Source organism: Citrobacter sp. Cpo030 (genome assembly GCF_030333005.1).
Classification (GTDB): domain Bacteria; phylum Pseudomonadota; class Gammaproteobacteria; order Enterobacterales; family Enterobacteriaceae; genus Citrobacter; species Citrobacter portucalensis.
In genome coordinates, this window is record NZ_JAOWGT010000069.1 from 165,950 (window position 1) to 223,483 (window position 57,534).

Consider the following 57,534-nt stretch of genomic DNA (forward strand, 5'->3'; position numbering starts at 1 on the left):
TCAGGTTGTTCAGGAACGGGAATGCAACGTCACGTGCGCCGATCTGCAGCGGAACCACCAGGTTCATCAGACCGATAACAAATGGCATTGCCACGAAGAAGATCATAATCACGCCGTGAGCCGTGAAGATCTGGTCGTAGTGGTGAGGAGGCAGGAAGCCCGCTTCACCTGCAGAAGCCAGCGCTTGCTGACTACGCATCATGATGGCGTCGGCAAAGCCACGAATCAACATGACGATTGCGACGATGACATACATGATGCCAAGGCGTTTGTGGTCAACCGAGGTTAGCCACTCTTTCCACAGGTAGGTCCACTTACCGAAGTAAGTGATAAGGCCCAGTAAGGCCGCACCACCGATGATAATGGCAGCAATCGTAACCATGACAATAGGTTCATGGAACGGAACTGCATCCAGCGTCAATTTTCCGAACATCGTATTCTTCCTCGGCCCCTTAGTGAGCGGATTCCGCGTGGCTCATGTCCATGCCTTCCATTCCTTCGTGTGCGCTGTGCTCACCTTCGGGTTGGGACATGTCCATGCTCTTACCGTGAGCCATAAATTTGTTAATAACGTCTTTAAACAAATCCGGTTTCACGTTGGAGAAGTATTCCACCTGGTTGTATTCGCTTGGCGCAGCCACTTTCTCGAACGCTGCCATGTCGCTCATGGTGTTCGTGGACTGTTTAGCTTTAGCAACCCATTGGTCGAATTCGGCGCGGTCCTTTGTTGCGATAGCCTTGAACTTCATACCGGAGAAGCCTGGTCCGCTATAACTTGCGGAGATACCATCATAAGTACCGACTTCGTTGGCGATCAGATGCAGTCGAGTCTGCATACCGGCCATGGCATAAATCTGGCTACCCAGACGCGGGATAAAGAAGGAGTTCATCACGGAGTTGGAAGTCACTTTGAATTCAACCGGAGTATTCGCCGGGAAGGCGATTTCATTCACGGTAGCGATACCCTGTTCCGGATAGATGAAGAACCATTTCCAGTCCATGGAAACCACTTCGATGGTAATGGGCTTCTCGTCATGCGCCAGCGGTTTGCTTGGCTCAAGAGCGTGAGTGGTTTTCCAGGTCAGGACGGCAAGGAAAATGATGATTAAGATCGGCACCGTCCAGACCACAGCTTCCACTTTATTGGAGTGTGACCAGTTCGGGCTGTACTTCGCATCTTTATTGCTTGCACGATACTTCCAGGCAAAACCAACAGCCATCAAGATGGCGGGAATAACGACAATCAACATCAGGCCAAATGCCGTCAGTATCAATGACCGTTGTTCCAGTCCAATCTGTCCTTTAGGGTCAAGCAGCGCAGAATTACAGCCACTGAGTAATGCAGTGCCTGCAATTAATGACAACCATCCCAAACTTTTATTGTATTTCCTGAGTCTCATTTAACGACCTCAATTCCACGGGACCGGGTGGCGTTTAAAGTGTGAGGGCATTTTACGGGAAGGTTACATTACTGTAAACATCTCTAGATCTGTGTTACTGGGTTCTGCCGTGCATGTCACATATGTTGCAATATATGTCGCTTTGGCTTTAAGAACCTGTTGCAACATCACGTTATAACGAAAGCGGGCAGGTGGGTGGCGTACTGAGGGCAATTGGTATAACCAATACGAAAATAAAACAATTGTTTAACAATTGATTATCAATAAAGGGACAATTGAGGAACAAAAAATAAATCTTTCGTGGCTGAATCGAGTAAGGAAAATAGTATATATAAAAGGCGTCAATAATTTCCAAATTCTTTGGCGCACAAAATAACAAATATTATTTTTAGCAGTTGTTGCTTATTTCGCCGTTATAATTACGTAGGGTGATTACAACGGCGATATTAATGCGGGTTTTTTACGCCAGACGTGTTTTTCGCAGTGCCAGATAATCAAGCAATCCACCAAAAACGACCCCGCAGACCGCGACCACCACTGAGACTTCAAGCAGTTCCGGCAGGAAGGAGAAATTGGTGTAATCCAGCGCGTTCATGGTTAACAGCAGCAGCCAAACCAGCAGCAGGCAGCAGCCCACTACCAACGTCATTAATGCCAGACTGTACGCTCCACGAAATTCCGTACGCGGAATAAAGCTTTCATTTTGCCAGCTATGTTCCAAGGTCTGGCGACATACCAGCAGCAGTATCAGACCGGGGAGCGCGGCAAACACGGAGAACAGATAAAACGTCGGCCAACCGTGTGCTTCGACAAACCAACCCGCTACCGGGCCAACGTAAACGCGACCAACGGCTGAAAGCGCGGAGAGCAGGGCGAACTGGGTCGCTGAGAAGGACTTATTGCACAGCGTCATTAATAAGGCGACAAATGCCGCCGTGCCCATTCCGCCGCACAGGTTTTCAAAGAAGACGGCCGCCGCCATGCTGAACATGTGTTTGTCAGTGATGGACAGTAGCCAGTAGCCCGCATTCGACGCCCCTTGCAGGATGCCGAAAATAAGCAATGCGCGGAACAGAGAAAGGCGCTGCATCAGGATCCCACCGTACAGCGCGCCAACAATGGTGGCCAGTAGCCCCAGTGTCTTATTCACCACGCCAACTTCACCCGCATCAAACCCAACGCCACGGATTAAAAAGGTGGTGGTCAGGCTCATGGCGAAGGCATCCCCGAGCTTATACAGCACAATAAGCAGCAGGATCAGCCAGGCGTTATTACGACCAAAGAAGTCGCGCAGCGGAGCCGCAACCGCCTGTTCCAGCGTTTTAGGCACCGGAATGGTGTCAGTCGGTTCGGGTGCTAACAGGGTGGCGATGATACAAGGAATCAACAGCGCAGCCATCAGCCAGTACATCCCTTGCCAGCCCAGCCAGCGATCGGCCATCCACAGGGCCAGTCCGCCTGAAACCAGCATCCCTAATCGATAGCCCAGTACGCTGATAGCCGCGCCGGTGCCGCGGTCTTCAGCGGGCAATACGTCGGTTTTCCAGGCATCAAAGACAATATCCTGCGATGCAGAGCAAAATGCGATCACTACTGCGAGTGCAGCCATCCAGCGTAACTGTGTGCCAGGCTCCAGAAAGCCCATCGCGGCGATAGAAATTAACAACAGCACCTGGGTCGCCAGCAGCCAGCCGCGACGTCGACCTAAAAACGGTGGCGTGTAACGGTCCATCAACGGGGACCAGAGAAACTTAAATACGTAGGCCTGACCGACCAGGGAAAAGAAACCGATGGTTTTAAGATCGATATTCTCGACTGTCATCCACGCCTGGAGCGTACCGGAGGTGAGCGCGAGCGGTAAACCGGAGGCGAACCCCAGAATGAGCAGGATAGCTGAGCGTGGCTGCTGAAAAATACGTAAGTAATGACTGGACATGGGCTTCTATAGGCCCGACGAACGCCGGGCCATATGGGCAGAAATTAACGAGCGTTCTGCTTGATGAAATCGTGAACGCTGGTGTCCTGAGACATATCAGCGATGGTGTCGGTCAGTACGCTGTTAACGGCGTTAGCGATATTTTTGTTAGAGGCCTGCAGAGCACCTTCAACAGAATAGCTTGCACGGTAGTTTTTGGTCATCTTGTTACCGTTGGCGGCAGTTGCAATGATGGCGATGTCTGCTTTGGTAGCGATGTTATAGCGCACGCTACCCTGAGACACGTCAGCATACAGCTGGTTAACAATGATTTGCAGGTTGACTGCACCGTTTGGTCCAATCATATAACCACGTGCAGTCATCTGTTTTTCCAGCACTTCTTGCAGCAGGAAACGCAGATCGCGGGACGCGGTCAGGGTAACCAGTTGGTTGTCACGGGTGACTTTTGCCAGCGCTTGATCCTGGCGCTGGTCGGCACCATTGATGCTAACGGTCACACCCATCAGGCTCGGGTCCTGCTGCGGCAGGGTAATTTTCGGGGAGACTTCAATAGTGGTCGGCGGCGTTGCGCATCCAGCTAACATAAACAGTGCGACAAACGGGACGAGGATTTTTTTAAACATGCCAGGGCTCTCAGCGAATCTAAATTGTATGGTTAGAGAAAATTCCCGCCATCATAACATCGCCAACGATGAGGGGAAGTGGGTAACGCATGTAAATTCATTGTGTTGTCCGTTTTATGACTTTGTAGAGACTATAAACGGACTTTTTGCAATAAATTGGAGTGAGGAATCAGTGAACTTCATCCGTTTGAATGAGAAAATCAGACAAGCGCTAATTTTTTGTTGCTAAGGTGTAATGAAAACGGTAAAAGCGGCTAGTATTTAAAGGGATGGGTGACATCTCAGCGTTGTCGGAGGAAAAATTTCATGATGATTCGTGAGCAAATAGAAGAAAAATTAAGGGCAGCGTTCGAACCCGTGTTCCTCGAAGTTGTGGATGAAAGCTATCGTCACAATGTCCCGGCTGGTTCTGAAAGCCACTTTAAGGTTGTACTGGTTAGCGATCGCTTTACAGGTGAACGTTTTCTTAATCGTCATCGGATGATTTACAGCACATTAACGGCGGAACTTTCCACAACCGTTCATGCGCTTGCCCTGCATACCTACACTATTAAGGAGTGGGAAGCGTTGCAGGATACGATTTTTGCATCGCCTCCGTGTCGTGGAGCGGGAAGCATCGCGTAAAAACGGATTTGCAACAACCGACGCTTTTCCAGTATGTTGCTACAGATTATGTGAAAACGGCCTGCGGGCCGTTTTGTTTTGTCTGAATTCTGGGGCAGTCGTACAGTATTCAGACAAAAATTAGCCGGGAATTGTGAAAAAAGCCGCAGCAACGCGCGATAACCGTTCTCGACTCATAAAAGTGATGCCGCTATAATGCGCGTCTTATTTTTCGGAATGTCTTCGGGATGATTCTGACGACAGGGAATGTGATTGCTTATGAGAACATCCCAGTTCCGCGAAGCCAACAACCTGTGCTTGCGGAGAAGAGTTGACCGAGCACTGTGATTTTTTGAGGTAACAAGATGCAAGTTTCAGTTGAAACCACTCAAGGCCTTGGCCGCCGTGTAACGATTACTATCGCTGCTGACAGCATCGAGACCGCTGTGAAAAGCGAGCTGGTCAACGTAGCGAAGAAAGTGCGTATTGACGGTTTCCGCAAAGGAAAAGTACCGATGAATGTTGTTGCTCAGCGTTATGGCGCGTCTGTTCGCCAGGACGTTCTGGGTGACCTGATGAGCCGCAACTTCGTTGACGCGATCATCAAAGAAAAAATCAATCCGGCTGGCGCACCGAACTACGTTCCGGGCGAATACAAACTGGGTGAAGATTTTACTTACGCGGTAGAGTTCGAAGTTTACCCGGAAGTTGAGCTGACTGGCCTGGAAGCAATCGAAGTTGAAAAACCGGTTGTTGAAGTTACCGACGCTGACGTTGACGTAATGCTGGACACCCTGCGCAAGCAGCAGGCTACCTGGAAAGACAAAGACGGCGCTGCTGATGCCGAAGACCGTGTAACCATCGACTTCACCGGTTCTGTAGACGGCGAAGAGTTCGAAGGCGGCAAAGCGTCTGACTTCGTACTGGCGATGGGCCAGGGTCGTATGATCCCGGGCTTTGAAGAAGGCGTTAAAGGCCACAAAGCTGGCGAAGAGTTCACTATCGACGTGACCTTCCCGGAAGAGTACCACGCTGAAAACCTGAAAGGTAAAGCTGCGAAGTTCGTTATCAACCTGAAGAAAGTTGAAGAACGCGAACTGCCGGAACTGACTGAAGAATTCATCAAACGTTTCGGCGTTGAAGATGGTTCCGTAGCAGGTCTGCGCGCTGAAGTCCGTAAAAACATGGAACGCGAGCTGAAAGGCGCTGTGCGTAACCGCGTTAAGTCTCAGGCGATCGAAGGTCTGGTAAAAGCTAACGACATCGACGTTCCGGCTGCACTGATCGACAGCGAAATCGACGTTCTGCGTCGTCAGGCTGCACAGCGTTTTGGTGGCAACGAGAAACAAGCTCTGGAACTGCCGCGTGAACTGTTCGAAGAACAGGCTAAGCGTCGCGTAGTTGTTGGTCTGCTGCTGGGCGAAGTAATTCGTACCAACGAACTGAAAGCTGACGAAGATCGCGTTAAAGGCCTGATCGAAGAGATGGCTTCTGCTTACGAAGATCCGAAAGAAGTTGTTGAGTTCTACAGCAAAAACAAAGAGCTGATGGACAACATGCGTAACGTCGCTCTGGAAGAGCAGGCTGTTGAAGCCGTTCTGGCGAAAGCGAAAGTGACTGAAAAAGCCACTTCCTTCAACGAACTGATGAACCAGCAGGCGTAATTCGTCGCTTTTTTAGCTCGAATTTCGTACGCAAGCCCGTCACCTTTTGGTGGCGGGTTTTTTTTTGTCACGCATTTTGCATGGGAAGAGTGCGAAAACAGCGTTTCAGTGTTAGCGTTACAACAAAAGATTGTTATGCTTGAATTATGGCGATGTCGTACCCATTACTGAGGGACTAGCTGATAATCCGTCCATAAGGTTACAATCAGCACAGCAGGTTTTTTCAAATTTTATCCAGGAGACGGAAATGTCATACAGCGGCGAACGAGATAACTTTGCACCCCATATGGCGCTGGTGCCGATGGTCATTGAACAGACCTCACGTGGTGAGCGCTCTTTTGATATCTATTCTCGTCTACTTAAGGAACGCGTCATTTTTCTGACCGGCCAGGTCGAAGACCATATGGCTAACCTGATCGTGGCGCAGATGCTGTTCCTGGAAGCAGAAAACCCAGAAAAAGATATCTACCTGTACATCAACTCCCCTGGTGGAGTGATCACTGCCGGGATGTCTATCTATGACACCATGCAGTTTATTAAGCCGGACGTCAGCACCATTTGTATGGGCCAGGCGGCCTCAATGGGTGCGTTCCTGCTGACCGCCGGGGCGAAAGGCAAACGTTTTTGCCTGCCTAACTCTCGCGTCATGATCCACCAGCCTCTGGGCGGTTACCAGGGCCAGGCAACGGATATTGAAATTCATGCCCGTGAAATCCTGAAGGTAAAAGGGCGCATGAACGAACTTATGGCGCATCATACGGGTCAATCTCTTGAGCAGATTGAACGTGATACCGAGCGCGATCGCTTCCTCTCCGCTTCTGAAGCGGTAGAGTACGGTCTGGTCGACTCGATTTTGACCCATCGTAATTAATGCCCAGTGCGCAGGTGTGCCGCTATAATTACCTGGAGCGGCACAACGCTGACTAGCGTCTTGCGCCTGAGAATGGCATTTGCGTCGTCGTGTGCGGCACAAAGAACAAAGAAGAGGTTTTGACCCATGACAGATAAACGCAAAGATGGCTCGGGCAAATTGTTGTACTGCTCTTTTTGCGGCAAAAGCCAGCATGAAGTGCGTAAGCTGATTGCCGGTCCATCCGTGTATATCTGCGACGAATGTGTTGATTTATGCAACGACATCATTCGCGAAGAGATTAAGGAAGTAGCACCGCACCGTGAATGCAGTGCGCTGCCGACGCCACATGAAATTCGCAACCACCTGGACGATTACGTTATCGGTCAGGAGCAGGCGAAGAAAGTGCTGGCGGTCGCGGTATACAACCATTACAAACGTCTGCGCAACGGCGACACCAGCAATGGTGTTGAGTTGGGCAAAAGTAACATCCTGCTGATTGGCCCGACGGGTTCCGGTAAAACGCTGCTGGCTGAAACGCTGGCGCGCCTGCTGGACGTTCCGTTCACCATGGCTGATGCCACCACGCTGACCGAAGCCGGTTATGTGGGTGAAGATGTTGAAAATATTATTCAGAAGCTGTTGCAGAAGTGCGATTACGACGTGCAGAAAGCACAGCGTGGGATCGTCTATATCGATGAGATCGACAAGATTTCACGTAAGTCTGATAACCCATCTATTACCCGTGACGTTTCCGGCGAAGGCGTACAGCAGGCGCTGTTGAAACTGATCGAAGGGACGGTTGCTGCCGTTCCGCCGCAGGGTGGTCGTAAACATCCTCAGCAGGAATTCCTGCAGGTTGATACCTCCAAGATCCTGTTTATCTGCGGTGGTGCCTTTGCCGGCCTGGATAAAGTGATTGCTAACCGTGTTGAAACCGGCTCCGGCATTGGTTTTGGCGCAACGGTAAAAGCGCAGTCTGATAAAGCCAGCGAAGGTGAACTGCTGTCGCAGGTTGAACCGGAAGATCTGATCAAGTTTGGTCTGATCCCTGAGTTCATCGGTCGTCTGCCGGTTGTGGCAACGCTGAGCGAGCTGAGCGAAGAAGCGTTGATCCAGATCCTCAAAGAGCCGAAAAACGCCCTGACCAAGCAGTACCAGGCGCTGTTCAATCTTGAAGGTGTCGATCTGGAATTCCGTGAGGAAGCGCTGGATGCGATCGCTAAGAAAGCGATGGCGCGTAAAACCGGTGCTCGTGGTCTGCGTTCTATCGTCGAAGCCGCGCTGCTCGACACCATGTACGATCTGCCTTCTATGGAAGACGTCGAAAAAGTGGTGATCGATGAGTCGGTGATTGGCGGTCAGAGCAAGCCATTGCTGATTTACGGTAAGCCGGAAGCGCAGCAGGCATCTGGCGAATAATTCATCAATTCATACAGACATTTAATTAAAAAGGGGGGATTTTATCTCCCCTTTTATTTTTCCGTAAACATGGCGTTGAATGTGTGGGAAACATCCCCATATACTGACATACATGTTAAAGGTGGTGTGAAGCACAGTCGTACCACCTGATTACCTGGCGGAAACTAAACTAAGAGAGAGCTCTATGAATCCTGAGCGTTCTGAACGCATTGAAATCCCCGTATTGCCGTTGCGCGATGTGGTGGTTTATCCGCACATGGTCATACCCTTATTTGTAGGGCGGGAAAAATCTATCCGTTGTCTGGAAGCGGCTATGGACCATGATAAAAAAATCATGCTGGTCGCACAGAAAGAAGCGTCAACGGATGAGCCGGGTGTAAACGATCTTTTCACCGTCGGGACCGTGGCCTCTATTTTGCAGATGCTGAAACTGCCTGACGGCACCGTAAAAGTGCTGGTCGAGGGGTTACAGCGTGCGCGTATTTCTGCGCTGTCTGACAACGGCGAGCATTTCTCTGCGAAAGCAGAGTACCTTGACTCGCCTGCTATTGATGAGCGCGAACAGGAAGTGCTGGTGCGTACCGCTATCAGCCAGTTCGAAGGCTATATCAAGCTGAACAAGAAAATCCCACCAGAAGTGCTGACGTCGCTGAACAGTATTGACGATCCTGCACGTCTGGCGGACACCATCGCTGCACACATGCCGCTGAAGCTGGCTGACAAGCAGTCCGTGCTGGAGATGTCCGACGTTAACGAACGTCTGGAATATCTGATGGCGATGATGGAGTCTGAAATCGATCTGCTGCAGGTTGAGAAACGCATTCGCAACCGCGTGAAAAAGCAGATGGAAAAATCTCAGCGCGAGTACTATCTGAACGAGCAGATGAAAGCTATTCAGAAAGAACTCGGTGAGATGGACGATGCACCGGACGAAAACGAAGCGTTGAAGCGTAAAATCGACGCGGCGAAAATGCCGAAAGAGGCAAAAGAGAAAGCGGAAGCAGAACTGCAGAAGCTGAAAATGATGTCTCCTATGTCGGCGGAAGCGACCGTGGTGCGTGGCTACATCGACTGGATGGTACAGGTGCCGTGGAATGCGCGTAGCAAGGTCAAAAAAGACCTACGTCAGGCGCAGGAAATCCTCGATACCGACCATTATGGTCTGGAGCGCGTCAAAGACCGTATTCTTGAGTATCTCGCGGTTCAAAGCCGTGTAAATAAAATCAAGGGGCCGATCCTGTGTCTGGTTGGACCGCCGGGGGTAGGTAAAACCTCTCTGGGGCAGTCCATCGCTAAGGCAACTGGGCGTAAATACATCCGTATGGCGCTGGGCGGCGTGCGTGATGAAGCCGAAATTCGCGGTCACCGCCGGACCTATATCGGTTCTATGCCGGGTAAACTGATCCAGAAAATGGCCAAAGTGGGCGTTAAAAACCCGCTGTTCCTGCTTGATGAGATCGACAAAATGTCTTCCGACATGCGTGGCGATCCGGCTTCCGCACTGCTCGAAGTGCTGGATCCAGAGCAGAACGTGGCGTTCAGCGATCACTACCTGGAAGTGGACTACGATCTCAGCGATGTGATGTTTGTTGCGACCTCTAACTCCATGAATATTCCGGCACCGTTGCTGGATCGTATGGAAGTGATCCGTCTGTCCGGTTATACCGAAGACGAAAAGCTGAACATTGCCAAACGTCACCTGTTGCCGAAACAGATTGAGCGTAATGCGCTGAAAAAAGGTGAGCTGACGGTCGACGATAGCGCCATTGTGGGCATTATTCGTTACTACACTCGTGAAGCAGGCGTGCGTAGTCTGGAACGTGAAATCTCTAAACTGTGCCGTAAAGCGGTGAAACAGCTGCTGCTCGACAAGTCGCTGAAACATATCGAGATCAATGGCGATAATCTGCACGACTATCTGGGCGTACAGCGCTTTGACTATGGCCGCGCGGACAACGAAAACCGCGTTGGTCAGGTGACGGGCCTGGCGTGGACGGAAGTGGGCGGCGATCTGCTGACTATCGAAACCGCCTGCGTACCGGGTAAAGGTAAGTTGACCTACACCGGTTCTCTGGGTGAAGTCATGCAGGAGTCGATTCAGGCTGCGCTGACCGTGGTGCGCGCGCGTGCGGAAAAACTGGGTATTAACCCGGACTTTTACGAAAAACGCGACATCCACGTTCACGTACCTGAAGGGGCGACGCCGAAAGACGGTCCAAGTGCGGGTATTGCTATGTGTACTGCGCTGGTGTCTTGTCTTACCGGTAACCCAGTTCGCGCCGACGTAGCGATGACGGGTGAGATCACCCTGCGTGGTCAGGTTCTGCCTATCGGTGGTTTGAAAGAAAAACTGCTGGCGGCACACCGTGGCGGCATTAAGACGGTCTTAATTCCCGATGAGAACAAACGTGACCTGGAAGAGATTCCGGACAACGTAATTGCCGATCTTAATATTCACCCGGTGAAACGTATTGAGGAAGTTCTGACTCTTGCGTTGCAAAATGAACCCTCTGGAATGCAGGTTGTGACGGCAAAATAGTGACCTCGCGCAAAGAGCATTAATAAAAACAGGGCTGGCAGGCCATTTCGGGCTTGCCAGCCTTTTTTTGTATAGCTAATTTAGATAACGGATTAGGCTTGCCATCATTAACGGGTGTTGTAAGGGCATGGCAGGCCTGATATAACTGCTGCGCGGTCGCACTTTGAAGGATTCAGGTGCGATATAAATTATAAAGAGGAAGAGAAGAGTGAATAAATCTCAACTGATCGACAAAATTGCTGCAGGGGCTGATATCTCTAAAGCTGCGGCTGGACGTGCGTTAGATGCAATTATTGCTTCTGTTACCGAATCTCTGAAAGAAGGTGATGACGTAGCGCTGGTAGGTTTTGGTACTTTTGCCGTTAAAGAGCGTGCTGCCCGTACTGGTCGCAACCCGCAAACAGGTAAAGAGATCACCATCGCCGCGGCTAAAGTACCGGGCTTCCGTGCAGGTAAAGCACTGAAAGACGCGGTAAACTAAGTGATTTCCCCTTTGGGGATGTGACGAAGTACAAGGGCGCATCGACTGATGTGCCTTTTTTATTTGTAATTCCGGTACTTTCTACGCGTTGTGGGCTGACAATTGCCCCTGTTTCTTGTCACAATAGACCTTTGTGCGCAGCGTTCAGGAAACGCTATGCTGCGTGAAGCATATATACTCAAAATCCTTGTTGCCGTTGTTGTCATCAACGCGGGGGCAGCAGAGAGGATAACGCGTATAGTCATCTACAGCGGAGTGTGGTTACACCATGATGGACAGCTTACGCACGGCTGCTAACAGTCTCGTGCTCAAGATTATTTTCGGTATCATTATCGTGTCGTTCATTTTGACCGGCGTGAGTGGTTACCTGATTGGCGGGGGCAATAACTTCGCCGCCAAAGTGAATGGCCAGGAGATCAGCCGCGGGCAGTTCGAGAATGCGTTCAACAGCGAGCGTAACCGCATGCAGCAACAGCTGGGCGATCAATACTCCGAACTGGCCGCGAACGAAGGCTACATGAAAACGCTGCGTCAGCAGGTGCTGAATCGTCTTATTGACGAAGCGCTGCTGGATCAGTACTCCCACGAGCTTAAGCTCAACATCAGCGACGATCAGGTTAAACAGGCTATTTTCGCCACGCCTGCGTTCCAGGTGGACGGCAAGTTTGATAACAACCGCTACAACGCGATTGTCAATCAAATGGGAATGACTGCAGACCAGTACGCACAGGCATTACGTAATCAGCTCACGACGCAGCAGCTGATTAACGGTGTTGCCGGTACGGACTTCATGCTGAAAGGCGAAACGGACGAACTGGCGGCGCTGGTCGCACAGCAGCGTATCGTGCGCGAGGCGACGATTGACGTTAACGCTCTGGCCGCGAAGCAGTCTGTTACCGAGCAGGAAGTTGCCAGCTACTACGAGCAGAATAAAAACAACTTTATGACGCCGGAACAGTTCCGCGTGAGCTACATCAAGCTGGATGCTGCTGCTATGCAGGAGACGGCCAGCGATGCTGATATTCAGTCTTACTATGACCAGCATCAGGATCAGTTCACTCAGCCGCAGCGTAACCGCTACAGCATCATTCAGACCAAAACGGAAGATGAAGCCAAAGCGGTACTGGATGAGCTGAACAAAGGCGGTGACTTCGCTGCGCTGGCGAAAGAAAAATCTGCCGATATCATCTCTGCTCGTAAAGGCGGTGATATGGGATGGCTGGAAGATTCCACTACCCCGGATGAGCTGAAAAATGCTGGTCTGAAAGAAAAAGGCCAACTGTCTGGCGTAATTAAGTCTTCCGTTGGTTTCCTCGTTGCGCGTCTTGACGACGTACAGCCTGCGCAAGTTAAACCGCTGAGCGAAGCCCGTGACGAGATTGCGGCAAAAGTGAAGCAGGAAAAAGCGCTGGATGCCTACTATGCGCTGCAGCAGAAAGTCAGCGACGCGGCCAGCAACGATAACGAATCTCTGGCGGGTGCAGAGCAGGCTGCGGGTATGAAAGCGGTTGAAACGGGCTGGTTTAGCCGTGACAGCCTGCCGGAAGAACTGAATTTCAAACCGGTCGCTGACATTATTTTCAATGGTGGTCTGGTTGGCGAAAATGGTACGCCTGGCAGTAACTCCGACATCATCACCGTGGATGGCGATCGCGCGTTTGTACTGCGTATTGCAGAGCACAAAGCCGAAGCCGTGAAGCCACTGGCTGAAGTGAAAGATCAGGTAACTGCGCTTGTTAAGCACAATAAAGCAGAGCAGCAGGCGAAGCTTGATGCCGATAAACTGCTGGCTGATCTGAAAGCCGGTAAAGGCGATGAAGCGATGAAAGCGGCGGGTCTGAGCTTTGGCGAGGCGAAAACGCTGAGCCGTACGGGTCAGGATCCGCTGAGCCAGGCTGCCTTTGCTCTGAGCCTGCCGGCGAAAGACAAACCGAGCTACGGCGTAGCGAACGACATGCAGGGTAACGTTGTTCTGTTGGCACTGGACGAGGTGAAAGCCGGTTCTATGCCTGAAGCGCAGAAGAAAGCGATGGTTCAGGGGATCACTCAGAACAACGCGCAGATTGTCTTCGAAGCGCTGATGAGCAACCTGCGTAAAGCCGCAAAAATTAAAATCGGTGATGCGCTGGAACAGCAGCAATAACCGAGGCAGTTCGCAAAAAATTGCAAAAAGTTGTATCTACCAAAGGCCGCTTTCGCGTCCTTTTCCATTTCTGATATTTGCCGTTTGTCTGCCGTTCTGCACCTCGCTATCGTGATTCCACTGTTAACAAACAAGGAGAAAACAGTATGAAACATGGAATCAAAGCTCTGCTTATCACTCTTTCATTGACCTGCGCTGGTATGGCCCAAACCGCATTGGCGGCTGAGCCTGTCGCCAAAAGCCAGGCGACTCAAACCAAAGCGGAAAACCCAGGGGCGGCACAAAGCAAAGCCACACTGCCCGCTAAAGCAAGCGACGATGAGGGCACCAGGGTAAGCATCAACAGCGCTTCTGCGGAGGATTTAGCGCGAGTTATGAATGGCGTGGGTCTAAAGAAAGCGCAGGCGATTGTGAGCTATCGTGAGGAGTACGGGCCGTTTAAAACGGTGGATGATTTAAAACAGGTGCCGGGCATGGGCAGTTCACTGGTTGAGCGTAACCTGGCAGTTTTAACACTTTAATAACTTGCAGAGCGCTGAAAGTTTGCCAGACTGTAGAGGTCATACCAGTTATGACCTCTTTACTCAAAAGTCTGTTCCTATAAAAACAACGTAAGGCTCCTGCGCTATGCAAACACAAATCAAAGTCCGTGGTTTTCATCTTGATGTCTATCAGCACGTTAACAATGCCCGCTATCTGGAGTTTCTGGAAGAGGCCCGCTGGGATGGTCTGGAAAACAGCGACAGCTTTCAGTGGATGACCGCGCACAACATCGCTTTTGTGGTCGTGAATATTAATATCAACTACCGGCGACCTGCGGTGCTGAGCGATCTGCTGACCATCACCAGTCAGGTTCAACAGTTAAATGGCAAAAGTGGCGTGTTAAACCAGACCATTACCCTGGAGCCGGAAGGGCAGGTGGTGGCAGACGCGCTGATTACGTTCGTCTGTATTGATTTGAAAACGCAAAAAGCGTTGCCGTTGGAAGGGGAGTTGCGCGAAAAACTGGAGCAGATGGTGCAGTAGTGGCATTGAGTACCTGTAGGCCGGATAAGCAAAGCGCCATCCGGCAATACAATCACTTTAACCCGGTTTTCTGCTTCATTGCCGCCATCACTGCCGGTTTATCCGCCAGATAATGGTTCAGGCCGTTGGCACGCAGATTACACGCCGCACAGTGACCGCAACCGTCACCTTTGATGCCGTTATAGCAGGTCAGCGTTTCTTCGCGTACCAGGTCCAGCTTGCCCCAATAATCGGCCAGTGCCCAGGTTTCGGCTTTATCGATCCACATCAGTGGGGTTTCAAAGCGAATATCTTTCGCCATCCCCAGGCTTACAGCATGGTTCAGGGCTTTAACGAACTCATCGCGACAGTCCGGATAGCCGGAGAAATCGGTCTCACATACGCCGGTAATGACCGCCTCTGCCTGCACCTGGTACGCGTAAATTGCTGCCAGCGTTAAGAACAGAACATTGCGTCCTGGCACAAAGGTATTGGGAATGCCGTTCGCATCCGGTTCGTAATCGGGTACCGGAATGTTATCGCGGGTCAGGCTGCTGACAGCCAGTTCACTGAGCAATGTGACATCAAGTACTTTGTGCGCGCGCGCGCCAAGTTTTAAGGCCAGGTCACGTGCGACATCAATCTCAGCGCGATGGCGCTGACCATAATCAAAGGTCACGCAGTGCACTTCATCATACTGATGCAGCGCTTGCGCCAGACAAGTCGTGGAGTCCTGACCTCCACTGAATACAACAACGGCACGTTTCATGGCTTTTCCTGACAAAATAACGAAGCCCTTATGGTAGCGCCTGGACGTGCCGTCGACCAGCTTCTTCACACTGAAGGAGGTGGCAGCCAGGCTTCGGTAAACTCGAACCAGCCACGAGGATTCAGGCGTACGCCGTTCACACCCGGTGGCGCGCTGATGCGATAGTGATAATTGAACAGTGGGGTCAGGGTAGCGTCATGCATTAGCGTGGCGAAAACTTGTTGTAAAGCAGCGTGGCGATCGTCCTCATCGGCCTGGATTTGAAGGGCATCCAGGGTCGTTTGCAAATGTGTGTATGCTGGCGCATTCAATACATGTGACCAGAGCTGATCGCAGCGCAACCACTGTTCGAGAGTATATTCAGGTGCCTCACCAATCAGCCTGTCGCCCATCATCAGGTCGGCCTGGGCTAAGGGATGATCGCCATCCCAGTTTTTAGCATTATGAAAAATAAGCGTTAATTCACAGCCGAGCAGCGCCAGCGCCTGGCGAAGCTGTTCAGCCATAGCGTGAAGTTCTACCGGCAGGTGATAAGCCAGCGTCAGCTTTTCCGGTAATGCCACCTCATCGAGTTCATCCCATTGTGGGATAGTCCATCCGGGGAGCAGTGCATTGCTTGGCGTGATCAGATTTTCATCCACTTCAAGCGTTTGTAGCAGGGAAGAACGGTGGATGATATTGATCAGTCTACGGGCCTGCTGCGTATTCAGGTGCGCGCTTTTTCTGAGCGTGAGATAGCAAAAACCAAGACTGATCCCGCTGCTTACCTGGCTTAGCATAGGCAACTCTTCGGGTTTACCAATCGCAATTTGCACCGGATGGCGACAGCTGGTGCCCAGATCCTGGGAGAAGAGCTGTGGGGTTATCCAGTATTCAATGGCTTTTAGCAGCGGATGACTCAGATGGTAGTGATCATGGCTCTCGATACGCACCAGCTCAGGAGTAAACAGCGTCAACCGGAACGGGCCGGTACCCACAAACGGGTGCTCAGGATGCGCCAGGTGACTGCTGTAGCTTGCCAGACGGTGCGCCAGCCAGAAGTCGGGACGATGCAGAATAAAGGTCAGACACTGGGGATGCGTCACCTCAATGCGCTTTACGCTGATAAACAGCTTATTCAGCGCGGGGAGTTCTAACAGCTTCAGCAACTGCTGATGTAGCTGTGAGCTGCTTACCGTATCACCGTTATGCCAATGCAGGGTGGAACGAATATAGAAATCCCAGCGCAGGCCGTCAGCGGAAATATTCCAGTGGTGGGCTAAGTCTCCACAAGGACGTTGCGTAGTGCTGTCAAACCGGGTCAGGCCAGAGAAAACTTGTCCGGCGAGGTGTTGCTCCGCGCGACCAGGGAGAAAACCGGGGTGCAAGGGGTCGAGCGGGCGGTAATAGGGGATACGTAGGGTTGGCGTGTCGTTTTGCCACTGACCGCCCATAAACGGTTGTAGCAGTGTTCTTAATTCGCCCGGAGCCAACTGAGCCAGTTCCAGTACGCTAAGCTGCTCTCCCTTTTGCAGCGCCTGTTCCATCATGGTGTTGCGCAGTGAATCTGGCGTCACTAAAAACCGCAGTTGCCCGCGTTTCCCGCGCCCCGACTGGGCATGCCACTCCAGCCAGCCCGCATCCTGCGCTTGCTTTAGCAGGGTACGCACATGGCGTTCGCTACAAAAACAGCGTTCGGCCAGTTCCCCGACGGTCACCGACTGCGGTTCGCCGTTCGAGGGCAGCCACAGGCGTTGGTACTGGTTCAGGCGATTAAGCAGACGCATTGATACTTTTTCCTTCAGGATGTCCGTTAACGGTTTATGCGTAGAGAAACCCGGAACAATTCATTTTATCTATTCACTATTACTTCCGTATATCTCAGGTGATACTGGATCACAAGTTAATCGCGTCACAGTGTGGAGAAAGAAATGGCTCGTCTGGCTGCATTTGATATGGATGGCACCCTTTTGATGCCGAATCACCATTTAGGTGACGAAACGCTTTCAACGCTGTCGCGCCTGCGTGAACGCGATATTACTCTGACATTTGCTACCGGCCGACATGTGCTTGAGATGCGCCATATTTTAGGCTCGATCTCACTGGACGCCTTTTTGATCACGGGTAATGGCACGCGTATTCACTCTCTTGAGGGCGATGTGTTACACCGTCAGGATCTGGATCCGAATGTCGCGGATATTGTGTTGCATCAGAAGTGGGACACTACCGCCAGCATGCATGTCTTTAATGACAACGGTTGGTTCACCGGACAAGAGATCCCCTCGCTGCTGCAGGCACATGTGTATAGCGGATTTCGCTACCAGATCGTCGATGTGAAACGTATTCCGGCGCATCAGGTCACGAAAGTCTGTTTCTGCGGCGATCATGACTCTTTGATCCAATTGCGAATTCAACTGAATGAAGCGCTGGGTGAACAGGCGAATCTCTGTTTTTCCGCGTTTGATTGCCTTGAGGTGCTGCCGCTGGGCTGTAATAAAGGATCGGCATTGGCGGTGTTGAGCGACCATTTAGGTTATTCAATGGCCGAGTGTATGGCGTTTGGCGATGCTATGAACGATCGCGAAATGTTAGGCAGCGTTGGGCGCGGCCTGATTATGGGTAACGCGATGCCGCAACTGATTGCTGAACTGCCTCATTTATCGGTGATTGGGCATTGCCGTAATCAGGCAGTGTCACACTTTTTGACGCATTGGCTGGACAATCCACATCTACCTTATTCCCCCGAATGAGAGATCCCTTCCAGCAAGCCAGACTTCGCGTCTGGCTTTTTTTTATACCATTAATGGGTGTTCAGTAGTCGGGCGAGCTCCGCTTTCCACGGCGTTAAATCACCGATGTGCGTGTCGACCCACTGTGGGTTGTAGTAGGTTTCCAGATAGCGTTCGCCGCTGTCACACAACAGCGTCACCAGTGAGCCGCTTTCTCCGGCATCGCGCATACGGGCGGCAAGTTGCAGTGTTCCCCACATATTGGTACCCGTAGAGGCGCCGACTTTACGGCCCAACTGCGTTTCCAGCCAGTGTGCGGTGGCCACGCTTGCGGCATCCGGCACGCGCAGCATTTCATCGACCACGTCAGGAATGAAAGACGGTTCGACACGCGGGCGGCCAATGCCTTCAATTTTACTTCCTACCGGACTGCGTAACGTGGCATCGCGATCCTGCCAGAAGGGCAGAAAGACCGAGTTTTCCGGGTCCACTACCATCAGTTGAGTGTCGTAGCCCTGACAACGGATATAGCGGCCAATGGTTGCTGAGGTGCCACCGGTTCCGGCGCTCATCACAATATGGCGGGGAACGGGGTTGGGCTCGCACTGCATCTGACGAAAGATGCTGTCGGCGATATTATTATTGCCGCGCCAGTCGGTGGCGCGCTCAGCGTAAGTGAACTGGTCCATGTAATGACCGTTCAGCTCACGCGCCAGTTGCTCAGAGGCCGCATAGATTTCGCAGGCGCTTTCCACGAAATGACAGCGACCGCCGTAAAATTCAATCTGTTCAACCTTACGTTTTGCCGTACAGGAAGGCATGACGGCAATAAATGGCAACCCTAACAGTCGAGCGAAATAAGCCTCAGAGACCGCCGTTGAACCGGACGATGATTCAATGATGGTGGTGCCTTCTTTGATCCAGCCATTGCACAATCCGTACAGAAACAGTGAGCGCGCCAGACGATGCTTCAGACTCCCGGTCGGATGCGTGCTCTCATCTTTTAAATAGAGCTGAATGCCCGGGAACGCCGGTAGCGACAGGCGAATGAGATGCGTATCCGCAGAACGCTGATAATCCGCGTTGATTTCATTGATGGCGTTTTTAACCCAGGAGCTATTCATCATTAATAGATATCCATTTGTCATTTTGTGCCCAGAATAGCGAAAAGCACGGAAAAAATTGTTGCCATTTAGCCTTTAAAATAGAATGTAAGGAGAAAATTCTTCTCTGTGGAGTGGATATGTTAGACAAAATTGACCGCAAGCTACTCGGCTTGCTGCAACAGGACTGCACCCTTTCTTTGCAGGCATTAGCAGATGCCGTTAATCTGACTACCACCCCCTGCTGGAAACGTCTCAAACGACTTGAGGATGACGGTATCCTGCTGGGCAGAGTCGCCCTGTTGGATCCAGAAAAACTGGGGCTGGGACTCACCGCGTTTGTGCTGATCAAAACTCAGCATCACAGCAGCGAATGGTATTGCCGCTTTGTCACTGAAGTGACCGGAATGCCCGAGGTTCTGGGGTTCTGGCGTATGGCAGGGGAGTATGACTACCTGATGCGAGTGCAGGTTGCTGATATGAAAAGCTATGATGAATTCTATAAGCGCCTGGTGAATAGCGTACCGGGCCTGTCTGACGTCACCTCCAGCTTTGCCATGGAACAGATTAAATACACAACTGCTCTACCTATTGAATAATTCTCCCGGCGCTTATTGCCGGAAATCTTGTCAGGACATAACGCGTGCGATTATTTGCTCAATTAAGCTGGTACTTCCGCCGGGAGTGGCGTCGCTACCTCGGGGCAGTGGCCTTGCTTATCATCATCGCTATCCTTCAGCTTATTCCGCCGAAAGTGGTCGGGATCATTGTGGATGGCGTGACGACTCAACGTTTCACCACCGAGCGGCTGCTGATGTGGGTGGGGACAATTGCCCTGATTGCCGTGGTGGTTTATTTGCTGCGCTATGTCTGGCGCGTGCTGCTGTTTGGCGCATCCTACCAACTGGCGGTTGAGCTGCGGGAAGATTATTACCGTCAGTTGAGTCGCCAGCATCCAGAATTTTATCTGCGGCACCGTACGGGCGATCTGATGGCGCGGGCAACCAACGATGTCGATCGCGTCGTATTTGCCGCCGGAGAAGGGGTGCTGACGCTGGTGGATTCGCTGGTCATGGGGTGTGCGGTGCTGATCGTGATGTCAACGCAGATAAGCTGGCAACTGACGTTGATTGCGCTGCTGCCGATGCCGGTGATGGCGTTGATGATCAAACGTTACGGCGATCGACTCCATAACCGTTTTAAGCTGGCGCAGGCGGCGTTTTCCAGTCTCAACGATCGTACTCAGGAAAGCCTGACCAGTATTCGTATGATCAAGGCCTTTGGTCTGGAGGATCGACAGTCGGCATTATTTGCCGCTGATGCTGAAGATACCGGTAAGAAAAACCTGCGCGTGGCGCGCATTGACGCCCGCTTTGATCCCACGATTTATATCGCCATTGGTATGGCTAACCTGCTGGCGATTGCCGGGGGAAGCTGGATGTTGGTACACGGCTCGCTGACGCTCGGGCAGCTCACCAGCTTTATGATGTATCTCGGTCTGATGATTTGGCCGATGCTGGCGCTGGCCTGGATGTTTAACATCGTCGAACGCGGCAGCGCCGCGTATAGCCGAATTCGCGCCATGCTGGCAGAAGCGCCGGTAGTGGATGACGGTACTGAACCGGTGCCGGAAGGACGCGGCGAGCTGGCGGTGGCGATTCGCGAATTTTGCTACCCGCAAACCACTCACCCGGCGCTGGAAAATGTGAATTTCCAGCTCAAACCTGGACAGATGCTGGGCATCTGTGGTCCGACCGGCTCGGGAAAAAGTACGGTGCTGTCGCTGATCCAGCGTCATTTTGATATCACCCAGGGCGATGTGCGCTTTCATGATATCCCATTAACGCGCTTACAGCTGGATAGCTGGCGTAGCCGACTGGCGGTTGTCAGCCAGACGCCATTTCTGTTTTCCGATACCGTCGGCAATAACATCGCCTTAGGACGCCCGCAGGCCACGCAGGAAGAGATCGAGCATGTGGCGCGTCTTGCCAGCGTTCATGAGGATATTTTACGTCTTCCGCAGGGCTATGACACCGAAGTGGGCGAACGCGGGGTGATGCTGTCTGGCGGGCAAAAACAGCGTATTTCTATCGCTCGAGCGCTTCTGCTGAACGCTGAAATCCTGATTCTGGATGATGCGTTGTCGGCGGTAGATGGTCGTACCGAACATCAGATTTTGCATAACCTGCGCCAGTGGGGCGAAGGCCGAACCGTGATTATTAGCGCACACCGTTTGTCGGCTCTGACGGAAGCCAGCGAGATTATCGTGATGCAGCATGGGCATATTGCCCAGCGCGGTGAGCATGAATCTTTAGTGCAGCAGCCTGGCTGGTATCGCGATATGTACCGCTATCAGCAACTGGAAGCGGCGCTGTCTGATGCGCCAGAGATAAACGAGGAGGCGGCTAATGCGTAGTTTCGGGCAATTATGGCCGACTCTGAAAAGACTGCTGGCGTATGGTTCCCCATGGCGAAAACAGTTAGCGATTGCGGTCGTCATGCTGTGGGTGGCGGCGGCGGCGGAAGTCAGCGGCCCGCTGCTGATTAGCTATTTTATCGATAACATGGTGGCGAAGAACAATCTGCCGCTGGCGATGGTTGCCGGGCTGGTTGCCGCCTATGTCGGTCTGCAACTGCTGGCGGCAGGGCTGCATTACGCGCAGTCGTTACTGTTTAACCAGGCGGCGGTTGGCGTAGTACAACAGTTACGTACCGACGTAATGGACGCTGCGCTGCGCCAGCCGCTCAGCGCCTTTGATACTCAGCCCGTCGGGCAGCTTATCTCCCGCGTGACCAATGACACCGAAGTGATTCGTGACCTGTACGTGACGGTGGTCGCAACGGTTCTGCGCAGCGCGGCCTTAATTGGTGCCATGCTGGTCGCGATGTTCAGCCTCGAGTGGCGTATGGCGCTGGTGGCGATGGCCATTTTCCCGGCCGTGTTGGTGGTGATGGTGATTTACCAACGCTACAGCACCCCGATTGTGCGTCGGGTGCGCGCTTATCTGGCGGATATTAACGATGGCTTTAACGAAGTCATCAACGGCATGAGCGTTATCCAGCAGTTCCGCCAGCAGGCAAGGTTTGGCGAGAGAATGGGGGAGGCCAGCCGCTCGCACTATATGGCGCGAATGCAGACCCTGCGACTGGATGGCTTTTTGCTGCGTCCGCTGCTAAGCCTTTTCTCGGCGCTAATCCTCTGCGGTTTGCTGATGCTGTTCAGTTTTACCTCTGGCACCTCCATCGAGGTTGGCGTGCTGTACGCGTTCATCAGCTACCTCGGCCGTTTGAACGAACCGCTGATCGAGCTGACCACTCAGCAATCAATGCTGCAGCAGGCGGTTGTCGCCGGTGAGCGAGTGTTCGAACTGATGGACGGGCCTCGTCAGCGCTATGGTGAAGACGATCGCCCGCTCAAAAGCGGAGACATTGAGGTGGATAACGTTTCATTTGCCTATCGCGACGACAATCTGGTGCTGCAAAACATCAGTCTGTCCGTGCCTTCGCGCAGCTTTGTGGCTTTGGTCGGACACACAGGCAGCGGCAAAAGCACGCTGGCCAGCCTGCTGATGGGATATTACCCGCTGACGCAGGGGGAAATCCGCCTTGACGGACGTCCGTTGTCTTCTCTGAGCCACGGTGCGTTACGTCAGGGCATCGCGATGGTGCAGCAGGATCCGGTGGTGATGGCGGATACCTTCCTGGCAAACGTCACGCTGGGTCGCGATATCTCAGAAGAGCGGGTCTGGCAGGCGCTGGAGACTGTGCAACTGGCAGAACTGGCTCGGGGTTTGAGCGAGGGGATTCATACCCGGCTGGGCGAGCAGGGCAATAATCTCTCCGTTGGGCAGAAACAGCTGCTGGCGCTGGCGCGGGTATTGGTTGAAACGCCGCAGGTGCTGATCCTCGATGAAGCCACAGCCAGTATTGATTCCGGTACTGAACAGGCCATTCAGCACGCGCTGGCGGCGGTCCGTGAACACACTACGCTGGTGGTGATTGCGCATCGGTTATCGACGATTGTCGATGCGGATACCATTCTGGTGCTGCATCGCGGTCAGGCGGTTGAGCGTGGTACGCACCAGCAATTACTGGCGGCGCAAGGCCGTTACTGGCAGATGTATCAGCTGCAGCTGGCGGGCGAAGAGTTAGCCGCCAGCACGCAAGAGGATTCTGTTATCGCCTGACGGCGCAGTGCTTATCCGGCCACGCGGTATCGTAGGCCGGGTAAGGCGTTTACGCCGCCATCCGGCAATCAACAATCTGGTGCAAAAATGTAACGCACTGTGCACCGTTATAGTGCGTTTTTTCTGTTTCTCTCCCGGCAGCACCCGGCGAACCTGAATCATTCCGCGTTTTTCATTCCTGGCACACCCCTTGCAATATTCCTCTCGTGTATCTGCAGCCACTACTGAATTCTGACTGGAGGGGATCTATGAAGCTGGTTACCGTGGTAATCAAACCGTTCAAACTGGAAGACGTCCGTGAAGCACTGTCGTCTATTGGTATTCAGGGGCTGACCGTCACCGAAGTGAAGGGGTTTGGCCGACAGAAAGGTCATGCTGAGCTGTACCGTGGGGCTGAATATAGCGTCAATTTTCTGCCAAAGGTGAAGATTGATGTGGCGATTGCCGACGACCAACTGGATGGCGTGATTGATGTCATCAGTAAGGCGGCATACACCGGAAAAATTGGCGACGGCAAAATCTTCGTCGCCGAGCTGCAACGTGTGATTCGTATTCGTACCGGCGAAGCCGACGAAGCCGCACTGTAACTTCTGGCACACAGTGATAGGAAACCAAAAAATGAAGATAGCAACGATGAAAACAGGTATTGCTTCACTGGCGCTACTGCCGGGACTGGCGATGGCGGCACCGGCGGTTGCGGATAAAGCAGATAACGCTTTTATGATGATCTGTACCGCGCTGGTGCTGTTTATGACTATCCCTGGCATTGCGTTGTTCTACGGCGGTTTGATTCGCGGTAAGAACGTGCTGTCGATGCTGACTCAGGTGACGGTGACATTCGCTCTGGTTTGTATTCTATGGGTGGTTTATGGCTACTCACTGGCCTTTGGCGAAGGGAATAATTTCTTCGGCAACTTCAACTGGGTATTGCTGAAGAACATCGCGCTGACGGCGGTCACGGGGAGCTTCTACCAATACATTCACGTTGCTTTTCAGGGATCTTTTGCCTGCATCACCGTTGGGCTGATTGTCGGGGCTCTTGCTGAGCGTATTCGTTTCTCTGCAGTGCTGATTTTTGTGGTGGTGTGGTTAACGTTGTCGTACATCCCCATTGCCCATATGGTCTGGGGCGGCGGCTTACTGGCTTCTCACGGCGCACTGGATTTTGCCGGCGGGACGGTCGTGCACATCAACGCAGCGATTGCTGGTCTGGTTGGTGCGTATCTGATTGGCAAACGCGTCGGTTTTGGCAAAGAAGCCTTTAAACCGCATAACCTGCCGATGGTCTTCACCGGTACCGCTATTCTCTACATTGGTTGGTTTGGCTTTAACGCCGGTTCAGCGGGAACGGCGAATGAAATTGCCGCACTGGCCTTCGTCAATACCGTGGTCGCCACCGCTGCCGCCATCCTCGGATGGATCTTCGGTGAATGGGCGCTGCGTGGCAAACCGTCTCTGCTGGGCGCTTGTTCTGGTGCTATTGCAGGTCTGGTGGGCGTAACACCTGCATGTGGCTACATTGGTGTCGGAGGAGCGCTGATTATCGGTGTCGTTGCGGGGCTGGCTGGCCTGTGGGGTGTGACCATGCTGAAGCGTTTTCTGCGCGTGGACGATCCGTGTGATGTGTTTGGCGTGCACGGCGTGTGCGGTATTGTTGGCTGCATCCTGACCGGCGTTTTCGCTGCCAGCTCTCTGGGCGGCGTGGGCTTTGCCGAGGGCGTGACCATGGGGCATCAGCTGCTGGTGCAACTGGAAAGCGTGGCGATCACCATCGTCTGGTCCGGCGTGGTGGCCTTCATTGGCTATAAGCTGGCAGATATGACGGTGGGTCTGCGCGTACCGGAAGAGCAGGAACGCGAAGGTCTGGATGTGAACAGTCACGGCGAAAACGCCTACAACGCTTGATGTTTCAATCTGCCGGATGGCAACGCTTTTGCGCCACCATCCGGTAATTCTCAATTGCGATTACGCATTACCCCTTCCTGCACGGTAGAGGCGACCAGTACGCCGTCCTGGGTATAAAACTCCCCGCGTACAAAACCCCGGGCACCGGAGGCCGAAGTGCTCTCGACGTTATACAACAGCCACTCATTAATATTGAACGGACGGTGGAACCACATTGAATGGTCAATGGTGGCGATCTGAATCCCTTTTTCCAGAAAACCAATCCCGTATGGCTGCAGTGCAACAGGCAGGAAGTTCAGGTCTGAGGCATAGCCAAGCAGATATTGATGGACGCGCAGATCGTCCTGCAGCTCGCCGTTTGCGCGGATCCATACCTGGCGCGCCGGAGGTGCGACGTGACCTTTTAAGGGGTTGTGAAACTCAACCGGGCGCACTTCCAACGGACGATCGTTGATAAATTTTTCTTTCAACAGCGGCGGCAGTAAATGCGCCACTGAACGGGCAATTTCCGTTTCTGATTTCAGCTCATCGGGACCCGGCGCATCCGGCATGGTTTTCTGATGTTCAAATCCGTCTTCCGGTGCCTGGAAAGAGGCGGTCATGTAAAAAATGGGTTTACCATTCTGAATTGCGGCAACGCGGCGCGCGCTGAAGCTGTTACCATCACGCAAGACTTCAACATCATAGATGATGGGCTTTTGGCTATCGCCGGGGCGTAAAAAATAGCTGTGAAAAGAGTGGACCAGACGCTCTTCCGGTACGGTTTCTTTGGCGGCATACAGCGCCTGACCGACAACCTGCCCCCCAAAAACCTGGCGTAACCCTAAGTCTTCACTTTGGCCCCGAAAGAGTCCTTCTTCAATTTTTTCCAGATTTAACAATGTCAGCAAATTTTTCAGCGCCAGACTCATACGTGCTCTCCAGGTTATATCGTTCTCGCAGCGAGGTAGGCAGAGTATAACGCAATTTTGAAAGTGGTCCGATGGGTGCAATTGTCTGAATTAAAGGCCTATTACAGGCAAAAACAGCTGTCTTGTGCCACACTTAGTCACGTTATGTTTTTGTTAACCACTCTTCTGGCGAGGAAAGTTCTCGCTGGTGCATAGATGATAAGGAGAATTTAATGAAACTCGTGCACATGGTAAGTGGTTTAGCGGTTGCGGTCGCTCTGGCGGCCTGTGCTGATAAAAGTGCAGATATTCAGACACCTGCGCCAAGCCCTAATACGTCAATTGCTGACACACAGTCTAAAATTCAACAGCCAAATGTTTCTGGTACGGTATGGATCCGCCAGAAAGTGGCCTTGCCACCCGATGCGGTGCTGACCGTCACGCTGTCAGATGCGTCGCTGGCCGATGCGCCGTCAAAAGTGCTGTCGCAAAAAGCGGTCCGTACTGAAGGCAAGCAGGCGCCATTCAGCTTCGTATTACCGTTTAATCCAGCAGATATTCAGCCTAACGCTCGTATTCTGCTGAGTGCGGCAATTACGGTTAATGACAAACTGGTCTTTATTACTGATACCGTTCAGACGGTCATTAATCAGGGTGGTACAAAAGCTGACCTGACGCTGGTCCCTGTACAGCAAACGGCAGTACCGGTTCAGGCGAGCGGTGGGGCTGCCACCACGGTGCCGTCAACGTCACCAACCCAGGTGAATCCGTCTTCTGCCGTTCCTGCCCCCACGCAGTACTAAGGTAGTCGTAACCCTCTCCGCCTGGAGAGGGTTAGTACACCCAGCGATAACGCTGTAAATCGATCTGTCCGCTTCCAGAAACCACAATTCCCTCTGCCAGTAACGCCTGACGCTGCCGTTGCAGGTCGGGGCCGGTCAGCGAAATGGTACCATGGCGATTGACCACCCGATGCCAGGGCAGAGTGCTGCCTTCGGGGAGACGCTTAAGCACGCCGCCTACCTGGCGCGCAGCACGCGGCGAACCGGCAAGCCTGGCAACATCGCCATACGTAGTGACGAAACCTTCGGGGATTGACGCGACGATTTGCCAGACGCGTTGGGGGAAAGAGTCTTGTATATCCATTATTTATTCCTGCGCTAATCCTCCAGCATAATGCTGAATGGCGAAGGAGTGAAGCTGCATTGCACAAGAAAACAGCATCCGATGCTGGATGGGTTGCAATTACAGGGTGCAGCAGTGATAATGCGCCTGCGCGTTGGTTAACAACGCTCTCAATGGGGGCTCTGTTGGTTCTCCCGCAACACTACTCTGTTTACCAGGTCAGGTCCGGAAGGAAGCAGCCAAGGCAGATGACGTGTGTGCCGGGATGTAGCTGGCAGGGCCCCCACCCAATTCTGCCGTCCGGCAATTTCCCTTCTGCTTATCTTCTTTTCTTTGTCATCGTATTGTCATTTTATTGTCATCAAATGCTGTCAATGTGTTTCGGGGATGTTATTTGATGCTTTTGCCGCCGCCATCGCACTGTAACGACAGAGTCTTACATTCGGTGTGTTTTGGCTGACCACAAGGATTTTCTACGATGTCGACCGCTGTATTGAATGTCAAAATTGATGAGGCGCTAAAAGAAAAGCTTCGCCATTACGCTGAAGTGCATAACGAAAATTTAAGTGTTGCGACGGAAAAACTGCTGCTGATTGCGTTTACCGCCGTTGAAGAGGCGGGAGTCTCCGCTGAGGATATCGATAGCCAGCATACGGAAGAGTCCGTAGTTGAAGCACTGACTCCTAAAGAAATCAAAGCGTTGCGCAGACTACTGAAGAAGAAAAAATGAAACAACAACCGCTCTCAACCGCCTGTAATTACGGCGAAGCTTGTGAAATGCTGCGTTCCGGTTATGTGAAACATGTTCGTCTGAGCTGGAATGTCGGCAGCGATGAGTTCTTCCGTATTGCCTCCGACTGGTGTGATGCCGGGGCAAAAATTAAGAAAGACGGTGAGAATTTCGTAATTTCCCTGAAGGGATTCCCGGTTCCTCCTCAACAGTAATATTGCTGGGACTTCCTTGTCCATCACGGTATTCAATGGCGGGTCTTTTGACTCGTCGCTTAGATTATTTTGCGCATTTTTCCGCTGCTGGCCTGCAATCGCAGGTTATCCCAAATGGGTTGCAACACTCTGAAAGCAGCACGCGCTGTGTCATCCGGTAACGTGAAGGGCATACGCAAAAAGCGATCGAATGCGCCATCAAGGCCAAACCGCGTACCGGTACCCAGCTGAATGCCTGCACTTTCGGCGCGAGTGGCAAAGAGCGTCGCCAGCGTATCGGGCAGTTCAACCCAGAAAGAGAGTCCTCCCTGTGGCTGGGTAAACTGCCATTCCGGGAAATGTGAGTTCATCAGGTCCGAGCACAGATCTCGCCGCGATGTGAGCAGGCGTCTTCTGTCAGGAAGAAAGTTAGGGGCGTTATCCAGCAGCCAACTGGTGGCGAGTTGTTCAAGCACCGGGGAGCCTAAATCGAAGGTATCGCGGGTTTGTACCAGCGCCGCAATGGTTCGTGCCGACGCCCGGATCCAGCCCAGACGTAATCCCCCCCAAAAGCTTTTCCCGGCCGAACCCAATAGAATGATCGGCGCGTCGCGATTGAATGCGGCAAGTGGCGGCGGCGGCGGGGCGTCATACCACAGGTTCACCATCGTCTCATCGACCACCAGGGTAGTGCGGGTTCGTTCGGCAATATCCGCCACGACCTGGCGAGTTGCAGCGTCCATGCAACGCCCGGTCGGGTTGTGAAAGTCCGGCATCAGGTAGGCCATTCTCGGTGCGGTTTGCGCGAGGGTGGCGACCAGACCCGCGGTATCCCAACCGTGCTCGGGTAGCGACACGCCGACGGGGCGACAGGATGCGCCTTGAATCGCGGCAATCGCCAGCGGATAAGTAGGGTGATCTACCACTACGCGATCGCCGGGGCCGGTGAGCAAACGTAGGATCAGCGCCAGGCCGCTGACAGCACCATTCACGACCATGATTTCATCGGGCTGCGTCGGGAGCCCGCGATCGCAATAATGCTGAGCGATGGATTCACGCAATACCGACAGTCCCTGTGGCAGATACCCGGAACTCAACAGATGCTGTGGCATGGCGAACAGCGCCTGTTGGTAAGCCTGATGAATTTCGGGTCCGGCACTTAGCGCCGCCGTGGACAAATCAAGTGCTGTGCCGGTACTGGTCCGGGTTGGCACATGGCGAATATGTTCCGGCAGGATCACCCGTGATCCGCTACCATGACGGCTTTCCAGATATCCCTCTTCACGCAGTTGCGCCATAGCGCTGGCGACGGTAGTTCGACTTACTTGCAGGACGACGGCGAGCTCGCGTTCACCCGGTAAACGGCTATCCAGCGCCAGTCGACCATCGAGAATAAGCAGACGTAACGCTTCTGCCAGCTGTCGCCAGATGGGCGTTCGCGAGGGGCTTTCCTGCCAGTGTCCGAGCAGGCGCTGCAAAGACTGGCTTCCGTAACGGCGAGATGACATAGCAGTCCACTTTTTGAAAACTGGACATTAATCATAGTGCCAATTGCGGTGAAGATGAAAGTTATCTGAGAGTGAGAGGGGAAAAGCATGCTGCGTCGTTTACTTCAGCTGTTTATCGGGCTGACGCTGTACGGTGTGTCGACGGCGATGTTTGTCCGTGCTGATTTAGGGGCCGATCCGTGGAACGTGTTTCACCTGGGTGTAGCCAATTTATTGTCAATGAATATCGGCGTGGTGATTATTGCCGTGGGCGTGTTGGTGCTGCTGGCGTGGATACCGTTGCGCCAGCGTCCTGGCTTTGGCACGTTGAGTAACGTGATTATGATCGGACTGGCGGCAGATGCCGTGCTGCTGGTGATTCCGGGATTTGAATCCCTGCTGGCGCGCAGCGGGCTGTTGGTATCAGCAGTTTTCCTGAATGCGTTAGCAACCAGTCTGTACATTGGTGCCGGTTTTGGCGCCGGTCCGCGTGACGGCCTGATGACCGGTATTCACGCGCGTACCGGCTGGCCAGTACGACGAATTCGAACCGCAATCGAAGTGTCGGTGCTGCTTATCGGCTGGTTGCTGGGAGGAACCGTGGGGGTTGGTACGGTGCTGTATGCCTTGGCAATCGGGCCGCTCATTCAGCTTTGCCTGCCGTGGTTTCGGCATCAGCCGCAGGCACGTATTCGCATCAAGAATACGCCTGGGGCGCGATCGTCTGCTGGCGACTAAACTTAACCTCGACTGACGCGGCCGGAATCGGCTTGCCGCGCAGTACACTTCGGAGGTTTTTCTCATGAAGTATGTTGATGGCTTTGTGGTTGCCGTACCCGCTGAAAACAAGGAGGCGTACATTGCGATGGCGGCAAAAGCAGCTCCGCTTTTCAAGGAGTTCGGTGCATTGCGCGTGGTGGAGTGCTGGGCAGATGATGTCCCCGACGGCAAGTTGACCGATTTTCGCATGGCTGTGAAAGCGCAGGATCATGAAGAAGTGGTATTCAGCTGGATTGAATATCCATCCAAAGAGGTCCGCGATGCGGCGAATCAGAAGATGATGTCCGATCCCCGTATGAAGGAATTCGGTGAATCTATGCCATTTGATGGCAAGCGAATGATCTACGGTGGATTTGCGCCCATTATGGAAGAGTGATGTGACTGGCTGTGCGGCGTGCCGCCAGCCATCTCAACATCAACAGCCATGTTAAAGCCGTTTTTCTGCCCACAGAATAAATTCCGCTTTCGGCAGCGCTTTGCTGTAAAGCCAACCCTGACCGTACTGCACGCCGTGCTGGCGTAGCCAGGTTTCCTGATTCTCGGTTTCGATACCTTCCGCCACCATCTCAAGTTTCAGCGTTTTTGCTATCTCGATGATATGCGGCGTGACGTTATTGTACTCCAATGCATCGACGAAAGATTTGTCTATCTTCAGGATATCGACATCCAGATCCTGTAAATAGCTCAGGCTGGAATAGCCGGTGCCAAAATCATCGATATAGATCGAGTGGCCTGCCTGACGGTATTTAGCAATAAACGGCGCGCTGTTTTTCGGGTCGGCAAATTCGCGTTCAGTTAGCTCCAGCGCGATTTGCGCAGGCTTAAGCTGCCAGCGGTTCACCTTCTGGCTTAACAGGGCAGGAAGCGTTTCGGAGGACAGATCGGCTGACTCTAGGTTGATGGATATATGCTGCTCCGGATGCTGACGCAGCCATTTGCCTAAATCTTCAAATACGCTTTCAATGATCAACCGGGTGAGGGACTCTGTCAGCCCGGTTTCATGCGCCAGCGCGACGAAGATTTCCGGCGACAGATAGCTTCCGTCGGCCTGCTGCCAGCGAGCCAGCGCCTCTGCCCCAACCACTTTCCCCGTTTTGAGCGAGATAATTGGTTGATAGTGGACTTTGATGTCCCGATGCTGGATAGCGTCCTGCAACTGGTGATGGGGCGACTGTAAGCGGCGCAAAATACGCAAAACAAAGGCGGCGGTGAGTAAGCCGATAAGAATGCCTGCCGGGAGCCAGATCAGTGCTTGCCGGTGCCAGGTTTTTTGCAATGGCAGGGTGGAAGCCCAGGTTACGATCGTGATACCCAACTCAGGAAAGGGGCGGGCGTTATAAATGCTGCCATCTTTTTTAAAATGAGTAATCGATCGTTCTTGCTGTACATGCTGCAAAACGTCCGATGGCAGATCGGCGCTACTGGCAACCACGACGTTGCGCACGGTGCCAATGATAGTCACTTCAATCGGCCATGAGCCAAACGGGATGACGTCAATGAAAGAACCCGGATCGACCATCACAACATAATGTTCGCTCCCTAATGCTGCCATAAAACGCTTGATGCCCAAATCATTTTGCGTGGTAAGCCATGCGCGATATCCATCAGGCGTGACTTTCATTGCGGGTGGAAATGCGTCAGCCTGGCTTCTTTTTTCCAGAGATGAGCATTGCGGAACGCTATCTTTGAGGTACAGCACTTCCTGAATATAGCGATAGCTATATGACAAACGACGCATTTCCAGCAGATGCTCTTCACTACAAGGCACCCCCTGAAATGCTTCAATATGGCGCAATGCTTTTTTCGCCTGCTCGCCTACGCGTTCCGTACGTAATGCGACTCGCGTTGAGAACATGTCGAGCTCATCGATAAATTTCGTTTCGACCTGATGATGTGCCAGCCACAGGCTTAAACCTACAGGCGCGAGGATGGAAAGGAACAGTACCCCAGTCACCAGGCTTATCAGATGTCGTGTTGTCACAGTGATATCCTTATTTACACAGCGTAGGGAAAGTATATCCGAAACCCCAAAAAGCTATTCGATTGGCATCATATATTTACGGCCACTTATCATCCCGTTTGACTCCCTGTCGTGTAAATCAGGTTGTGATTTGTACAAGAGTGGTGTATTTTGTTGGTTATGTTATAACGTAACAAATTGAGGTTGCCATGAAACCGGATATTCATCCTTTTTACCGTACCGTGGTGTTTCACGATACCAGTGCCAATGAATTCTTTAAGGTCGGTTCGACCATCAAGACTGAGCGTGAGATTGAGTTTGAGGGGGAAATGTACCCGTACGTGACCCTCGATATCTCTTCCAAATCGCATCCGTACTATACCGGGAAACAAAAAACCTTTGATAATGAAGGTAGTGCAGCACGTTTCCAAAAACGTTTTGGTCATTTTATTGGCGTTAAGCGGGGTTAAAATGCAGGTACTCAATTCACTTCGCAGCGCAAAACAGCGCCATCCTGACTGCCAGATAGTAAAACGCAAAGGGCGTTTGTACGTTATCTGCAAAACGAATCCGCGCTTTAAAGCAGTACAGGGGCGTAAAAAAAGACGTTAGTTTCTTTGCCAGCATTTCAGGGATTAAAGTGCGTTACCTTCGCAGGAACGCACTTTTTTTATCTGTGCTGAGATGTCGTTACTGGCTGGTCTGGGCGCGGGTAAGCGTAAAGACATCATAAAACGAGAGTTCGCCTTTGCGCGATATCATCTTTTGCAGCTGCGCTTTATGTTCGCTGTCCACGGACGGCGAGTGCAGGATAGTATCTATGAGTGAGGAGGGGACAAAGCGCGTGTTGTACCATTCTCCGTTATAGCAAACTCTAAAATCCAGAACGTCGATATCTTCAAAGCGGTATCGTGGCGCAACGTCGAAAAAGAAAAAGCCGTTGAGCACAACGAACAGTACCACCAGCAGCCATACTGAATCGACTAACGTTTCTGACTGTAGCATCACCGCCAGCGTGGCAAACCACGCAACATACATGCCGATAAACAGCCCTGGATGTTTGCGAATAAAGCTGATGCTAAAGCGCGGTTTGTTGTCGCGCTTCTCGCGAATATTTAAGTCGTCGATTGTTTCAGTAAGCAGGCGCTGTATTTCTGTCATCTCTTGCCTTCGTGATATCTGCAAAATTCAGGTGCGATCGCCCTATTTTAAAAGGGGATACGTTCTGAAGAAAGTAACAGATTAACCACAATTTAGCATAACAGTTACATTTAACATCACAGCGTTTTGATGATCCTTGCGGGATTGCCTCCAACCACGGTGTTGGCCGGAACGCTTTTGGTGACCACTGCGCCTGATGCCACAACCACGTTATCACCCAGCGTGACGCCAGGATTTATTACTGCACGGCCACCTATCCAGACGTTATTGCCGATTGTCACGGGCTTTCCGAACTCCAGGCCACTGTTGCGCTCGGTAGCATCCAGCGGATGGGTCGCGGTATAGATATGAACGCCAGGTGCCAGCATGCAGTTGTCGCCAATATGAATTGGACAGACGTCGAGCATAACGCAGTCGAAATTAGCGTAAAAGTCTTTACCAAGATAGATGTTATAACCGTAATCACAACGGAAAGAGGGTTCAATATAGGCCCCCTCACTCTGACCTAACAGATCATGCAGGATTGCCTGACGCTCATTTTTTTCATCGGGAGCGGTGAGATTGTAGCGATGGATCAACTGACGAGCGCGTAGGCGGTCACTGCGCAGCGTTTCATCTGCCGGGCGATAGTATTCGCCGGCGATCATTTTTTGCTTTTCATTACGCATTACGAATTCCCTGTGTACTGAAGGTTATTTCAGCACAGTAAAACGTAATGCAAGAAAGGGGAACGTTCCCGCTTCTTTGCTGTGATCATAGTCACGTGATTTGAATTAAATAACCATTGTAAATACGAAAATGGTCAGCCAGACAACTGTACCGCTATACCTGACTTACCCTTGAGTGCAATTAGCGAATGAATTTCCAAACAGAAGTTGGAATCTTGTCGTAAAGCTTATTCATGGTCAATTCAGCAAGGCGATGATCTGCTGCTGAGTAAAATACAGCCAGTTCGTTGTCGGACAATTCATATTTATTTTTTTCAATAACGCGCTCTAGCGTATCAATTGTCTGGCAACGTCGCAGGCGCATCAAATAATCTGTTTTAGTTAATGGTTTATCGGACATAACTCTTACCTATGATTGTAATAATTTTTAACAAGACAAACTAACAGGATTAGCCCTGGTGGCATTGACAAAACAGCGAAACAGTCGATTACCTGACTTCCGCCATTTCTGCAGATCCTGCGTATTAATACCATAACTGCTGAACAACATAAAAGTGTCATCCAGGTATTCATCTATCTGCGCGATCAGCTTATTGTCCTCATTGTACTTAATTTTATAATTAAGTGCGAAGGTTGCAATATGCTCTATCAGTTCATTGAGCTGCAAGCTGGTTGCAGAGGTAGGGTCATTAACCCAGCCATGGTTACTTTGTTCAAGGTTTGCAAGACAGTCATGATACAGAGTTTCGCAGAGAAATTTAAGCTGCGCGATATCATGTCTTTTGGGTGAGTATTCATCCATAACGCATCCCCTTCTTAGTGGCTTAAACTAACCGAACACCTTTCGGGATGGATACAACAACTACCTGGAACTTGCCCGCGACTCCTGATGATTTAACTATAATCTACTCTAAAAAAGATTTCATCGTCATATCACGAAAAATTACAATTATGTAAAATTATGATGCTACGTCATTTTTACATTTTAACAGATAAATGCCGCTATTCGAAATGGGACAATTTCTTTATTCTTCGGGCAATCATCGGGTTATCTTGTTTAGGTTTAGCAACGAAAGGCAACAACCGACAATGTGAACCAGTGGATAGGAATAATCTTAATATTTATTAAAGTAAATAAGAACTCTCGCTGTTTTTTTAAGAATAGCCTTTAAGGCTGCAAGGATTATATCGCTTATTTATCCGATAGAAAATAAACGGAATGGCAATAAGTGATTTTTATGATTTTTTCAGAAAAAAGGCCGCTTGCGCGGCCTTATCTTTAGAGATGTATCAATGATGCTCTACTGAGTGGCTATGCTCAATATCTTCATTTTTGCGGCTAAAGCGGCGGCGTACCACCACAAAGAACACCGGAACAAAGAAGATCGCCAACACAGTTGCCGTCACCATCCCACCCATTACGCCAGTACCAACGGCGTTCTGTGCACCGGAACCTGCGCCGGAACTAATGACCAGCGGCATTACGCCCAGAATAAAGGCCAGTGACGTCATCAGGATTGGACGTAAACGCATGCGTACTGCGTCCAGCGTCGCCTCAATCAGACCTTTACCCTCTTTATCCATCAAGTCTTTGGCGAATTCGACGATAAGTATCGCGTTCTTCGCCGACAACCCAATGGTTGTGAGCAGGCCTACCTGGAAGTAAACGTCGTTGGTCAGGCCGCGGAACGTCGCCGCCAGCAATGCACCGATAACACCCAACGGTACCACCAGCATTACGGAGAACGGAATTGACCAACTCTCGTACAACGCTGCCAGACACAAGAACACGACGATCAGTGAAATAGCATACAGGGCAGGGGCCTGGTTGCCGGACAGTCGTTCCTGGTAGGACATACCGGTCCAGTCATAACCGATACCGGATGGCAGTTTGCTGGCCAGTTGCTCCATCATGGCCATCGCTTCACCGGTACTTTTACCCGGAGCGGCCTGGCCTAAGATTTCCATGGAAGGCAGACCGTTATAGCGTTCCAGACGCGGTGAGCCGTATTCCCAGCGCGAAGTAGAGAAGGCGGAGAACGGTACCATCTGTCCATCGCTGCCGCGGACATACCAGTTTCCAATATCTTCCGGCAACATACGGTATTTCGCTTCAGACATGACGTAAACTTTCTTCACACGACCACGGTCGATGAAGTCATTCACGTAGCTTCCGCCCCATGCAGCACCCAGTGTTGTATTAATATCACTAATGGAAACGCCCAGAGCCTGCGCTTTTTCCTGATCGATATCGATCTTGAACTGCGGCGTATCTTCCAGACCGTTAGGACGAACACCGACCAACAGATCAGGATGCTTCGCGACTTCACCAAACAGCTGGTTACGCGCCTGAGTCAGCTTCTCATGACCTAAGCCTGCCTGGTCAATCAACTGGAAGTCGAAACCGGTCGCGGTCCCTAACTCCACAATCGCTGGCAGGTTAAAGGCAAAGACCATCGCGTCTTTAATCTGTGAGAATGCGCCCATCGCACGTTGAGTAATCGCCTCAACCTTGTTCTCTTCACCTGGACGTTCACTCCAGTCTTTCAGAGAAACGAACGCGATACCGGTGTTCTGACCACGACCAGCAAAACCGAAACCGTTAACGGCAAACACCGATTCAACGTTCGCTTTTTCCTTGGTCAGGTAGTAATCCGTCATTTCGTCCAGCACCTTCTGGGTACGCTCTTGCGTTGCACCCGCTGGCAGCTGAGCCATAGACAGGAATACCCCCTGGTCTTCATCTGGCAGGAACGAACTTGGCAGACGAACGAACAGATAGGCCATGCCCACGACGATGATCAGATACAGCGCCAGATAACGACCGGTGCTGCGCAGAATACCGCCCACGCTATCGGTGTAATGATGCGTGCTCTTATCGAACATGCGGTTAAACCAGCCGAAGAAGCCTTTTTTGCCTTCTCCGTGATCGCCTTTAGCAATCGGTTTGAGCATGGTCGCACACAGGGCAGGGGTCAGAATCAATGCCACCAGTACAGACAACGCCATCGCAGAAACAATGGTGATGGAGAACTGACGGTAAATTGCACCGGTAGAACCACCGAAGAACGCCATTGGGATAAATACCGCTGACAGTACCATCGCGATACCGACCAGTGCGCCCTGAATCTGGCCCATCGATTTACGCGTTGCTTCCTTCGGCGGTAGTCCTTCCTCAGCCATTACACGTTCAACGTTCTCGACCACAACGATGGCGTCATCCACCAGCAGGCCGATGGCGAGTACCATCCCGAACATCGTCAGGGTGTTTATCGAGAAGCCGAAAATCGCAAGGACGGCAAACGTACCCAAGAGCACCACCGGCACGGCGATAGTCGGAATCAGCGTCGCGCGGAAGTTCTGCAGGAACAGATACATTACCAGGAACACGAGGATGATTGCTTCCGCCAGCGTTTTTACTACTTCGTGAATAGAGATTTTCACGAACGGCGTGGTGTCATATGGGTAAACGATCTTCAGACCTGACGGGAAGAACGGCTCCATCTTCTTCAGTTCTTCGCGGATAGCGTTTGCTGTATCCAGGGCGTTAGCACCTGTCGCCAGCTTGATACCCAGACCGGATGCCGGTTTACCGTTGAACTTCGCAATGATGTCGTAGTTCTCACCGCCCAGTTCCACTTTCGCCACGTCACGCAGACGAACCTGGGAACCATCCTGATTCACTTTCAGCAGAATTTTGCTGAACTCATCAGCGGAGGTCAGACGGGTTTGCGCGATGATTGACGCGTTAAGCTGCTGGCCTTTAACCGGTGGCGTACCACCTAACTGACCGGCTGCAACCTGGGCGTTCTGCGCCTTGATGGCGCTGATTACATCAACCGGCGTCAGCTGGAAGTTGTTCAGTTTGTTCGGATCCATCCAGATACGCATCGCGTACTGAGAACCAAACAGCTGAACATCACCCACGCCTGAAGTACGGCTAATAGCGTCCTTCATGTTGGCGCCAACGTAGTCGGAAATATCCTCCTGCGTCATGGTGCCGTTGGTGTTGATAACACCGACAACCATCAGGAAGCTACTGGATGACTTCTCAACGCTAACCCCTTGCTGCTGTACTTCCTGCGGCAGCAACGGCATGGCCAGCTGCAGTTTGTTCTGCACCTGAACCTGTGCGATATCCGCGTCAGTACCAGACTGGAAGGTCAGGGTGATCTGCACGGTACCCGTGGAGTCACTGTTTGAGGACATGTACATCAGGTTATCGATACCGTTCATATTCTGTTCGATAACCTGCGTAACAGTATCCTGTACTGTTTTGGCATCAGCGCCAGGGTAGGTCGCGGAGATCGTCACTGCTGGCGGTGCAATAGTAGGATATTGCGCTACCGGCAATTTGAGGATCGCGAGCCCCCCTGCCAACATGATGATAATGGCGATCACCCACGCAAATATAGGGCGATCGATAAAGAAATTAGGCATGTCTTAACGGCTCCTGTTTAAGTTAAGACTTGGACTGTTCTGGCTGGCTACCGCTCGCTGCTTGCTGGTTGTTATCAGCGGTGATTTCCTGCGCTTTTACCTGCGCACCAGGACGTACTTTTTGCAGCCCAGTGACAATCACGCGGTCGCCTGATTTAAGTCCATCAGTGACTAACCATTTGTCGCCAATCGCTTGAGAGGCAACAATTTGACGAGTTTCAACTTTGTTGTCTGCACCGACAACCAATGCACTGGCATCGCCACGCGGTGTGCGGGTAACGCCTTGCTGTGGAACCAGTAATGCAGTTGGGTTAGTCCCTTCTTCCAGACGTGCGCGGACGAACATACCCGGCAGTAAGGTGTGATCCGGGTTAGGGAAGATTGCGCGTAACGTAATCGACCCGGTGGTTTGATCTACCGTCACATCAGAAAATTCCAGCGTACCGGATTGCGGGAATTTAATGCCGTCATTGGTTACCAGTTCGACTTTCGCTTTGCCGTTCTCTTGCTTCAGCGTGCCGTTGGCCAGCTCTTGTTTCAGGCGCAGGAAGTCGTTGCTTGACTGCGTTACGTCCACGTAGATCGGGTCCAGCTGCTGAACGGTCGCCAGTGCGGTCGCTTGACCGTTTTGCACCAGAGCCCCTTCCGTAACGGATGATTTACCAATGCGGCCGCTGATCGGCGACGTCACTTTGGTATAGGCCAGATTGATGCGTGCTGTTTCTACCGCGGCTTTCGCGGCAATAACGGCGGCGTTTGCCTGCTGTGCGTCTGCCAGCGCGCTATCGTAATCCTGTTGACTGATGTACTTAGTACCCAGCAGTTTCTGATAACGTTTAACCGTCAGTTGAGCGATATTTGCTGCGGCTTGTGCTTTGGCCAGATCGCCTTTTGCGCTTTCGTAAGCGGCCTGGTAAGTCGCAGGATCAATCTGATAGAGAGATACACCCGCTTCGATGTCACCACCTTCGGTGAAATTACGCTTCAGGATAATACCGCTAACCTGAGGGCGAACTTCTGCGATGCGAAACGCACTGGTGCGACCCGGAAGCTCGGTTGTTATCTGTAGAGGTTCAGTTTTGAGTGTAACAACTCCAACCTCTGGCATCTGCTGGCCCCCTTGTTGGGCCTGTTTGTCGTCACATCCTGTTAGCGCTAAGCTGCCTGAGAGCATCAGAACGACTGCCAGAGGCGTTAACCCTCTGTTTTTGTTCATATGTAAACCTCGAGTGTCCGATTTCAAATTGATCAATGGCTTAAAGCCCATAAACCCATTGCTGCGTTTATATTATCGTCGTGCTATGGTACATACATTCACAAATGTATGTAAATCTAACGCCTGTAAATTCACTGACATATGGCACGAAAAACCAAACAACAAGCACAGGAAACACGACAGCATATTCTCGATGTTGCTCTGCATTTGTTTTCGCAACAAGGGGTATCATCCACCTCGCTTGCGGAGATCGCAAAAGCCGCTGGTGTCACGCGCGGAGCAATCTATTGGCATTTCAAAAACAAGTCGGATTTATTCAGTGAAATCTGGGAGCTAGCAAAACCTAACATTGATGAGTTAGAGACTGAGTATCAGGCAAAATTCCCCGACGATCCACTATCAGTATTAAGAGAAATTTTAATTTACGTTCTTGAAGCTACCGTGACAGAAGAACGCCGACGTTTGTTGCTGGAAATTATATTCCACAAATGCGAATTTGTCGGGGAAATGGCCTCTGTTCAGTTAGCTCAACGCCATCTTTGTATTGAAAATTACGATCGTATCGAACAAACATTGCGGCACTGTATGGATGCCAATATGCTGCCGGAAAACCTGAACACCCGTCGCGTGGCGGTCCTGTTGCGTAGCTACATTACCGGAATCATAGAAAACTGGTTATTTGCCCCCGAATCGTTTGATCTGAAAAAAGAAGCTCGGGAATACGTGGCTGTGCTGCTGGAGATGTGCCTTATGTGCCCAACTCTGCGGCTTGGCGTGGCGGAAATCCACTAAACGTTTTGGGCCTGTACCAGGAATTCTCCTGGTCGTTTTGCCTGCTGCTATTCTGCCGGTCACAGCCGTGATATTCTTGCCGCTTGACTATTTTCGGTCACTTTTCCGGTTCAGAAACGTTCATTCTCATGACTATGTTGCAGCTCTATAAACGTTCACAGCATCTTATTGCTATTACCATTCTTTTCTTCATTCTCTTGCTATCTTGCCAGTCGTCTGCTTTTGCGCGGGCGCAACAGAGTGGTGAACTGCCGACGAAAGCGGATATTCAGAGCCAACTGGACGCACTGAGTAAACAAAAAGATCTCTCCGCGCAGGATAAGCTGGTCCAACAGGATCTCATCGATACCATCGCCACGTTGGATAAAATCGATCGCGTGAAAGATGAGACCGTACAGCTTCGCCAGAAAGTTGCCCAGGCACCGGAGAAAATGCGTCAGGCGACGGATGCGTTAAATTCGCTCAGCGATGTCGATAACGACGATGAAACGCGAAAAACGCTGAGTACACTCTCCTTGCGACAGCTTGAGTCGCGCGTGGCACAGGTTTTGGATGACCTGCAAAGTGCGCAAAACGATCTTGCCGCTTACAACAGCCAACTGGTGTCGCTCCAGACGCAGCCAGAGCGTGTGCAGAATGCGATGTACACCGCGTCGCAGCAAATGCAGCAAATCCGCAATCGACTCGATGGCACCAATGTGGGAGAGGCGGCGTTACGCCCCAGCCAGCAGGTGTTGCTGCAGGCGCAGCAGGCGCTGCTGAATGCGCAGATCGACCAACAGCGTAAGAGCCTGGAAGGCAATACTGTTTTGCAGGATACCTTGCAAAAACAACGTGACTACGTAACAGCTAACAGTAACAGGCTTGAACATCAGCTCCAGCTTCTGCAAGAAGCGGTGAACAGCAAACGACTGACGTTAACCGAAAAGACGGCTCAGGAAGCGGTAACGCCGGATGAAGCCGAGCGTATTCAGTCAAATCCGTTAGTGAAGCAGGAACTGGATGTTAACCATCAGCTAAGTCAACGCCTGATTGCCGCGACCGAAAACGGCAACAACCTGATGCAGCAGAATATCAAAGTCAAAAACTGGCTTGACCGCGCGCTGCAATCCGAACGCAATATTAAAGAACAGATCGCCGTCCTGAAAGGCAGTCTGCTGCTGTCGCGTATTCTGTATCAGCAACAACAAACACTGCCGTCGGCGGATGAACTTGCCGATATGACTAACCGGATCGCTGATTTGCGTCTGGAACAGTTTGAGATTAACCAGCAGCGCGATGCGCTATTCCAGAACGATGCGTTTGTCGCCAAACTGGAAGAAGGGCACAGCAACGAAGTGAATGGTGAAGTCCATGATGCCCTGCTGCAGGTTGTGGATATGCGCCGTGAACTGTTGGATCAGCTGAACAAGCAGCTGGGCAACCAGTTGATGATGGCGATTAACCTGCAAATCAATCAACAGCAGCTAATGAGCGTGTCGAAGAACCTGAAAGGGATCCTCACGCAGCAAATCTTCTGGGTTAATAGTAACCGTCCGATGGACTGGGACTGGATCAAAGCCTTCCCGCAAACGCTCAAAGACCAGTTTAAGTCGATGAAAATCACAGTGAACTGGGAAAAAGCCTGGCCAGCGGTCTTTATTGCGTTCCTGGCGGGCCTGCCGCTGCTGCTTATTGCCGGGTTAATCCGCTGGCGTTTGAAATGGCTGAAAGAGTATCAGGCGAAATTAGCCGCCGCAGTAGGGAATCTGCGTAATGACAGTCAGCTCAATACGCCAAAAGCGATACTGATCGATCTGATCAGAGCGTTGCCGGCGTGCCTGATTATCCTCGCCGTGGGCCTGATTCTGCTTACCATGCAGTTGAATATCAGCGACCTGCTGTGGGCGTTCAGTAAGAAGATGACAGTCTTCTGGCTGGTGTTTGGTCTGTGCTGGAAGGTGCTGGAAAAAGATGGCGTGGCGATACGTCATTTTGGCATGCCAGCGCAGCAGACCAGCCACTGGCGCCGCCAGATCGTGCGTATTAGCCTGGCGCTGTTGCCGCTTAACTTCTGGTCGGTCATTGCTGAACTGTCGCCGCTTAATTTGATGGACGATGTGCTGGGTCAGGTAGTTATTTTCCTCAACCTGCTGCTGATCGCCTTCCTGGTATGGCCAATGTGCCGCGAAAGCTGGCGTGACAAAGAGTCACATGGCCTGCGTCTGGTCACTATTACCGTCCTCTCAATTATCCCGATCGCGTTAATGGTGCTGACGGCGACAGGGTATTTCTACACCACGTTGCGCCTGGCCGGCCGTTGGATTGAAACGGTCTATCTGGTTATCCTTTGGAACCTGCTGTATCAGACGGTACTGCGTGGATTGAGTGTGGCGGCACGTCGTATCGCCTGGCGCCGTGCCTTAGCGCGTCGTCAGAACCTGGTGAAAGAAGGGGCGGAAGGAGCCGAGCCGCAGGAAGAACCGACCATTGCGCTTGAGCAGGTTAACCAGCAAACGCTGCGTATAACAATGCTGGTGATGGTTGCCCTGTTTGGTATTCTGTTCTGGGCAATTTGGTCCGATCTAATCACCGTGTTCAGTTATCTCGATAGCATTACGCTCTGGCATTACAACGGCACCGAAGCGGGAGCTGCGGTGGTGAAAGACGTCACCATGGGCAGTCTGCTGTTTGCGATTATTGCCTCAATGGTCGCGTGGGCGCTGATCCGTAACTTACCCGGCCTGCTGGAAGTGCTGGTGCTGTCGCGACTGAAGATGCGTCAGGGTGCTTCGTATGCGATCACCACGATCCTTAACTACGCGATCATCGCCATCGGTGCGATGACGGTCTTCGGATCGCTCGGTGTTTCATGGGATAAGCTACAGTGGCTGGCAGCAGCCCTGTCGGTTGGTCTTGGTTTTGGCTTGCAGGAAATCTTCGGTAACTTTGTTTCGGGTCTGATTATTCTGTTTGAACGCCCGGTCCGCATCGGCGATACCGTGACTATCGGTACGTTCTCAGGAACGGTCAGCAAGATCCGTATCCGTGCCACCACTATTACCGACTTCGATCGCAAAGAGGTGATCATCCCGAACAAAGCATTTGTGACGGAGCGTTTGATCAACTGGTCGCTTTCCGATACCACCACGCGTCTGGTGATCCGCATCGGCGTGGCCTACGGTTCGGATCTGGATAAAGTGAAGAAAGTGCTGCTGCAGGCGGCGATGGAACACCCGAAAGTGATGCACGATCCAGAGCCTGCAGTGTTCTTTACCGCCTTCGGCGCCAGCACGTTGGATCATGAACTGCGTTTATACGTGCGTGAACTGCGCGATCGTAGCCACACGGTTGATGAACTGAACCGTGCGGTCGATCGTTTGTGCCGTGAAAACGACATTGATATCGCCTTTAACCAGCTCGAAGTGCACCTGCATAACGCGAAAGGTGATACCGTGACCGAGGTTAAGCGTGACATCATTAAAGGTGATGATCCGACGCCTTCGGTAGGTTAATAGAAAAACTCATCAGGCCTGCGAGCTTCGATTCATTCGTAGGCCTGATAAGTGCAACGCTTTCAGGCATTTCAGCTATAGCGCGTTTTTTGAAGAAGAGAGCTGTTTCTTTTCGTAATCCCGTTTAACAATCTCCAGCGCCTTCAGTACGGTTTCAGGCGCAACCTGATTTTCCTCAAGTAAAACAATCAAATCGACGGCCAGTTTGACCTCGTCCGGGGCGTTCTCTAATGACATAAATTCTCCGGGGATTAACGGGTTAAACGCGCCAGCACGTTTTCTATTCTTGCCAGAGCATGGCGACAGCGCGCCAGTCGCGCCTCGAATGCTTCTACTTCACGATGCAGTTTTTGCTGTTCTTCAAAGCCGGTAGCCTGAGCCAGACGCTCTTTGCGTTCACGCGTCATTTCAACCAGACGGCGTTCAAATTCCTGATGTTGGACCCGCTTGCGCTGCCAGCGCGCCAGACCTGGAGAAGCGCTGTCCCACTCTCGAAGGGACCAACTGGCGGTTTCACGTGAAATCGCCTCTAACTGTGAGGCAAGGTGTTCCGCAAGCCAGGTGATTTGCGGGAGTTGCTGCTGCTCAACGGCACGACGCAGGGCAGTAAGATTATCGTCAGCCTCATCCAGACAAGCCTGCAGCAACGTGCTGCGCGTGTGAAACAGATGCCTGTCAAAGCGGGCGCTAAGCGTTGTGTGATGCGCCAGCGGAGCACAACGCTGTCGCAGGCGGTTAAGCTGGTTTTCGAGCGTCTGTAACAGCATGGCGGTTTTCACAACAACACTCCGATGAAAATGAGAACCGTTATGCTAAAGTAGCGATTCTCTGTGTTAAGTACTCATATTATGCAACGCATTATTCTAATCATCATTGGCTGGATAGCGGTAGTGCTAGGTACGCTGGGCGTTGTATTGCCTCTGTTGCCGACGACGCCGTTTATACTGCTGGCAGCCTGGTGTTTTGCCCGCTCATCGCCGCGTTTTCACGACTGGTTGCTTTACCGTTCGTGGTTCGGCGGGTATTTGCGCCACTGGCAAAAACACCGTGCGATGCCGCCGGGAGCAAAACCGCGCGCTGTTTTGTTGATCCTGGTGACGTTTGGTATTTCACTGTGGCTGGTCAATATGATGTGGGTGCGCGGCCTGCTGCTGGTTATTCTTGCCTGTTTACTGATTTTTATGTGGCGGATCCCGGTGATTGATGAAAAACAACAAAAGCAGTAAAGCGCAATAATCGCTGTTGCAATTGTCTCTCACAGCCAGTAAATTCGACCGTTTTCGAGCACAGGCGCAGGTGGTCAAAGGTTAAGCAAGTGTAACCTTGGCTCTTATATAGACACAAAATCATTCAAGATACGTCGAGGATGAAGTGTTTAGTGCGCCGTGAAGTAATACTGTATTAATCAGGCACAAACTTATGACCGCGACAGCACAGCAGCTTGAGTTTCTCAAAAATAGCATCAAAAGCATCCACGACTACCCAAAACCGGGCATTCTCTTTCGTGATGTCACCAGTTTACTGGAAGACCCGAAAGCCTACGCCCTCAGCATTGAATTGCTGGTTGAACGCTACAAAAATGCGGGTATCACTAAAGTGGTTGGCACCGAAGCGCGTGGCTTCCTGTTTGGCGCGCCGGTAGCGTTGGGTCTGGGCGTCGGCTTTGTTCCGGTACGCAAACCCCGTAAGCTTCCGCGTGAAGTTATTGCTGAGACCTATGAGCTGGAATACGGCACCGATCAGCTGGAAATCCACGTTGATGCCATCAAACCTGGCGATAAAGTGCTGGTTGTGGACGACCTGCTGGCAACTGGCGGCACGATTGAAGCGACTGTGAAGCTGATCCGCCGTCTGGGTGGTGAAGTTACCGATGCTGCTTTTATCATTAACCTGTTTGATCTGGGCGGCGAACAGCGTCTGGAAAAACAGGGGCTGACCTGTTATAGCCTGGTTCCATTCCCGGGCCACTAAGTCGGGCTATCTTATCTCGGTAGACGAATACCGAGACACACAACCTCGCCGTCGCTGCGAGGTTGTGTTAGCATTATCCCCCTGTGAATCCACCCTCCAGCCTTTCAGAGCCTGCCAATGAGTTATCAGGTCTTAGCCCGAAAATGGCGCCCACAAACCTTTGCTGACGTCGTCGGCCAGGAACATGTGCTGACGGCACTGGCGAACGGCTTGTCGTTAGGGCGTATTCATCATGCTTATTTGTTTTCCGGCACCCGTGGCGTCGGGAAAACCTCTATCGCCCGTTTGCTGGCGAAGGGATTAAACTGTGAAACCGGCATCACCGCCACGCCGTGTGGCGTGTGCGATAATTGCCGGGAAATCGAGCAGGGGCGTTTTGTCGATCTGATTGAAATCGACGCCGCCTCACGCACCAAAGTCGAAGACACCCGTGACCTGCTGGATAACGTCCAGTATGCGCCTGCGCGCGGTCGCTTTAAGGTCTACTTGATCGACGAAGTGCACATGCTGTCTCGCCACAGTTTTAATGCCTTGCTGAAAACGCTCGAAGAGCCGCCCGCGCACGTTAAGTTCCTGCTGGCGACTACCGATCCGCAGAAGCTGCCGGTGACTATCCTGTCGCGCTGTCTGCAATTCCATCTTAAAGCGTTGGATGTCGAACAGATTCGCCATCAGCTTGAGCATATCCTCAAAGAAGAGCATATCGCCCATGAACCACGTGCACTGCAACTGCTGGCTCGCGCCGCGGACGGCAGCCTGCGTGATGCGCTGAGCCTGACCGATCAGGCGATCGCCAGCGGCGATGGCCAGGTCTCGACCGAGGCGGTCAGCACTATGCTCGGCACGCTGGACGACGACCAGGCGCTCTCGCTCGTTGAAGCGGTTGTTGCTGCGGACGGCGAACGCGTGATGGCGCTGGTAAACGACGCCGCCGCGCGCGGTATCGAATGGGAAGCGCTGCTGGTTGAGATGTCGGCTTTGCTGCATCGTATTGCCATGGTTCAGCTTTCGCCTGCCGCGCTCGGCAGCGATATGGCCGCCATTGAACAGCGTATGCGTGAACTGGCGCGAATTGTTCCGCCAACCGATGTGCAGCTTTACTACCAAACTTTGTTAATCGGGCGCAAGGAACTGCCATATGCGCCGGACAGGCGAATGGGCGTCGAAATGACGCTGCTGCGTGCGCTGGCTTTTCATCCGCGCATGCCGCTCCCGGAACCTGAAGTTCCACGACAGTCGTTTGCCCCGGTCGCACCCACTGCGGTGATGACCCCGACGCAGGTGCAGCAGCAGCCTGCGCCTGCACAACAGCAACAGAATGTGCCGCTCTCCGATGCCACCAGTCAGGTGTTGGCGGCGCGTAGCCAGTTGCAACGCGCTCAGGGAGCAACCAAAGCAAAAAAGAGTGAACCGGCAGCCGCTTCCCGCGCGCGGCCGGTGAATAATGCTGCGCTGGAAAGACTGGCTTCGGTGTCGGAACGTGTTCAGGCGCGTCCGGCGGTCTCTGCGCTGGAAAAAGCACCGGCGAAGAAAGAAGCGTATCGCTGGAAAGCGACCAATCCTGTTGCAGAAGTTAAAGAAGTCGTTGCCACGCCGAAAGCGCTGAAAAAAGCGCTTGAGCATGAAAAAACGCCGGAACTGGCGGCAAAGCTTGCGGCTGAAGCCATTGAACGCGACCCGTGGGCCGCCCAGGTGAGTCAGCTCTCGCTGCCTAAACTGGTGGAGCAGGTGGCGCTTAATGCCTGGAAAGAAGAGAATGGCAACGTAGTTTGCCTGCATCTGCGTTCCACGCAGCGACACCTAAATTCCAGCGGTGCGCAGCAAAAACTGGCCGAAGCTCTGAGTTCCTTAACTGGGTCAACGGTTGAATTGACCATCGTTGAAGATGATAATCCAGCGGTGCGTACGCCGCTGGAGTGGCGTCAGGCCATTTATGAAGAGAAGCTCGCGCAGGCGCGTGAGTCGATTATTGCGGATAATAACATCCAGACGCTGCGTCGTTTTTTCGATGCGGAGCTGGACGAAGAGAGTATTCGCCCCATTTGATCGTCAGCCTAATGGTTTGACGGTCGTCATCCCTTAACGTGATTGAGAGAGAAGCCTATGTTTGGTAAAGGCGGTCTGGGTAACCTGATGAAACAGGCCCAGCAGATGCAAGAAAAAATGCAGCAGATGCAGGAAGAAGTCGCCAAGCTGGAAGTGACCGGCGAATCTGGCGCGGGTCTGGTAAAAGTGACCATTAACGGCGCGCACAACTGCCGTCGCGTGGAGATCGATCCAAGCCTGCTGGAAGACGACAAAGAGATGCTGGAAGATCTGGTTGCTGCGGCATTCAACGACGCGGCGCGTCGCATTGAAGAGACGCAGAAAGAGAAGATGGCCTCTGTTTCCTCCGGAATGCAGCTGCCGCCTGGCTTTAAGATGCCGTTCTGATGCAAACCAGCCCGCTGTTAACTCAGCTTATGGAAGCACTGCGCTGTCTGCCCGGCGTTGGCCCGAAGTCGGCGCAGCGCATGGCGTTCACGCTACTTCAGCGCGATCGCAGCGGCGGGATGCGTCTGGCACAGGCGTTAACGAAGGCGATGTCGGAAATCGGCCACTGTGCCGATTGCCGCACCTTCACAGAGCAAGACGTCTGCAACATTTGCTCGAACCCGCGTCGCCAGGAAAACGGTCAGATTTGTGTGGTGGAGAGTCCGGCGGACATCTACGCCATTGAGCAAACCGGGCAGTTTTCCGGACGTTACTTCGTGCTGATGGGACACCTGTCGCCGCTGGACGGTATTGGCCCTGATGATATCGGGCTGGATCGTCTCGAACAGCGACTGGAGTCTGAGCAAATCAACGAACTGATCCTGGCGACCAATCCCACGGTCGAAGGAGAGGCGACCGCCAACTATATTGCTGAGCTTTGCATGCAATATGGCGTTGAAGCCAGCCGTATCGCCCATGGCGTTCCGGTAGGCGGCGAGCTGGAAATGGTCGATGGCACTACGCTGTCGCACTCTCTGGCAGGACGACACAAGATTAAATTCTGAACAAACGGAGGCCGCGACGGCGGCTTCCGCTTGAAATCCTTCCCGCTTGTCCCCATTTCACCCTCAACGTGTTTTTACCATTGAAAATGGCATTGTTGAGGTAGATCTACATGAAAGGACAAGAAACTCGTGGTTTTCAGTCAGAAGTAAAACAGCTTCTGCACCTGATGATCCATTCTCTGTATTCCAATAAAGAAATCTTCCTGCGTGAGCTTATCTCTAACGCCTCGGATGCGGCAGACAAGCTGCGTTTCCGCGCCCTGTCTAACCCGGACCTGTATGAAGGCGACGGTGAACTGCGTGTACGTGTTTCCTTCGATAAAGATAAGCGTACGTTGACCATTGCCGATAACGGCGTGGGGATGAACCGTGATGACGTTATCGATCATCTGGGGACCATTGCGAAATCCGGTACTAAATCTTTCCTCGAATCCATGGGTTCCGATCAGGCGAAAGACAGCCAGTTGATCGGCCAGTTCGGGGTGGGCTTCTACTCTGCGTTCATCGTGGCGGACAAAGTCACCGTGCGTACCCGTGCTGCGGGCGATAAGCCGGAAAACGGCGTGTTCTGGGAATCTGCGGGCGAAGGTGAGTACACCGTTGCCGACATCACCAAAGACGATCGCGGCACCGAAATCACCCTGCATCTGCGTGAAGGCGAAGATGAGTTCCTTGATGACTGGCGCGTACGTTCCATCATCAGCAAATATTCCGACCATATCGCGTTGCCGGTAGAGATCGAAAAATCCGAAGAGAAAGACGGCGAGACCGTGGTTTCCTGGGAAAAGATCAACAAGGCGCAGGCGCTGTGGACCCGTAACAAGTCGGAAATCAAAGACGACGAGTACAACGAATTCTACAAGCACATCGCCCACGACTTCACTGACCCGCTGACCTGGAGCCACAACCGTGTGGAAGGTAAGCAGGAGTACACCAGCCTGCTGTACATCCCGTCCCAGGCTCCGTGGGATATGTGGAACCGCGATCACAAGCATGGTCTGAAACTGTACGTCCAGCGTGTGTTTATTATGGACGACGCCGAGCAGTTCATGCCGAACTACCTGCGCTTTGTGCGCGGTCTGATAGATTCCAACGATCTGCCGCTGAACGTTTCCCGTGAGATCCTGCAGGACAGCACAGTCACCCGTAACCTGCGCAGCGCGCTGACCAAACGCGTACTGCAGATGCTGGAAAAACTGGCGAAAGACGACGCGGAAAAATACCAGACCTTCTGGAAACAGTTCGGCCTGGTACTGAAAGAAGGCCCGGCGGAAGATCACGCCAACCAGGAAACGATCGCTAAGCTGATGCGCTTCGCGTCTACGCACACTGACTCCTCCGCACAGACCGTGTCGCTGGAAGACTACGTGTCGCGTATGAAAGAAGGGCAGGAGAAAATCTACTACATCACCGCAGACAGCTATGCGGCAGCGAAGAGCAGCCCGCACCTGGAACTGCTGCGTAAGAAAGGCATTGAAGTCCTGCTGCTTTCTGACCGCATCGATGAGTGGATGATGAACTACCTGACCGAGTTCGACGGTAAGGCATTCCAGTCTGTTGCTAAAGCTGACGAGTCCATCGACAAGCTGGCGGATGAAGTTGATGAATCGGCAAAAGAAGCGGAAAAAGCGCTGACGCCGTTCGTTGAGCGCGTGAAAACCCTGCTGGGCGACCGCGTGAAAGAAGTGCGTCTGACTCACCGTCTGACCGACACGCCAGCCATCGTCACCACCGATGCGGATGAAATGAGCACCCAGATGGCGAAACTGTTTGCCGCTGCGGGCCAGGCCGTACCGGAAGTGAAATATATCTTTGAACTCAACCCGGACCACGTGCTGGTAAAACGCACGGCGGATACCCAGGATGAAGCGCAGTTTAAAGAGTGGGTCGAACTGCTGCTGGATCAGGCGCTGTTTGCTGAGCGCGGCACGCTGGAAGACCCTAACCAGTTTATCCGTCGTATGAACCAGTTGCTGGTGTCCTGATACCCGTAATGTAATGCCGGATGGCGCTAACGCTTATCCGGCCTACAGCATCTCGTAATAGTATGCCGGATACGGTGTTTCCACCGCCATCCGGCATTTTCTCGCCTTATTTTTAATTTTCCCACCGTTAACCGTTTCAGCGTCGGGCGTCTTTCTTGAGCCAATTGCGTGATGGTGGTATCGTTTAGCGCTTTTTAAAAAATATCGACAACCTTTAAGGGGATTTTCGTAATGCGTATCATTCTGCTTGGCGCTCCGGGCGCGGGTAAAGGAACTCAGGCTCAGTTCATCATGGAGAAGTATGGTATTCCGCAAATCTCCACCGGTGATATGCTGCGTGCCGCCGTGAAATCTGGCTCCGAGCTGGGCAAACAAGCGAAAGACATCATGGACGCCGGTAAGCTGGTGACTGATGAGCTGGTGATCGCGCTGGTAAAAGAGCGTATTGCTCAGGAAGACTGCCGTAATGGTTTCCTGCTGGATGGCTTCCCGCGTACTATTCCGCAGGCAGACGCCATGAAAGAAGCGGGCATCAACGTGGACTACGTTCTGGAGTTCGATGTTCCTGACGAACTGATCGTTGACCGTATTGTAGGTCGTCGCGTACACGCTGCTTCTGGCCGCGTTTACCACATCAAATTCAACCCGCCTAAGGTTGAAGGTAAAGACGACGTGACCGGCGAAGAGCTGACCACCCGTAAAGACGATCAGGAAGAGACCGTACGTAAGCGCCTGGTGGAATACCATCAGATGACCGCTCCGCTGATCGGCTACTACTCTAAAGAAGCGCAGGCGGGTAACACCAAATACGCGAAAGTTGACGGTACTCAGGCCGTTGCTGACGTGCGCGCAGCGCTGGAAAAAATCCTCGGCTAATTTTTCGCGTAATAAACCTCTTATCAGGCCTGCCATTATCGCGTAGGCCTGATAAGCGTAGCGCCATCACGCAAATTCTCGTCTTACCTCTCACAGCAATTAGTTCTTCTTTATCGCTTTTCCGCTACAATTATCAACAATTTGAATCGATAAGAGGCGGTAATGCGTCAGACGAAAACCGGTATCCTGCTGGCAAACCTCGGCACTCCCGATGCCCCAACCCCCGAAGCCGTTAAGCGCTACCTGCGCCAGTTTTTAAGCGATCCACGCGTAGTTGATACGTCACCTGCACTGTGGTGGCCGCTGCTGCGTGGGGTGATTTTACCGTTGCGTGCGCCACGCGTAGCCAAGCTGTACCAGTCAATCTGGATGGAAGACGGTTCCCCGCTGATGGTTTATAGCAAGGCACAACAGCGGGCCCTGGCAGAACGCCTACCAAATACCCCTGTCGCGCTGGGAATGAGCTACGGTTCGCCGTCGCTTGAAAGCGCGGTCGATGAACTGTTGGCAAGCGGGGTTGAACACATGGTGGTGTTACCGCTGTACCCGCAATATTCCTGTTCGACGGTGGCGGCCGTCTGGGACGAACTGGCGCGTATCTTAGCGCGTAAACGCGGTATTCCTGGCGTTTCATTTATTCGTGATTACGCCGATGACAGCAGCTACATCGATGCGCTGGCGAAGAGTGCCCGGGATTCATTTGCTCAACACGGTGAACCTGATTTGCTGCTGCTCTCCTACCACGGCATTCCGCAGCGGTACGCCGATGAAGGAGATGACTACCCGCAGCGCTGTCGTGATACCACCCGAGAGTTGGTTTCAGCGCTTGGCCTGCCGCCAGAAAAAGTAATGATGACCTTCCAGTCTCGCTTTGGTCGCGAACCATGGCTGACGCCATATACCGACGAAACGTTAAAAATGCTGGCGGAGAAAGGGACACAACATATCCAGGTTATGTGTCCGGGCTTCTCGGCAGATTGCCTCGAAACGCTGGAAGAGATAGCGGTACAAAACCGGGAGATTTTCCTTGAGGCGGGCGGTAAGCAATATGAGTATATTCCGGCGCTTAATGCCGCACCGGAACATATCGAAATGATGGTTAAACTGACCGACGCTTACCGTTAAAGCTGGGCTCTGAAGTAACGAGCGCCTTCCCGCAACGCATCGTCGGCGGTTTTCATCATTCGCGAATAGTGCAGGAAGGCGTGCAGCGTACCGGGGTACATTTTGTACTGACAGGGCTGCTGATGCGCCTGCAACGTCTGGAATAGTAAGCGGCTATCGTCAATCAGCGGATCAAACTCAGCGCCGGCGATAAAACACGGCGGCACGTCACGCGTCAGATCGTTATTAAACAGGCAATAATACGGTGACTCGCGATCGTCAGCGCTACGCAGGTACGCGTTTTCGTACATCTGCAAGTCCTCGCGGGTTAACCCATCCCACGCTCCGCCCATCAGCCGTCGGCTCAGTGAATCCTGCAGGCCGTAAAGCCCATACCACAACAGCACCCCAGCCACCTTGCCGCAGACAATGCGTTTATCCCGTAGCCACAGCGCGCTGGCAAGCGCCAGCATGGCTCCGGCGGAATCGCCCGCAAAACCGATATGATTCACATTAAGAGAATAGTCGCCAGAGTGCTGATGAAAATACTGGCAGACGGCGGCAATCTCTTCGATGGCTTGCGGGAAACGGGCTTCTGGCGCAAGCGAATAGTCGATACCAATTACCGTGCACTGCGTATAGCGCGCCAGCAAGCGCATAATACGGTCGTGGGTATCCAGATTACCGAGAATAAAACCGCCGCCGTGCAGATAATACAACGTTGCCAGGCTATGGGGCTGCGGTGAGTAAATACGTGTGGCCACGGGGCCGCATGCGGTAGAAATAACGCATTCGCGGGTATTCATCTCTGGGGCATCGGCATTCCACAGCTGCCGTTCATGAATGTAGTGCTGGCGCTGGGCCACGAAGTCATCTGTAGCGGGCCACGGCGGCAGATCGTCGCGATGAAAATTCACCACGCTTTTCATTTCATCCGAAATTCTGTCGAGTACGGGGATCTTGTTTTCCGGCTTCATAAAACGCTCCTTGTGAAGGTGAGTTATTGTAGAAATTAATCCCGTTTAAACTGCGATCTCACCGTCTGATATTGAAACTTAGCGCCGCATCGCATGCGTGGCAGGGAATGTGCTACCATGCATCGCTCAGTTAACCACCCGTAAAATCGACCATGAAATTTCCCGGTAAACGCAAATCCAAACACTATTTTCCCGTCAGCGCGCGCGATCCGTTGCTGCAACAAATTCAGCCAGAAAATGAAACCAGCGCAGCCTGGGTGGTGGGCATCGACCAGACGCTGGTGGATATTGAAGCCAAAGTGGATGATGATTTTGTAAAACGTTATGGATTAAGCGCCGGGCACTCTCTGGTGATTGCCGATGATGTTGCTGAAGCGCTCTACCAGGAACTGGTGCGTGAAAATTTGATCACCCATCAGTTTGCGGGCGGTACTATCGGTAACACGATGCACAACTACTCCGTACTGGCGGATGACCGCTCGGTGCTGCTGGGCGTGATGTGCAGCAATATCGAGATTGGCAGCTATGCGTACCGCTATTTATGCAATACCTCCAGCCGTACCGACCTGAACTACCTGCAAGGCGTTAACGGACCGATTGGCCGCTGCTTTACGCTGATTGGCGAGTCAGGTGAGCGTACCTTCGCAATCAGCCCTGGGCATATGAATAAACTACGGGCGGAGAGCATCCCTGAATCGGTGATTGCTGGCGCGTCCGCACTGGTGCTGACGTCCTATCTGGTGCGCTGCGAGCCGGGCGAGCCGATGCCGGAAGCGACCATGAAGGCGATTGAATATGCCAAAAAACACAATGTGCCGGTGGTTCTGACCCTGGGCACCAAATTCGTCATTGCCGATAACCCGCAGTGGTGGCAGGCATTCCTGAAAGAGCATGTCTCTATTCTGGCGATGAATGAAGAAGAGGCTGAAGCGCTGACTGGCGAGAACGATCCGCTGCTGGCATCTGACAAGGCGCTGGATTGGGTGGATCTGGTGCTGTGCACGGCGGGTCCGGCGGGTCTGTATATGGCGGGCTTTACGGAAGAAGAAGTCAAACGTAAAACCCAGCATCCGCTGCTGCCCGGTGCTATTGCCGAATTTAACCAGTACGAATTCAGCCGCGCCATGCGCCATAAAGACTGTACCAATCCGCTGCGCGTGTATTCGCACATCGCACCGTATATGGGCGGACCTGAAAAGATAATGAACACCAACGGCGCAGGTGATGGCGCGCTGGCGGCATTGCTGCATGATATTACCGCCAACAGCTATCACCGCAGTAACGTGCCTAACTCCAGCAAGCACAAGTTCACCTGGCTGACCTATTCGTCGTTAGCCCAGGTGTGTAAGTATGCTAATCGCGTGAGTTATCAGGTGCTGAACCAGCATTCACCGCGCCTGACGCGCGGTTTGCCGGAACGTGAAGACAGTCTCGAAGAGTCGTATTGGGACCGTTAAATCTTGCATAGGCCGGATAAGCGATAGCGCTATCCGGCACGGACATTAACTGGCCGTAGCAACTTCACCTGCAGGCGGCGTTTCAATCAGCTCCAGCATGGTACGGGCGATTTCGCGCTCACCCATGACGACCTGGTTGGCGCCGCGTTCGGTAATATATTCCACCTCATCGTCATAATGCGCGCGGGCGATAATCTCAATCGACGGGCATTTCTCACGCGCGGAAGCGACAATTTCACCCGCTTCATAACCATTGGGAATGGTCAGCAGCAGCCAGCGCGCGCAATCCAGATGCGCCAGATTCATAATCTCTTCGTTGGCGGCATTTCCCAGTACCGCGCGGATCCCACGCTCGCGCAGTTCATCCACCCGGGTACGTGAGGTTTCGATCACCACCAGCGGGATCCCGGCAGCCATCAATTTCTCACCCAGCAGGCTACCGACGCGACCAAAGCCAACCAGCAGGGCGTGATTGCAGATATCCACCGGAATTTGCTTCTCTTCTTCGATAGCCTCTTCCAGCGTCTGCTCTTCCAGCGTTTCTGTTTTGGCGAGATATTTTTCTAACACCGCGAACAGCACCGGGTTGAGCATGATGGACAGGATTGCCCCCGCCAGTACCAGATTCTGTCCGGCCTGCGGCAGCAGGTTTAACGCCATTCCCAGACCCGCCAGGATAAAGGCAAATTCACCAATCTGCGCCAGGCTGGTGGCAATAGTGAGCGCCGTGCGTTGGGAGTGACCAAACAGGCGCACCAGGAAATAGGCGGCAAGGGATTTACCAAAGATGATAATCGCCAGCGTGCCCAGTACCGCCAACGGCTGCTGGATCAGAACTAACGGATCGAACAGCATCCCGACGGAGACGAAGAACAGCACGGCGAACGCATCGCGCAGCGGCAGAGTATCATGCGCCGCACGGTGGCTTAGTTCAGATTCATTCAGCACCATACCAGCGAAGAACGCGCCCAGCGCAAAGGAGACATCGAACAGCTCTACTGCGCCAAAGGCAATGCCTAAGGCGAGGGCGAGGACTGAGAGGGTAAACAGTTCGCGTGAACCGGTTGCGGCGCTGCGGGCCATAATCCACGGTACCAGGCGACGACCCACCAGCATCATAATCGCGATAAACGCCACCACCTTACCGATGGTAATGCCCATATCGACGGCCAGCGAAGCGAAGCCGACATCTTCTTTTTCCAGCATCCCGGCGACGGCTGGCAGGAGAACCAGCGTCAGCACCATCATCAGATCTTCGACAATCAGCCAGCCAATGGCAATTTGCCCGCGCTGGCTGTCAATGAGCTGTCGTTCTTCAAGCGCGCGCAGTAGTACCACGGTACTGGCGGTTGAAAGACACAGACCAAACACGATCCCCACCATCAGCGACCAGCCTAATACGGCTGAAAGCGCCATACCCAGCAGCGTTGCCACCGCTATCTGGGCAATCGCGCCGGGAATGGCGATAGACTTTACCGCCATCAAATCCTTCAACGAAAAGTGTAGCCCCACGCCGAACATCAGCAGAATAACGCCAAGCTCAGCCAGCTCAGGCGCGAGCTTAGTATCAGCAACAAAACCGGGTGTAAATGGACCGGCCAGAACGCCCGCTAACAGATATCCCACCAGAGGAGAAATACGCAGTTTATTGGCAATCATGCCTAATATAAAAGCGAGCACAAGGCCGCCGACAATGGTGGTGATAAGCGGGGTGGCGTGATGCATTCCGTCTCCTTTGGTTGCTGTGATGATCCTAAAAACCCAAACTACGAGTAATAGTTTATGACAATTTTAATGTTTATGTTTATGAATAATTATTGAATTTTGAAGAAAACGGGATTTTACGCGCAA

Annotated in this window: 54 protein-coding genes, 1 other RNA gene and 1 other annotated feature (1 of these 56 running past the window's edge); of the genes, 34 read left to right on the forward strand and 21 right to left on the reverse strand. The window is 52.5% G+C overall.

Features of this window, described 5'->3' with window-relative positions; translation table 11 throughout:
• From cyoB to OGY37_RS16430, 4 genes are all read right to left on the reverse strand, one after another.
• Positions 1-433: the start of a cytochrome o ubiquinol oxidase subunit I gene (cyoB, locus tag OGY37_RS16415; RefSeq protein ID WP_003831008.1), read on the reverse strand. It extends 1,559 nt beyond the left edge of the window; 433 of the gene's 1,992 nt are visible here — the first part of the coding sequence; its start codon is at positions 431-433; its stop codon lies beyond the left edge, outside the window.
• Between the two features lie 19 nt (positions 434-452).
• A complete protein-coding gene (gene cyoA, locus OGY37_RS16420) occupies positions 453-1,400 on the reverse strand; it encodes a cytochrome o ubiquinol oxidase subunit II (RefSeq protein WP_003831009.1) in 948 nt (315 codons plus the stop codon).
• A 460-nt stretch (positions 1,401-1,860) separates the two neighbouring features.
• Positions 1,861-3,336 (reverse strand): muropeptide MFS transporter AmpG, encoded by a 1,476-nt coding sequence (gene ampG / locus OGY37_RS16425; protein ID WP_286621257.1) that lies wholly within the window; start codon positions 3,334-3,336, stop codon positions 1,861-1,863.
• Positions 3,337-3,380: 44 nt separating this feature from the next.
• Positions 3,381-3,959 carry a lipoprotein gene (locus OGY37_RS16430; protein ID WP_032941838.1) on the reverse strand — a complete coding sequence of 193 codons (579 nt, stop codon included), beginning with the start codon at positions 3,957-3,959 and terminating at the stop codon, positions 3,381-3,383.
• A gap of 306 nt (positions 3,960-4,265) precedes the next feature.
• Here OGY37_RS16430 and bolA point away from each other — a divergent pair, with 306 nt between their 5' ends.
• The 9 genes from bolA (at position 4,266) to fadM (ending at position 14,687) form a co-directional block, all read left to right on the forward strand.
• Positions 4,266-4,583 carry a transcriptional regulator BolA gene (gene bolA / locus OGY37_RS16435; protein WP_003021619.1) on the forward strand — a complete coding sequence of 106 codons (318 nt, stop codon included), beginning with the start codon at positions 4,266-4,268 and terminating at the stop codon, positions 4,581-4,583.
• A 344-nt stretch (positions 4,584-4,927) separates the two neighbouring features.
• A complete protein-coding gene (gene tig / locus OGY37_RS16440; RefSeq protein WP_003021622.1) occupies positions 4,928-6,226 on the forward strand; it encodes a trigger factor in 1,299 nt (432 codons plus the stop codon).
• Positions 6,227-6,473: 247 nt separating this feature from the next.
• A complete protein-coding gene (gene clpP, locus OGY37_RS16445) occupies positions 6,474-7,097 on the forward strand; it encodes an ATP-dependent Clp endopeptidase proteolytic subunit ClpP (protein ID WP_003021624.1) in 624 nt (207 codons plus the stop codon).
• A gap of 126 nt (positions 7,098-7,223) precedes the next feature.
• Entirely contained in the window at positions 7,224-8,498 is a 1,275-nt protein-coding gene (gene clpX / locus OGY37_RS16450) for an ATP-dependent protease ATP-binding subunit ClpX (RefSeq protein ID WP_213757601.1), read from the forward strand.
• 184 nt (positions 8,499-8,682) lie between these two features.
• Positions 8,683-11,037, forward strand: coding sequence for an endopeptidase La (gene lon / locus OGY37_RS16455; RefSeq protein ID WP_003831014.1), 2,355 nt, complete (start codon positions 8,683-8,685; stop codon positions 11,035-11,037).
• 190 nt (positions 11,038-11,227) lie between these two features.
• Positions 11,228-11,518 carry a nucleoid-associated protein HU-beta gene (gene hupB / locus OGY37_RS16460; RefSeq protein ID WP_219352570.1) on the forward strand — a complete coding sequence of 97 codons (291 nt, stop codon included), beginning with the start codon at positions 11,228-11,230 and terminating at the stop codon, positions 11,516-11,518.
• A gap of 268 nt (positions 11,519-11,786) precedes the next feature.
• Positions 11,787-13,661, forward strand: a complete 1,875-nt coding sequence (gene ppiD, locus OGY37_RS16465; RefSeq protein WP_286621259.1) for a peptidylprolyl isomerase — start codon at positions 11,787-11,789, stop codon at positions 13,659-13,661.
• Positions 13,662-13,807: 146 nt separating this feature from the next.
• Entirely contained in the window at positions 13,808-14,182 is a 375-nt protein-coding gene (locus OGY37_RS16470) for a helix-hairpin-helix domain-containing protein (protein ID WP_003831017.1), read from the forward strand.
• Positions 14,183-14,288: 106 nt separating this feature from the next.
• Positions 14,289-14,687, forward strand: coding sequence for a long-chain acyl-CoA thioesterase FadM (gene fadM / locus OGY37_RS16475; RefSeq protein WP_003021636.1), 399 nt, complete (start codon positions 14,289-14,291; stop codon positions 14,685-14,687).
• Between the two features lie 52 nt (positions 14,688-14,739).
• Here the strand turns inward: fadM and queC are convergent, their stop codons facing one another.
• A complete protein-coding gene (gene queC, locus OGY37_RS16480; RefSeq protein WP_286621261.1) occupies positions 14,740-15,435 on the reverse strand; it encodes a 7-cyano-7-deazaguanine synthase QueC in 696 nt (231 codons plus the stop codon).
• 65 nt (positions 15,436-15,500) lie between these two features.
• Positions 15,501-17,201, reverse strand: coding sequence for an SgrR family transcriptional regulator (locus OGY37_RS16485; protein WP_166465385.1), 1,701 nt, complete (start codon positions 17,199-17,201; stop codon positions 15,501-15,503).
• 144 nt (positions 17,202-17,345) lie between these two features.
• Here OGY37_RS16485 and cof point away from each other — a divergent pair, with 144 nt between their 5' ends.
• Entirely contained in the window at positions 17,346-18,164 is an 819-nt protein-coding gene (gene cof, locus OGY37_RS16490) for an HMP-PP phosphatase (protein WP_048235970.1), read from the forward strand.
• A gap of 50 nt (positions 18,165-18,214) precedes the next feature.
• Here cof and OGY37_RS16495 read toward each other — a convergent pair whose 3' ends face one another.
• Positions 18,215-19,270 (reverse strand): PLP-dependent cysteine synthase family protein, encoded by a 1,056-nt coding sequence (locus OGY37_RS16495; RefSeq protein WP_286552286.1) that lies wholly within the window; start codon positions 19,268-19,270, stop codon positions 18,215-18,217.
• A 116-nt stretch (positions 19,271-19,386) separates the two neighbouring features.
• On the opposite strand from OGY37_RS16495, the gene decR reads away from it, so the two are divergent.
• The 5 genes from decR (at position 19,387) to amtB (ending at position 25,338) form a co-directional block, all read left to right on the forward strand.
• Positions 19,387-19,845, forward strand: a complete 459-nt coding sequence (decR, locus tag OGY37_RS16500) for a DNA-binding transcriptional regulator DecR (protein WP_003831023.1) — start codon at positions 19,387-19,389, stop codon at positions 19,843-19,845.
• A gap of 44 nt (positions 19,846-19,889) precedes the next feature.
• Positions 19,890-21,662, forward strand: a complete 1,773-nt coding sequence (locus OGY37_RS16505; protein ID WP_286621263.1) for a SmdA family multidrug ABC transporter permease/ATP-binding protein — start codon at positions 19,890-19,892, stop codon at positions 21,660-21,662.
• Positions 21,655-23,433: a SmdB family multidrug efflux ABC transporter permease/ATP-binding protein gene (locus tag OGY37_RS16510; protein WP_008783952.1), complete on the forward strand. Its 1,779-nt coding sequence runs from the start codon at positions 21,655-21,657 to the stop codon at positions 23,431-23,433. Before OGY37_RS16505 ends, OGY37_RS16510 begins: the two co-directional genes overlap by 8 nt.
• Positions 23,434-23,681: 248 nt before the next feature.
• Complete coding sequence (gene glnK, locus OGY37_RS16515) at positions 23,682-24,020, forward strand: P-II family nitrogen regulator (protein ID WP_003021657.1); 339 nt, start codon at positions 23,682-23,684, stop codon at positions 24,018-24,020.
• Between the two features lie 31 nt (positions 24,021-24,051).
• The gene (gene amtB, locus OGY37_RS16520; protein WP_008783954.1) at positions 24,052-25,338 is read left to right on the forward strand and encodes an ammonium transporter AmtB; all 1,287 of its coding nucleotides are present in this window, start codon (positions 24,052-24,054) and stop codon (positions 25,336-25,338) included.
• Positions 25,339-25,388: 50 nt separating this feature from the next.
• Here amtB and tesB read toward each other — a convergent pair whose 3' ends face one another.
• Entirely contained in the window at positions 25,389-26,249 is an 861-nt protein-coding gene (gene tesB / locus OGY37_RS16525) for an acyl-CoA thioesterase II (RefSeq protein WP_003831027.1), read from the reverse strand.
• Between the two features lie 212 nt (positions 26,250-26,461).
• Between tesB and OGY37_RS16530 the strand changes: the two genes are divergently transcribed.
• On the forward strand, positions 26,462-27,031 hold the full coding sequence (locus OGY37_RS16530) for a YbaY family lipoprotein (protein WP_003021666.1): 570 nt from the start codon (positions 26,462-26,464) through the stop codon (positions 27,029-27,031).
• A gap of 31 nt (positions 27,032-27,062) precedes the next feature.
• Here the strand turns inward: OGY37_RS16530 and OGY37_RS16535 are convergent, their stop codons facing one another.
• Positions 27,063-27,374, reverse strand: a complete 312-nt coding sequence (locus OGY37_RS16535) for an MGMT family protein (RefSeq protein WP_003831028.1) — start codon at positions 27,372-27,374, stop codon at positions 27,063-27,065.
• A gap of 162 nt (positions 27,375-27,536) precedes the next feature.
• Here OGY37_RS16535 and ffs point away from each other — a divergent pair.
• The 3 genes from ffs (at position 27,537) to OGY37_RS16550 (ending at position 28,298) form a co-directional block, all read left to right on the forward strand.
• An RNA gene (gene ffs / locus OGY37_RS16540) (signal recognition particle sRNA small type) lies at positions 27,537-27,633 on the forward strand.
• A gap of 198 nt (positions 27,634-27,831) precedes the next feature.
• A complete protein-coding gene (locus OGY37_RS16545) occupies positions 27,832-28,083 on the forward strand; it encodes a hypothetical protein (RefSeq protein ID WP_003831029.1) in 252 nt (83 codons plus the stop codon).
• The gene (locus tag OGY37_RS16550; RefSeq protein ID WP_003831030.1) at positions 28,080-28,298 is read left to right on the forward strand and encodes a hypothetical protein; all 219 of its coding nucleotides are present in this window, start codon (positions 28,080-28,082) and stop codon (positions 28,296-28,298) included. The genes OGY37_RS16545 and OGY37_RS16550 overlap by 4 nt, the downstream gene beginning before the upstream one ends.
• Before the next feature lie 59 nt (positions 28,299-28,357).
• Here OGY37_RS16550 and yczR read toward each other — a convergent pair whose 3' ends face one another.
• A complete protein-coding gene (gene yczR, locus OGY37_RS16555; RefSeq protein ID WP_149384073.1) occupies positions 28,358-29,785 on the reverse strand; it encodes a MocR-like transcription factor YczR in 1,428 nt (475 codons plus the stop codon).
• Positions 29,786-29,872: 87 nt separating this feature from the next.
• Here yczR and yczE point away from each other — a divergent pair, with 87 nt between their 5' ends.
• Together yczE and OGY37_RS16565 are read left to right on the forward strand one after the other, a co-directional pair.
• Entirely contained in the window at positions 29,873-30,502 is a 630-nt protein-coding gene (gene yczE, locus OGY37_RS16560) for a membrane protein YczE (protein ID WP_149384074.1), read from the forward strand.
• Between the two features lie 64 nt (positions 30,503-30,566).
• The gene (locus tag OGY37_RS16565; protein ID WP_003831033.1) at positions 30,567-30,920 is read left to right on the forward strand and encodes a DUF1428 domain-containing protein; all 354 of its coding nucleotides are present in this window, start codon (positions 30,567-30,569) and stop codon (positions 30,918-30,920) included.
• Positions 30,921-30,971: 51 nt separating this feature from the next.
• On the opposite strand, the gene pdeB is transcribed toward OGY37_RS16565, so the two are convergent.
• Positions 30,972-32,525: a cyclic di-3',5'-guanosine monophosphate phosphodiesterase PdeB gene (gene pdeB / locus OGY37_RS16570; RefSeq protein ID WP_286621266.1), complete on the reverse strand. Its 1,554-nt coding sequence runs from the start codon at positions 32,523-32,525 to the stop codon at positions 30,972-30,974.
• Positions 32,526-32,713: 188 nt separating this feature from the next.
• On the opposite strand from pdeB, the gene OGY37_RS16575 reads away from it, so the two are divergent.
• A complete protein-coding gene (locus tag OGY37_RS16575) occupies positions 32,714-32,974 on the forward strand; it encodes a type B 50S ribosomal protein L31 (RefSeq protein WP_003021719.1) in 261 nt (86 codons plus the stop codon).
• Between the two features lies 1 nt (position 32,975).
• A complete protein-coding gene (gene ykgO, locus OGY37_RS16580) occupies positions 32,976-33,116 on the forward strand; it encodes a type B 50S ribosomal protein L36 (RefSeq protein WP_005125190.1) in 141 nt (46 codons plus the stop codon).
• Positions 33,117-33,194: 78 nt separating this feature from the next.
• On the opposite strand, the gene OGY37_RS16585 is transcribed toward ykgO, so the two are convergent.
• From OGY37_RS16585 to acrA, 6 genes are all read right to left on the reverse strand, one after another.
• A complete protein-coding gene (locus OGY37_RS16585) occupies positions 33,195-33,665 on the reverse strand; it encodes a YlaC family protein (protein WP_020996574.1) in 471 nt (156 codons plus the stop codon).
• Between the two features lie 116 nt (positions 33,666-33,781).
• Positions 33,782-34,333, reverse strand: a complete 552-nt coding sequence (maa, locus tag OGY37_RS16590) for a maltose O-acetyltransferase (RefSeq protein ID WP_003835924.1) — start codon at positions 34,331-34,333, stop codon at positions 33,782-33,784.
• Positions 34,334-34,514: 181 nt separating this feature from the next.
• Complete coding sequence (hha, locus tag OGY37_RS16595; RefSeq protein ID WP_002892050.1) at positions 34,515-34,733, reverse strand: hemolysin expression-modulating protein Hha; 219 nt, start codon at positions 34,731-34,733, stop codon at positions 34,515-34,517.
• A gap of 27 nt (positions 34,734-34,760) precedes the next feature.
• Positions 34,761-35,135: an Hha toxicity modulator TomB gene (gene tomB, locus OGY37_RS16600; RefSeq protein WP_003021733.1), complete on the reverse strand. Its 375-nt coding sequence runs from the start codon at positions 35,133-35,135 to the stop codon at positions 34,761-34,763.
• Positions 35,136-35,623: 488 nt separating this feature from the next.
• The gene (gene acrB / locus OGY37_RS16605) at positions 35,624-38,773 is read right to left on the reverse strand and encodes an efflux RND transporter permease AcrB (RefSeq protein ID WP_063941319.1); all 3,150 of its coding nucleotides are present in this window, start codon (positions 38,771-38,773) and stop codon (positions 35,624-35,626) included.
• Positions 38,774-38,795: 22 nt separating this feature from the next.
• The gene (gene acrA, locus OGY37_RS16610; RefSeq protein ID WP_286546470.1) at positions 38,796-39,989 is read right to left on the reverse strand and encodes a multidrug efflux RND transporter periplasmic adaptor subunit AcrA; all 1,194 of its coding nucleotides are present in this window, start codon (positions 39,987-39,989) and stop codon (positions 38,796-38,798) included.
• A 141-nt stretch (positions 39,990-40,130) separates the two neighbouring features.
• Between acrA and acrR the strand changes: the two genes are divergently transcribed.
• Both acrR and mscK read left to right on the forward strand, forming a co-directional pair.
• On the forward strand, positions 40,131-40,781 hold the full coding sequence (gene acrR / locus OGY37_RS16615) for a multidrug efflux transporter transcriptional repressor AcrR (protein WP_003831045.1): 651 nt from the start codon (positions 40,131-40,133) through the stop codon (positions 40,779-40,781).
• Positions 40,782-40,909: 128 nt separating this feature from the next.
• Positions 40,910-44,275, forward strand: a complete 3,366-nt coding sequence (gene mscK / locus OGY37_RS16620; protein WP_126318998.1) for a mechanosensitive channel MscK — start codon at positions 40,910-40,912, stop codon at positions 44,273-44,275.
• Between the two features lie 75 nt (positions 44,276-44,350).
• Here mscK and rsmS read toward each other — a convergent pair whose 3' ends face one another.
• Positions 44,351-44,512, reverse strand: a complete 162-nt coding sequence (rsmS, locus tag OGY37_RS16625; RefSeq protein WP_003021750.1) for a pleiotropic regulatory protein RsmS — start codon at positions 44,510-44,512, stop codon at positions 44,351-44,353.
• Positions 44,513-44,526: 14 nt separating this feature from the next.
• Complete coding sequence (priC, locus tag OGY37_RS16630; RefSeq protein WP_175310247.1) at positions 44,527-45,054, reverse strand: primosomal replication protein N''; 528 nt, start codon at positions 45,052-45,054, stop codon at positions 44,527-44,529.
• 69 nt (positions 45,055-45,123) lie between these two features.
• Between priC and OGY37_RS16635 the strand changes: the two genes are divergently transcribed.
• The 8 genes from OGY37_RS16635 (at position 45,124) to hemH (ending at position 53,270) form a co-directional block, all read left to right on the forward strand.
• Positions 45,124-45,501, forward strand: a complete 378-nt coding sequence (locus OGY37_RS16635; protein ID WP_032934350.1) for a DUF454 family protein — start codon at positions 45,124-45,126, stop codon at positions 45,499-45,501.
• 193 nt (positions 45,502-45,694) lie between these two features.
• Positions 45,695-46,246: an adenine phosphoribosyltransferase gene (apt, locus tag OGY37_RS16640; protein ID WP_003021759.1), complete on the forward strand. Its 552-nt coding sequence runs from the start codon at positions 45,695-45,697 to the stop codon at positions 46,244-46,246.
• A 117-nt stretch (positions 46,247-46,363) separates the two neighbouring features.
• Positions 46,364-48,292: a DNA polymerase III subunit gamma/tau gene (gene dnaX, locus OGY37_RS16645; protein ID WP_003831049.1), complete on the forward strand. Its 1,929-nt coding sequence runs from the start codon at positions 46,364-46,366 to the stop codon at positions 48,290-48,292.
• Positions 47,625-47,689: a sequence feature (DnaX frameshifting element), on the forward strand. (Overlaps the previous gene by 65 nt.)
• A 57-nt stretch (positions 48,293-48,349) precedes the next feature.
• Positions 48,350-48,679 carry a YbaB/EbfC family nucleoid-associated protein gene (locus OGY37_RS16650; RefSeq protein ID WP_003021764.1) on the forward strand — a complete coding sequence of 110 codons (330 nt, stop codon included), beginning with the start codon at positions 48,350-48,352 and terminating at the stop codon, positions 48,677-48,679.
• On the forward strand, positions 48,679-49,284 hold the full coding sequence (gene recR / locus OGY37_RS16655) for a recombination mediator RecR (RefSeq protein ID WP_003831050.1): 606 nt from the start codon (positions 48,679-48,681) through the stop codon (positions 49,282-49,284). The genes OGY37_RS16650 and recR overlap by 1 nt, the downstream gene beginning before the upstream one ends.
• Before the next feature lie 110 nt (positions 49,285-49,394).
• A complete protein-coding gene (gene htpG, locus OGY37_RS16660) occupies positions 49,395-51,269 on the forward strand; it encodes a molecular chaperone HtpG (RefSeq protein ID WP_032942554.1) in 1,875 nt (624 codons plus the stop codon).
• Positions 51,270-51,500: 231 nt separating this feature from the next.
• A complete protein-coding gene (gene adk, locus OGY37_RS16665) occupies positions 51,501-52,145 on the forward strand; it encodes an adenylate kinase (RefSeq protein ID WP_003021773.1) in 645 nt (214 codons plus the stop codon).
• 162 nt (positions 52,146-52,307) lie between these two features.
• Positions 52,308-53,270, forward strand: coding sequence for a ferrochelatase (gene hemH, locus OGY37_RS16670; protein WP_003831052.1), 963 nt, complete (start codon positions 52,308-52,310; stop codon positions 53,268-53,270).
• Here the strand turns inward: hemH and aes are convergent.
• The gene (gene aes / locus OGY37_RS16675) at positions 53,267-54,226 is read right to left on the reverse strand and encodes an acetyl esterase (RefSeq protein WP_286621268.1); all 960 of its coding nucleotides are present in this window, start codon (positions 54,224-54,226) and stop codon (positions 53,267-53,269) included. The two genes, hemH and aes, sit on opposite strands and share 4 nt — an antisense overlap.
• 152 nt (positions 54,227-54,378) lie before the next feature.
• Here aes and gsk point away from each other — a divergent pair, with 152 nt between their 5' ends.
• A complete protein-coding gene (gene gsk / locus OGY37_RS16680) occupies positions 54,379-55,683 on the forward strand; it encodes an inosine/guanosine kinase (RefSeq protein WP_003831054.1) in 1,305 nt (434 codons plus the stop codon).
• Between the two features lie 45 nt (positions 55,684-55,728).
• Here the strand turns inward: gsk and ybaL are convergent, their stop codons facing one another.
• Complete coding sequence (gene ybaL / locus OGY37_RS16685) at positions 55,729-57,408, reverse strand: YbaL family putative K(+) efflux transporter (protein WP_003021783.1); 1,680 nt, start codon at positions 57,406-57,408, stop codon at positions 55,729-55,731.
• Positions 57,409-57,534 lie beyond the last annotated feature (126 nt).

Coding starts and splice junctions, on each gene's coding strand:
- OGY37_RS16565 (WP_003831033.1), top strand. CDS start 30,567: ATGAAGTATGTTGATGGCTTTGTGGTTGCCGTACCCGCTGAAAACAAG.
- ampG (WP_286621257.1), bottom strand. CDS start 3,336: ATGTCCAGTCATTACTTACGTATTTTTCAGCAGCCACGCTCAGCTATC.
- acrB (WP_063941319.1), bottom strand. CDS start 38,773: ATGCCTAATTTCTTTATCGATCGCCCTATATTTGCGTGGGTGATCGCC.
- htpG (WP_032942554.1), top strand. CDS start 49,395: ATGAAAGGACAAGAAACTCGTGGTTTTCAGTCAGAAGTAAAACAGCTT.
- fadM (WP_003021636.1), top strand. CDS start 14,289: ATGCAAACACAAATCAAAGTCCGTGGTTTTCATCTTGATGTCTATCAG.
- yczE (WP_149384074.1), top strand. CDS start 29,873: ATGCTGCGTCGTTTACTTCAGCTGTTTATCGGGCTGACGCTGTACGGT.
- recR (WP_003831050.1), top strand. CDS start 48,679: ATGCAAACCAGCCCGCTGTTAACTCAGCTTATGGAAGCACTGCGCTGT.
- tesB (WP_003831027.1), bottom strand. CDS start 26,249: ATGAGTCTGGCGCTGAAAAATTTGCTGACATTGTTAAATCTGGAAAAA.
- OGY37_RS16530 (WP_003021666.1), top strand. CDS start 26,462: ATGAAACTCGTGCACATGGTAAGTGGTTTAGCGGTTGCGGTCGCTCTG.
- OGY37_RS16470 (WP_003831017.1), top strand. CDS start 13,808: ATGAAACATGGAATCAAAGCTCTGCTTATCACTCTTTCATTGACCTGC.
- ppiD (WP_286621259.1), top strand. CDS start 11,787: ATGATGGACAGCTTACGCACGGCTGCTAACAGTCTCGTGCTCAAGATT.
- gsk (WP_003831054.1), top strand. CDS start 54,379: ATGAAATTTCCCGGTAAACGCAAATCCAAACACTATTTTCCCGTCAGC.
- cyoA (WP_003831009.1), bottom strand. CDS start 1,400: ATGAGACTCAGGAAATACAATAAAAGTTTGGGATGGTTGTCATTAATT.
- apt (WP_003021759.1), top strand. CDS start 45,695: ATGACCGCGACAGCACAGCAGCTTGAGTTTCTCAAAAATAGCATCAAA.
- acrR (WP_003831045.1), top strand. CDS start 40,131: ATGGCACGAAAAACCAAACAACAAGCACAGGAAACACGACAGCATATT.
- adk (WP_003021773.1), top strand. CDS start 51,501: ATGCGTATCATTCTGCTTGGCGCTCCGGGCGCGGGTAAAGGAACTCAG.
- ybaL (WP_003021783.1), bottom strand. CDS start 57,408: ATGCATCACGCCACCCCGCTTATCACCACCATTGTCGGCGGCCTTGTG.
- mscK (WP_126318998.1), top strand. CDS start 40,910: ATGACTATGTTGCAGCTCTATAAACGTTCACAGCATCTTATTGCTATT.
- OGY37_RS16650 (WP_003021764.1), top strand. CDS start 48,350: ATGTTTGGTAAAGGCGGTCTGGGTAACCTGATGAAACAGGCCCAGCAG.
- glnK (WP_003021657.1), top strand. CDS start 23,682: ATGAAGCTGGTTACCGTGGTAATCAAACCGTTCAAACTGGAAGACGTC.
- maa (WP_003835924.1), bottom strand. CDS start 34,333: ATGCGTAATGAAAAGCAAAAAATGATCGCCGGCGAATACTATCGCCCG.
- ykgO (WP_005125190.1), top strand. CDS start 32,976: ATGCAGGTACTCAATTCACTTCGCAGCGCAAAACAGCGCCATCCTGAC.
- aes (WP_286621268.1), bottom strand. CDS start 54,226: ATGAAGCCGGAAAACAAGATCCCCGTACTCGACAGAATTTCGGATGAA.
- bolA (WP_003021619.1), top strand. CDS start 4,266: ATGATGATTCGTGAGCAAATAGAAGAAAAATTAAGGGCAGCGTTCGAA.
- OGY37_RS16585 (WP_020996574.1), bottom strand. CDS start 33,665: ATGACAGAAATACAGCGCCTGCTTACTGAAACAATCGACGACTTAAAT.
- OGY37_RS16575 (WP_003021719.1), top strand. CDS start 32,714: ATGAAACCGGATATTCATCCTTTTTACCGTACCGTGGTGTTTCACGAT.
- amtB (WP_008783954.1), top strand. CDS start 24,052: ATGAAGATAGCAACGATGAAAACAGGTATTGCTTCACTGGCGCTACTG.
- yczR (WP_149384073.1), bottom strand. CDS start 29,785: ATGTCATCTCGCCGTTACGGAAGCCAGTCTTTGCAGCGCCTGCTCGGA.
- OGY37_RS16430 (WP_032941838.1), bottom strand. CDS start 3,959: ATGTTTAAAAAAATCCTCGTCCCGTTTGTCGCACTGTTTATGTTAGCT.
- acrA (WP_286546470.1), bottom strand. CDS start 39,989: ATGAACAAAAACAGAGGGTTAACGCCTCTGGCAGTCGTTCTGATGCTC.
- rsmS (WP_003021750.1), bottom strand. CDS start 44,512: ATGTCATTAGAGAACGCCCCGGACGAGGTCAAACTGGCCGTCGATTTG.
- cof (WP_048235970.1), top strand. CDS start 17,346: ATGGCTCGTCTGGCTGCATTTGATATGGATGGCACCCTTTTGATGCCG.
- tig (WP_003021622.1), top strand. CDS start 4,928: ATGCAAGTTTCAGTTGAAACCACTCAAGGCCTTGGCCGCCGTGTAACG.
- OGY37_RS16550 (WP_003831030.1), top strand. CDS start 28,080: ATGAAACAACAACCGCTCTCAACCGCCTGTAATTACGGCGAAGCTTGT.
- clpX (WP_213757601.1), top strand. CDS start 7,224: ATGACAGATAAACGCAAAGATGGCTCGGGCAAATTGTTGTACTGCTCT.
- tomB (WP_003021733.1), bottom strand. CDS start 35,135: ATGGATGAATACTCACCCAAAAGACATGATATCGCGCAGCTTAAATTT.
- OGY37_RS16635 (WP_032934350.1), top strand. CDS start 45,124: ATGCAACGCATTATTCTAATCATCATTGGCTGGATAGCGGTAGTGCTA.
- queC (WP_286621261.1), bottom strand. CDS start 15,435: ATGAAACGTGCCGTTGTTGTATTCAGTGGAGGTCAGGACTCCACGACT.
- lon (WP_003831014.1), top strand. CDS start 8,683: ATGAATCCTGAGCGTTCTGAACGCATTGAAATCCCCGTATTGCCGTTG.
- hemH (WP_003831052.1), top strand. CDS start 52,308: ATGCGTCAGACGAAAACCGGTATCCTGCTGGCAAACCTCGGCACTCCC.
- OGY37_RS16510 (WP_008783952.1), top strand. CDS start 21,655: ATGCGTAGTTTCGGGCAATTATGGCCGACTCTGAAAAGACTGCTGGCG.
- clpP (WP_003021624.1), top strand. CDS start 6,474: ATGTCATACAGCGGCGAACGAGATAACTTTGCACCCCATATGGCGCTG.
- OGY37_RS16535 (WP_003831028.1), bottom strand. CDS start 27,374: ATGGATATACAAGACTCTTTCCCCCAACGCGTCTGGCAAATCGTCGCG.
- OGY37_RS16495 (WP_286552286.1), bottom strand. CDS start 19,270: ATGATGAATAGCTCCTGGGTTAAAAACGCCATCAATGAAATCAACGCG.
- dnaX (WP_003831049.1), top strand. CDS start 46,364: ATGAGTTATCAGGTCTTAGCCCGAAAATGGCGCCCACAAACCTTTGCT.
- decR (WP_003831023.1), top strand. CDS start 19,387: ATGTTAGACAAAATTGACCGCAAGCTACTCGGCTTGCTGCAACAGGAC.
- OGY37_RS16545 (WP_003831029.1), top strand. CDS start 27,832: ATGTCGACCGCTGTATTGAATGTCAAAATTGATGAGGCGCTAAAAGAA.
- OGY37_RS16485 (WP_166465385.1), bottom strand. CDS start 17,201: ATGCGTCTGCTTAATCGCCTGAACCAGTACCAACGCCTGTGGCTGCCC.
- hha (WP_002892050.1), bottom strand. CDS start 34,733: ATGTCCGATAAACCATTAACTAAAACAGATTATTTGATGCGCCTGCGA.